Origin of the sequence: Pseudomonas sp. SWRI111, from assembly GCF_014268555.1 — a bacterium.
Taxonomy (GTDB): domain Bacteria; phylum Pseudomonadota; class Gammaproteobacteria; order Pseudomonadales; family Pseudomonadaceae; genus Aquipseudomonas; species Aquipseudomonas hamedanensis.
Genome location: NZ_JABWQQ010000026.1, coordinates 1 through 57,393 on the forward strand (window position 1 = coordinate 1; position 57,393 = coordinate 57,393).

Below are 57,393 nucleotides of genomic sequence, written 5' to 3' on the forward strand. Positions count from 1 at the left end.
CAACGGTCCTTGGACAGGTGGCATTGGTGAGGCCGCTGGCGGTGGCGACGACGAAATCCGCACCAACCAGACCAGCATGGGCATGAGCGGTGAAGTCGAACGCTTGACCTACACCGGCACCGGCAATTTCACCGGGCGTGGCAGTGCTGGCAACGACATCATCACCGGTGGCGTCGGTAACGATGTGCTGATCGGCGGTGCAGGTGCCGACCAGTTGATCGGTGGCGCAGGTATCGACACTGCCAGCTACGAAGATGCCAATCAGGGAACCGGCGTGACGATCAACTTGAAAACCGGCGTTAACACCGGTCTCGCGGCGGGCGATACGTTCAATGGTATCGAAGCGTTTCGCGGCACCAGTTATACCGACAACTTTGTCGCCGATGCTTCGGCCAACACCTTCGATGGTGTGATCGGCTATGACACCCTGAGCTACGCCACTTCCGAGCAGGCGATCAACCTGACGCTGACCGGCGTCAACGGCACGGGTCTGGGCGGCGATGCGCAGGGCGATGCATTCAGCAACATGGATCTGGTCATCGGCACGGCGTTCAATGACACCTATACCCTGAACTCTGGCAGCACGAGCGTCAGTGGTGGTGCCGGCAATGACGTTTACATCATCAACGGTCCTTGGACAGGTGGCATTGGTGAGGCCGCTGGCGGTGGCGACGACGAAATCCGCACCAACCAGACCAGCACGGGCATGAGCGGTGAAGTTGAACGCTTGACCTACACCGGCACCGGCAATTTCACCGGGCGTGGCAATGCCGGCGATAACATCCTCACCGGTGGCGCCGGTAACGACTTGCTGATCGGTGGTGCAGGTGCCGACCAGTTGATTGGCGGCAACGGTATCGACGTAGCCAGTTATGAGGACAGCCTCGCTGAGGGGGTAACGGTTAATCTGAAAACCGGTGTGCACACCGGGTCTGCCGCGGGCGATACCTACTCCGGTATCGAAATCATTCGTGGCAGCAAGAACGGTGACACGTTTTTCAGCGGCACAGAAGCCAACATCTTTGATGGCGGCGCTGCAGGTGGCGTCGATACCGTCGATTATTCGTTGTCGGCGCAATCCGTGAACATCACTCTGACCACGCTCGGCACCGGCGGTGGCCTGGGCGGCGACGCACAGGACGACACCTTTACCAATATCGAGAAAGTTGTCGGTTCGGCGCTGAACGATGTATTTACTACCGGCTCTGGGGCGTTCTTGCTGCAGGGCGGAGCGGGCGACGATCTGTACATCATCAACGGCTCGGCCAACCAGTCGGTGATCGAATCGGCGGGTGGTGGTGACGACGAAATACGCACCTCGCTGAATACCATGACCTTGAGTGCCGAAGTTGAACGCCTGACCTATACCGGTACCGGTAACTTCACCGGGACAGGCAATGCGGGCAACAACATCATCACCGGTAGCGTGGGCAACGACCTGCTGCTGGGCGGCGCGGGTGCCGATATCTTCATCGGTGGCGCGGGAATCGATACGGTTTCCTACGACGACTCCACCGTGGGCCTGACCATCAACCAGAAGACCGGTGCTCACACGGGCATTGCTGCCGGCGATACCTACGAGGGGATCGAAGTCATTCGTGGCTCGAAATACAGTGACACGTTCGTGGCTGGCGCCGGTGCCGACAAGTTCGACGGCGGTACGGTTGGCCCCGACAACATGGACGTCGTCGACTACTCGCAGTCTGGTGCAGCCATCAACCTGACGCTGGTCTCCGGAACCGGCACCGGCACCGGTGGTGATGCCGAAGGCGATTCCTTCTCGGGTATCGAGAAGATAATCGGTTCGGCCTACGACGACGTGTTCACTTCCTCCACCTCCGGCTCCTTCACCTTGCAGGGAGGGGCAGGCAGCGACGTCTACATCGTCAACACCGGTGCATCGGCAGTTATCATCGAAGCGCAGGGCGGCGGCGACGACGAAGTACGTACCAACCAACTCAGCATGGGGCTGCACAACAATGTCGAGCGCCTGACTTACACCGGCACCGGCAACTTTACCGGTCGCGGTAATGCCAGCGACAACATCATCACAGGTGGTGTGGGCAACGATACCTTGCTGGGTGGTGCAGGTGCCGACAGCTTTGTCGGTGGCGCCGGAACGGACACCGTCAGTTATGACGACAGCACTGTGGCCGTTACGCTGAATTTCAAGACTGGCGTATACAGCGGCATCGCGGCAGGTGACACCTACACCGACATCGAACTGATACGCGGCACGCAGTATGCGGATACGTTTATTGCAGGTGCGGGGGCGGACAAGTTCGACGGTGGGACCGGCGTTGACGTGGCGGATTACTCGCGATCCGCCCAGGGAGTGACGCTGACATTGGGTGCTTCCGGGGTCGGCTCTGGCACGGGCACCGGTGGCGATGCCGAGGGTGACAGCTTTTATGGCATCGAGACCATCATCGGTTCGGCCTACAGCGACGTCTTTATCACCAGTGCCAACTCGACCGGATTCACTGTGCAGGGTGGCAGTGGCGACGATGTTTACGTTCTCAATAATGCAAACTATGGCGCGATCATCGAGCTGGCAGGCGGCGGTAACGATGAGGTGCGTACCAATCAGTCTTACTACCTGATGAATGCCGGGATCGAGCGATTGACCTATACCGGTACGGGTGCATTCCAGGCACGAGGGAATGCACTGGATAACGTTATCACTGGCGGTGCCGGTGACGACATCTTGATGGGGGGCGATGGCGGTGACACGTTTATCGGTGGCGATGGTTTCGACACTGTCAGCTATAACGACATCGGGCCGGTAGGTGTGGTCATCAATCTCAAGACCGGTGAACACACCGCGATTGCCAAGGGCGATACCTTCCAGAGTATCGAGAAGTTCGTCGGCTCGGGACGCGATGACACCTTCATCGGTGATGATCAGGCCAACAATTTCGACGGCTCCTTTGGGCGTGACACTGTCAGCTTTGCCTTTGTAAGCTCGGCGATCACCCTCGACCTCACTCAGCCACTGACCGGTGCTGCAGCGGGTGACACTTACACTAACATCGAAAACTGGGAAGGCACCGCATTCAACGATACCTTGATCGGCGCAAGTGGCGCCGATACGTTTATTGGTGGCAAGGGCGCCGACTTTATCGATGGTGGTGCAGGCGTTCTGGATGAAGCCTGGTACACCGGCAGCTCGGCAGCAGTGCAAATCGACCTGCAAGCCAACACGGTCACTGGTGGCGATGCGACTGGCGATACGCTGGTCAATATCGAAGGGCTGCACGGTTCGTCATTCAACGACACCCTGACAGGCAACGCCGCCTGGAACACGCTCTACGGCGGAGCGGGACATGATTTGATCTATGGGGGCGACGGTAACGACTCGATTTATGGGGGCAGCTACGAGCCTTATGCCATCAACGGCCCGGATCGAAGCGGACCCGCCGAAGCGGATCAGCTGTTTGGTGGCAATGGCAACGACAGTATGTTCGGTGCCAACAACGATGTTGGCAGCGTCCTGCATGGCGATGCCGGTAATGACGACATTACCGTTTACGCCGGCATCGCGTTTGGTGATGATGGCAGTGATTCGCTGGTAGGGACGGGGCCTGAGTATCAACTGTTCGGCGGCGCCGGTTCCGACACCTTAATCATGGGCGGCGGTGGATACGCCTACGGCGGTGAGGGCAGCGATACTTATAAAGTCAGTTCGTCGACCAATGTGTTGATCAAGGATGACGGGGTTCAGGGTGGTGACAGGGTCGAGTTGCAGAATATTGCCTCGTATGCGGATGTGCTGATCAAGACCGATGGCATCAATGCCTACATATTCAATGCAGTGGAGTGGAACGCTGGCAATCAGAACAATGCGGTGATCCTTGCAGACTGGTATGCAGGTTCAAACACCATTGAAACCTTCGCTACCGCCAATGGTGATACGTTCACCATTCCGGTTGTAGGGCAGGCGATGGCCGAGTCGTTCATGGTCTGAAGGTAGTTTGCGACAATAAAAACGGCGAAACCTGTCATTCGGGTTTCGCTTTTTTCTCGATAAAAGAAAACCCCCGACAAACCAGAAGTCTGTCGGGGGGTTCTCATTCAAGCGTCTCGCAACGCCTGAAAATCAGCTCAGCTTATTGGCAAGCTTCGCAATCCGGCTCGTCAATCGCGCAAGCCTTTGGCACTGGCGCTGGACCTGCCGGAGCGGCCAGAACCGAATCGTCGCCGTGGTTGCCGCCGCTGGAAACAGCGTTCAGCTTGCCGGTGTTGATGGTCGACTTCTCGGTGCTGGTCGCGGCCAGGGCACGGAGGTAGTAAGTGGTTTTCAGACCACGGTACCAGGCCATGCGGTAGGTCACGTCAAGCTTCTTGCCCGATGCGCCGGCGATGTACAGGTTCAACGATTGAGCCTGGTCGATCCACTTCTGACGACGGCTGGCGGCGTCAACGATCCACTTGGTATCCACTTCGAACGCAGTCGCGTAGAGCTCTTTGAGTTCTTGCGGGATGCGCTCGATCTGCTGAACAGAACCGTCGTAGTACTTCAGGTCGTTGATCATGACCGAGTCCCACAGACCGCGAGCCTTGAGGTCGCGAACCAGGTACGGGTTGATCACGGTGAATTCGCCCGACAGGTTCGATTTCACGTAGAGGTTCTGATAGGTCGGTTCGATCGACTGCGACACGCCGGTGATGTTGGCGATGGTCGCGGTCGGTGCGATGGCCATGATGTTCGAGTTGCGAATGCCTTTCTGTACACGGGCGCGAACCGGTGCCCAGTCCAGGGTTTCCTTCAGGTCGACATCGATGTACTGCTGGCCGCGTTGTTCGATCAGGATCTGTTGCGAATCCAGTGGCAGGATGCCTTTGGACCACAGCGAACCGTTGAACGTCTCGTAGGCACCACGCTCGTCAGCCAGGTCGCAGGACGCCTGGATCGCGTAGTAGCTGACCGCTTCCATCGACTTGTCGGCGAACTCGACGGCAGCGTCGGAGCCGTAGGCGATGTGCTGCAGGTACAACGCGTCCTGGAAGCCCATGATGCCCAGGCCGACCGGACGGTGACGGAAGTTGGAGTTCTTCGCTTGCGGCACCGAGTAGTAGTTGATGTCGATCACGTTATCGAGCATGCGCACGGCAGTGTTCACGGTGCGTTGCAGCTTGGCGGTATCGAGTTTGCCGTCGACGATGTGGTTCGGCAGGTTGATCGAGCCGAGGTTGCAAACGGCGATCTCGTCCTTGTTGGTGTTCAAGGTGATCTCGGTGCACAGGTTCGAGCTGTGGACCACGCCGACGTGCTGCTGCGGGCTGCGCAGGTTGCACGGGTCTTTGAAAGTCAGCCATGGGTGGCCGGTTTCGAACAGCATGGACAGCATCTTGCGCCACAGGTCTTTGGCCTGGATGGTCTTGAACAGCTTGACCTTGCCTGGGTATTCGGTCAGCGCTTCGTAGTACTCGTAGCGCTCTTCGAAGGCTTTACCGGTCAGGTCGTGCAGGTCCGGTACTTCGGATGGCGAGAACAGGGTCCACTTGCCGTCATCGAAGACGCGCTTCATGAACAGGTCAGGGATCCAGTTGGCGGTGTTCATGTCGTGGGTACGACGACGATCGTCACCGGTGTTCTTGCGCAGCTCGATGAACTCTTCGATGTCCATGTGCCAGGTTTCCAGGTAGGCACACACAGCGCCTTTGCGCTTGCCACCCTGGTTTACGGCCACAGCGGTGTCGTTCACCACTTTGAGGAACGGCACCACGCCTTGCGACTTGCCGTTGGTGCCCTTGATGTACGAGCCCAGTGCACGAACAGGCGTCCAGTCGTTGCCCAGGCCACCGGCAAATTTCGACAACATGGCGTTGTCGTGGATCGCGTGATAGATGCCCGACAGGTCATCCGGCACGGTGGTCAGGTAGCAGCTCGACAGCTGTGGACGCAGGGTGCCGGCGTTGAACAGGGTCGGGGTCGAAGCCATGTAGTCGAACGAGGACAGCAGGTTGTAGAACTCGATCGCACGGTCTTCTTTGTTCTTCTCTTCGATCGCAAGACCCATGGCCACGCGCATGAAGAAGATCTGCGGCAGTTCGAAACGCACGCCATCCTTGTGGATGAAGTAGCGGTCGTACAGGGTCTGCAGGCCCAGGTAGGTGAATTGCTGATCGCGCTCGTGGTTGATCGCCTTGCCCAGTTTTTCCAGGTCGAAGGTGGCCAGCACCGGGTTCAGCAGTTCGAACTCGATACCCTTGGCGATGTAGGCCGGCAGGGCCTTGGCGTAGAGGTCGGCCATTTCGTGATGGGTGGCGCTTTCGGCGACTTCAAGGAAGTTCAGGCCTTCGGCACGCAGGGTGTCCATCAGCAGGCGGGCGGTGACGAACGAGTAGTTCGGCTCGCGCTCGACCAGCGTACGGGCGGTCATCACCAGGGCGGTGTTGACGTCGGTCAGGGCCACGCCGTCGTACAGGTTTTTCAGGGTTTCGCGCTGGATCAGGTCGCCGTCGACTTCTTCCAGGCCTTCGCAGGCTTCGGTAACGATGGTGTTCAGGCGGCCCATGTCCAGCGGCGCGAGGCTGCCGTCGGCGCGGGTGATGCGGATCGACGGATGTGCGTTGACTGCGGCTTCGGCCGGGGCGTGAGCTGCGCGTTCTTTCGAACGGCCGTCACGGTAGATCACGTAGTCGCGCGCCACTTTCTGCTCGCCGGCACGCATCAGGGCCAGTTCGACCTGGTCCTGGATTTCTTCGATGTGGATGGTGCCGCCCGATGGCATGCGACGCTTGAAGGTTGCGGTGACTTGTTCGGTCAGGCGCGCAACCGTGTCGTGGATTCGCGACGAAGCGGCAGCGGTGCCGCCCTCAACTGCGAGAAACGCTTTGGTGATAGCGACGGTGATCTTGTCATCGGTGTAAGGAACGACAGTGCCATTACGCTTGATCACGCGCAGTTGGCCAGGCGCGGTGGCTGCCAGATCCGAAGTCGAATCGGCGGCCTGCGGCAAGGTGCCCTGCGGGTTCTCGCGAGTTGTGTCGGTTTGCATGGGGGGTGGTCTCCACATTCTCTATGTTTGTTTGGCACCGTCATGGTGCTCACCGTTCTGTACCGAAGCACTGCAACCGACGGGCGTCGGCATTACAAACTTCGGAACAGTAGGAAAAAGGCTGCAACGCCGCATCCTTGCCGAAGTTTTGGCTGCGAGCCAATGCTCGCAACCGGATTCCTTCGCGGGTGACAGTCGTGACTGCAACACCCATACCGTTTTGTCCGTTTCGGACTAAAAAAACGGCGCCATCCGCCAGTGCGGTTTGGGCTTCAAAAAACTTGCTCGTTCAACCGGAAACTCGCCATAAAGCGCTTGAGTTTCAGGCTTGAAATGTGGTTGGGCGTTTTGGTCGAAAACCCTATATGTAGGGTCTCCGTTTTCGCCGTGCTACAAGATAATGCGTTTCAGGGGAGGATTGCAACGTACTACCTGTGGATAAGCCTGTGCGTAATTTGTGTAAGAAACAGGGAAAACGCGTGTAGGCCGCGAACCTGCTGAGCCAGACCGTTTGTCACTGTTTTTTCATCCGGAAAAACGCTTCAGCGGTTTTTTAAGGGCGCGAACCCTATCACAGAATTCCGCGGTGTCCGAACGCATTTACCGACTTGTTTTCCGAGTGATCGCCGTTTATACAATCGCTGGGTGTGCAGGCATTTTTATCCTCCTGAAACATGACAAAAAGACGGGAGGATTGCGCAAAAAACTGTAGGAGTGAGCCTGCTCGCGATAGCGTCTTTCCCTACAGCATCCTTATTGGCTGATCCACCGCTATCGCGAGCAGGCTCACTCCTACAGTGACCGTGTTAGCCAGATATTCTTCTTTCATCAATAAAAACAGCAAGCAGAGGTCACCGGTGGAGCAACAAACCTGGCAGGTATTGATCGTCGAGGATGACCAGCGGCTGGCCGAGCTCACGCGCGATTACCTGCAAGCCAATGGACTGCGCGTGGAAATCGAAGGCAATGGCGCGCTGGCGGCGGCGCGGATCATCAAGCAGCAGCCGGATCTGGTGATCCTCGATCTGATGCTGCCCGGCGAGGATGGTCTGAGCATCTGCCGCAAGGTGCGCAGCCAGTACGACGGGCCGATTCTGATGCTCACCGCGCGCACCGACGATGCCGATCAGATCCACGGCCTCGATCTGGGCGCTGACGATTACGTCTGCAAACCGGTGCGGCCGCGTCTGCTGCTGGCGCGGATCCAGGCGTTGCTGCGACGCAGTGACACACCGGAGCCACTCGCTGAAAAGTCCCGCCGCCTGCAATTCGGCCCGCTGATCGTCGATAACGCCTTGCGCGAAGCCTGGCTGAGCGACAACGGCATCGAGCTGACCAGTGCCGAGTTCGACCTGCTCTGGCTGCTGGTATCCAACGCCGGGCGCATTCTGTCCCGCGAAGAAATCTTCACCGCACTGCGCGGCATCGGCTATGACGGCCAGGACCGCTCGATCGATGTACGCATTTCGCGCATCCGTCCGAAAATCGGCGATGACCCCGACCATCCGCGCCTGATCAAGACCATCCGCAGCAAGGGCTATCTGTTCGTCCCGGAAGCCTGCGCAGACCTGGCCCTGTGAACTCGATCTTCCTGCGCATCTACGGTGGCATGTGCGCCGCACTGATCCTCGTGGCGGTGCTCGGCGTACTGGCGCTGCACCTGCTCAATCAGGTGCGCAGCGAGCAATACCGCGAGCGTCTCGCGCACGGCACGTTCTCGCTGATGGCAGACAACCTGCAACCCATGAACCAGACCGAGCGCCATCGTGCGCTGCTGGTGTGGGAGCGCTTGCTCGGCATTCCGCTGACGCTGAAAAAGTTCGCCGAAACCGACCTCGATATGACCCAGCGCACCCGTGTGCTGCGCGGTCAGGCACTGGTCGAGCAGACCGGTCCGCACGCGGCGAAGGTCTATCGGCTGGTTAGCGAACAGGAACAGATGATGCTGGTGGGCGAGGTGCAGCAAATCAGCGAGCAACTGGCCCGGGCGACGATTTATCTGCTGGCCGATGAATTGGTGCGCGTGCCGGTCGCTGATCAGCCGAAACGTCTGGCGCAAATAAAGAAAGAAAAGGGCTTCGGCTTCGACTTGCGTCTGGTCACGGCGAATGACGCCGACATGGACGAAGATCAGAGTCGCCGTGTGTCCGAGGGCGATACGGTGATGGCGTTGGGCAAGGGCGGCGATTCGATCCGCGTGTTTGCCGGCATGGTCGGCACGCCGTGGGTGCTGGAAATCGGCCCGCTGTATCAGATGAATCCCTATCCACCGGAATGGCTGGTGCTGATTGCCGCCCTGGGCCTGACCTTGATCGGTCTCATCGTTTATTTGTTGGTGCGGCAACTGGAGCGGCGTTTGCGCGGGCTGGAAGCAGCGGCCACGCGCATCGCCAAGGGCAGCCTGGAAACCCGCGTGCCGGCGCGCGGAGCCGACTCGGTGGGGCGTCTGGCGTCGGCCTTCAATGGCATGGCCGAGCACTTGCAGCAGTTACTGGCGATCCAGCGCGAACTGGTGCGCGCGGTGTCCCACGAATTGCGCACGCCGGTGGCGCGGCTGCGTTTTGGTCTGGAAATGATCGGCTCGGCGACCACCCCGCAAGCGCTGGAAAAGTACCGTGAAGGCATGGACCACGATATCGAGGACCTCGACAAGCTGGTCGACGAAATGCTCACTTACGCCCGGCTGGAACAGGGTTCGCCGGCCCTGACGTTCCAGCGCATCGACCTTGATGCACTGGTCAATCAAGTGATCGAAGAGCTGGCGCCGCTGCGCGCCGAAGTCACCGTGCAGCGCGGGTTGTGCCTGTCTTCTGCCGATAACGACGACGCCTGGGTCGAAGCCGAACCGCGTTACCTGCACCGGGCGCTGCAGAATCTGGTGAGCAACGCCATGCGCCATGCGCAGTCGAAGGTCACGGTGAGCTATCAGGTCGGGCAGTTACGGTGCCGCGTCGACGTCGAGGATGACGGGCCGGGCGTACCAGAAGTGGCGTGGGAGCGGATTTTCACGCCGTTCCTGCGCCTGGACGACAGCCGCACGCGCGCATCGGGCGGCCATGGCCTGGGGCTGTCGATTGTGCGGCGAATCATTCACTGGCATGACGGCCGGGCAATCATCGGCAAGAGCAAGAGTCTGGGTGGGGCTTGTTTCAGTTTGAGCTGGCCGAGGAATCAGGAGCGCCGTTGAGATCCGGGATGGCCCCTTCGCGAGCAGGCTCACTCCTACATTTGGAATGCGTTTCCCCTGTAGGAGTGAGCCTGCTCGCGATAGCGCCAGTGCCGACAACACAAATCTTCAGGCAGCAATGCTGACCAGACTCAACAACTGCCCATCCCCAACCGAAAACTGTGCCTCCAGCTCAGTACCGTTGCGCCACTCGGAAGACAGATCGGTCAACAACCGCAGCCGTACCTCACCCGCCTCAGTCCATTCCAGCACTTCGGCGTGCTCGAAATAAAAGCGCTGCTGCACGATTGGGTACAGCGCCTTGAACAGGCTTTCCTTGACCGAAAACGTCAGGGTCACCAGTAACGCCAGATGATCCTGCGACCCGGCCGCCATGCGCTGGATCTCCGTCGGCGTGAGGATTTCCCCGGCCAGGCGCTCGGCGCGCTCGTGGCTCAGCAGATTTTCCAGATCCATGCCCAAGCCGCGCCAGTCTTGCTTGTTGGCAACGATCGCGGCGGCGTGACCGGTGCTGTGAGTAATCGAGCCGCAGATGTGCGCCGGCCAGACCGGGGCGCGGTCTTCGCCGATGGCCGGGATCGTGTCCGTGCCGTCGAGTTGCGCCAGCGCGGCGCGGGCGCAGATCCGTCCGGCAAGGAACTCGGCCTGACGCTTGGCCACCGAGCGCTGAATGCTGGGCGGCGCGACGACGGCGCTGCGCTGAAAGTCATCGGCGAGCAGTCGCGCCGGATCAAACCGGGTGCTGAGCAGTACGGTGCCAGGCAACACCGTTGGCAATGGCCAACGACTGTCGAGCGCGGTGCAGCAGGCGGGCAGGGCGGGGGTGAGATTCATGGCTGGCATTTTGCCGGTTAGTCGGGGCAAGGTCGAGATCGGCGGGGAAGCTTTCGCGAGCAGGCTCGCTCCCACAGGGGATTTTCTGTGCGACACAGATCCGGTGTGGGAGTGAGCCTGCTCGCGATCGCCGCGCCGCGGTGTCTCTGATTAACCGAAAATCTTCTTCAAGAATGCCTGCATATCCGCCCAGGACTTTTCATCCGCCGCCTTGTTGTAACCAATGTCCGGCCCACCATGCTCGCCATGGCTCAAACGGTCGGCGTCCGGATTGCTGAAGCCATGCTTGGCACCCTCGAGACTGACGAACTTATAGTCCGCCCCGGCCTTGTCCATTTCCGCCTTGAACGCGGTGACATTGTCCTGAGTGACCATGCTGTCCAGCGCGCCATGCTCGACCAGGATCTTCGTTTTCACGCTGCCCGGGGTTGCCGGGGTCTTGGTCGCCAGCGCGCCATGGAAACTCACTACACCCGCCAGTGGCACGCCCTGACGCGCCGCATTCAACACCACGGCGCCACCGAAGCAATAACCGATGGCAGCGAGTTTGTTGACGTCGGTTTGCGGCTGTTTTTTCAGAAGGTCCAGGCCAGCGGCAAAACGTTTGCTGGCTGCATCGGCGTCCTTGGTCGCCGCCTGCATGAACGCCATCGCGTCTTTCGGGTGCTCGGTGTTCTTGCCTTCGCCATACATGTCGATAGCCAGCGCGCTGTAGCCGAGTTCAGCCAAATCCCGTGCGCGACGCTTCGCATAGTCATTCAGCCCCCACCATTCGTGGACCACAACGACACCGGGGCGTGGGCCTTCGATCGCGTCGTCATAGGCGTAGTAGCCGATCAGTTTTGTACCGTCGGCGCTTTGATAGGGGATTTCTGCGGTCTTGATCGCAGCCTGGGTCAGGCTGCTGACGGCCAGCAAGGTGAGGGCGAGGAACAGGCGCATGGTCGGGTCTCCTTGATGTAAGTGGTCAGAACAGCCTAGACGATCTGGTTCAGCTTGGGTTCAGAGACGGTTCAGGGGCGGTACAGGGGCGGGTCAGTAACCTTGCGCCATACCCAAACAGCACTGTGAAAGAGGAAATACCCATGACTCGTTTAAACAAACTGCTGCTGGCTTTGACCGTAATGAGCGCCAGCATCGCGGCCCACGCCGACACCACTTCGAACTTCGCCGGCCTGAGCTTCGGCCAGACCAGCGACAAGATCAAAAAGTCCCACGCCTTGAATGACAACCTCGACCACCCCAACGCCACCGGGGCCATCGACGGCAACAACACCTACGGCGTGCGCCTCGGTCAGCAGAACAGCCAAGGCCGCTACTACGCCACCTACGACAACGTATCCGGTTCGCACAATGGCGTTAAACTGCGCCAGGAAAACCTGCTGGGCAGCTACGATCTGTTCTACCCGGTGGGCGGCAGCACCAAACTGTTCGGCGGCGCCACGGCGGGCCTGACCAAACTGACCCAGGAGTCGCCAGGCTTCAGCCGTGACAGCGACATCGGTTATGCAGTGGGTGGGCAGTTCGGTGTGTTGCAGCAAGTGTCGCAAAACACCTCGGTAGAACTCGGTTACCGTTACCTGCGCAGCAACGCCAGCACCGAGATGAGTGAGCGCGGCGGCAGCAAGCAAGGCTCGCTGGACCTGACCAGCAGCGCCCAGACGTACCTGTCGGCCAACTACTATTTCTAAGTTTCGCCTGGCCTGTGTGGGAGCGAGCTTGCTCGCGAAGGCAATGGTTCATTCAACACATCGTTGACTGAACAGACGTATTCGCGAGCAAGCTCGCTCCCACAGGTTGTGTATGTAGAGCTCAAGTGATGGGGAGAAAGGCATGAAACTGTTGGTCGTCGAAGATGAAGCGCTGTTGCGCCATCACCTGCAAACCCGCCTCACGGAGAGCGGTCACGTGGTCGAATCCGTGGCCAATGCCGAAGAAGCGCTGTACCAGACCGGACAGTTCAACTTTGACTTGGCGGTGATCGACCTCGGCCTGCCGGGCATGGGCGGCCTCGACCTGATCCGGCAGTTGCGTTCGGGCGGCAAGAGCTTTCCGATCCTGATCCTCACCGCACGCGGCAACTGGCAGGACAAGGTCGAAGGCCTCGCCGCCGGCGCCGACGATTACGTGGTCAAGCCGTTCCAGTTCGAAGAACTCGACGCACGCCTCAATGCGCTGCTGCGCCGCTCCAGCGGTTTCACTCAGTCGACCATTGTTGCCGGGCCGTTGCTGCTGGACCTCAATCGCAAACAGGCGAGCCTCGATGAACAACCGCTGGCGCTGACCGCCTACGAATACCGCATCCTCGAATACCTGATGCGTCACCACCAGCAAGTGGTACCCAAGGATCGCTTGATGGAGCAGCTCTACCCGGATGACGACGAGCGTGATCCGAACGTGATTGAAGTGCTGGTCGGCCGTCTGCGCCGCAAGCTTGAAGCGCCGGCGGGGTTCAAACCGATCGACACCGTGCGCGGTCTCGGTTATCTGTTCAACGAGCGCTGCACTTGATTCGTTCCCTTCGCGTTCGTTTGATGCTCGCCGCCACCACGTTGGCGGTGTTGTTCATGCTCGCCTTGCTCCCGGCGATGCAGGGCGCGTTCAGCCTCGCCTTGCAGGATTCGATCGAGCAACGCCTGGCCTCTGACGTCACCACGCTGATCTCCGCCGCGCGCGTGGAAAACGGTCGGTTGGTGATGCCTTCACAATTGCCCGATGAGCGCTTCAACCTCACCGATTTTCGCCTGCTCGGCTATATCTACGACCGCGAAGGACATCTGGTCTGGCGGTCGAAAGCCACCCAGGAAGAGCAGATCAACTACAAGCCGCGCTATGACGGTCTCGGCAACGAGTTCGCGCGGATTCGCGAAAGCAACGGCCAGGAATTCTTTGTCTACGACGTCGAAGTCAAACTGCTCGGCGGCAAGAGCGCGGCGTTCAGCATTGTCGCCCTGCAACCGGTGCGCGAATACGAAACCACCCTCGAAGGCCTGCGTGAAAACCTTTATCTGGGCTTCGGCGCGGCGTTGCTGGTGCTGCTCGCGTTGTTGTGGATCGGCCTGACCTGGGGCCTAAAGGCCTTGCGCCGACTCAGCCAGGAACTCGACGAAATCGAAGGTGGCACCCGCGAAAGCCTGACTGAAAAACACCCGCGTGAACTGCTGCGCCTGACCGGTTCGCTCAACCGCTTGCTGCTCAGCGAGCGTCAGCAGCGCAGCCGTTACCGCGATTCGCTCGATGACCTTGCTCACAGCCTGAAGACGCCACTGGCGGTGTTGCAAGGCGTCAGCGAAGACATGGCGCAGCGGCCTCAAGAGCGCGATCAGGCCTGGGTGTTGCAAAGCCAGATCGAGCGCATGAGCCAGCAGATCAGCTACCAACTGCAACGGGCCAGCCTGCGCAAAAGCGGCCTGGTGCGCCATCAGGTGCGCCTGCAACCGGTACTCAAAAGCCTCTGTGACACGCTGGACAAGGTCTACCGCGACAAACACGTGCGTGTCACGTTTGATCTGCCGGAGCATTGCTATGTGCCGATCGAACAGGGTGCCTTGCTGGAGATGCTCGGCAACCTGCTGGAAAACGCCTATCGCCTGTGCCTGGGCGAAGTGCGCGTCAGCGTGCGCGAGTCGCTCGCCGGGGTCGAGTTGTGCGTAGAAGACGACGGGCCGGGTGTGCCACTCGATCAACGCGCACGGATACTCGAACGCGGCGAACGCCTGGATGCGCAGCATCCGGGGCAGGGCATCGGGCTGGCGGTGGTCAAGGACATCATCGAAAGCTACAACGCCCGGCTGGCCCTGGGCGATTCGCCGATGGGCGGGGCGGCGTTCAGGATTCATTTTCCTGCGGTTTAGGTGGTGCCCTTTATGACCCTATCGCGAGCAGGCTCACTCCTACATTTGGAATGCGTACCCTTGTAGGAGTGAGCCTGCTCGCGATAGCGCCGGGCGCTTCAACGCAAGATTCGAGGCTGCCTCATTGCTCCTGCGCCCGATAAGCCCCCGGCGTCAGCCCCGTCCACTTCTTGAACGCCCGATGAAACGCCGACGGTTCGGAAAATCCGAGCTGCTCGGCAATCTGCTGCAACGACATCTCCGCCCGGCCTAAATGGTAAATGGCGATATCCCGCCGCAGCTGATCCTTCAGTTCCTGAAAACTGGTGCCTTCTTCACGCAAGTGCCGGCGCAAGGTCTGCGGGCTGATGTGCATGTGAGCCGCCACGGCTTCCAGATCCGGCCAGTGCGCGCTGTCGCGGCTGAGCAGGCGGCGCAAGCGGCTGCTGAGGCTGTCGCCGTCGTCCGGGCGCGAGAGCAGGTCGGCGGGGGAGCGTTCGAGGAAGTGTTTGAGCGTGCGTTCGTCCTGCAACAGCGGCATCGGCAGGTAGCGGCTGTGAAACAGCAGGCTGCTTCGTTCGGTGCCGAAAACCATGGGGCAGGGAAACAGCAGGTCGTATTCGGCGCCGTGGTCGGGGCGCGGGTAGCTGAAGGTTGCCTGTTCGAGGCGAATCCGCTGGCCGATCAGCCAACTGCCGAGGCGATGCCAGATCACCAGCAGGCTCTCGGTGAGGAAGTGATCCGGGTCCCATAGCGGCGAATCGTCGAGGCTCAAACGCACCCATTCGTCTTCGCGATTCAAGGTCAGGCGCGGGGCATCGGGGAATAAGCTATAAAAAAGTAAACCGCGTTGCAGGGCCTTTTCCAAATTGCGGCAATGAATCGAGGCGTGGCACATCATGGCGAAAGTGCCGGGCTTGCTTGGCGCGTTGCCGAAGCCCAGGTACTCGTCATCCAGCGCCAGCCACAGACCTTGAATCAGCCGGGTGAATTGCTCTGGAGCAATGCGCGCGCGCGGTTCGTCGAGCAGCTCCGGGCTGATGCCCAGTTGCAGCAGCAGGCCCGAATAATCGAAGCCCAGACGGCGCGCGCCACCGAGGGCGGCACGGGCGAAATGACTGGCGATGGTGCGTTCACGCATAAGCGGCAGATCCTTCCTCAGGCGCCCGGATGGTAGCCGGGTGGCGCTGCTCGCAACAAGGCGGATTTCCGCCAAATTGCAGGACGCGAAACGGCAAGTTGGCGGAAATCCGCCACACACAGGTCACCGTCCGGTGACATGGAAAATCCCGCAGACCCTGATATCAAAAGGCTTGCTGGCAATCGCACCAATCTGGCACGGCGTTTGCGATAGAAGCGACAGAAGCGTGCATTTCTCCTTCGCGGAAAACGCCGCTCCAACAACAAATCCCTCCAGTGCAGGAGGGTTCGCAATTAAGGTTCGGCGCTCGACAGATGGATGTCGCCCGCTGGACGCTTGAGGAAACCTGCAATGACGACTCGTCAGCCACTGTATAAATCCCTGTATTTCCAGGTGATCGTTGCCATCGCCATCGGCATCCTGCTTGGTCACTTTTATCCGCAGACCGGTGTGGCCCTCAAGCCACTGGGTGACGGTTTCATCAAACTGATCAAAATGGTCATCGCGCCGATCATCTTCTGTACCGTTGTCAGCGGCATCGCCGGCATGCAGAACATGAAATCCGTGGGCAAGACCGGCGGCTACGCGCTGCTGTACTTCGAAATCGTTTCGACCATCGCCCTGCTGATCGGCCTGATCGTGGTCAACGTCGTGCAACCGGGCGCCGGCATGCACATCGACGTCACCACCCTCGATGCCTCGAAAATCGCCACCTACGTGACGGCCAGTAAAGACCAGAGCATTGTCGGTTTCCTCCTCAACGTAATCCCGAACACCATCGTCGGCGCGTTTGCCACCGGTGACATCCTGCAAGTGCTGATGTTCTCGGTGATCTTCGGCTACGCCCTGCATCGCCTCGGCTCGTACGGTCGTCCGCTGCTGGACATGATCGATCGCTTCGCCCACGTGATGTTCAACATCATCAACATGATCATGAAGCTGGCGCCACTGGGTGCGTTCGGTGCCATGGCGTTCACCATCGGTGCCTACGGTGTCGGCTCGCTGGTGCAGTTGGGCCAGTTGATGATCTGCTTCTACATCACCTGCATACTGTTCGTCGTGCTGGTGCTGGGCGCGATCTGCCGTGCTCACGGTTTCAGCGTGTTTAAGCTGGTGCGTTACATCCGTGAAGAGCTGTTGATCGTCCTGGGTACGTCCTCGTCGGAATCGGCGCTGCCACGCATGCTGATCAAGATGGAGCGTCTGGGCGCGAAGAAATCGGTTGTCGGTCTGGTGATCCCGACCGGTTACTCGTTCAACCTCGACGGTACTTCGATCTACCTGACCATGGCGGCCGTGTTCATCGCCCAAGCGACTGACACCCACATGGACATCACCCACCAGATCACCCTGTTGCTGGTGCTGCTGTTGTCTTCCAAAGGCGCGGCGGGCGTGACCGGTTCGGGCTTCATCGTTCTGGCCGCTACCCTGTCGGCGGTCGGCCACCTGCCGGTTGCCGGTCTGGCGCTGATCCTCGGTATCGACCGCTTCATGTCCGAAGCCCGCGCGCTGACCAACCTGGTCGGTAACGCCGTAGCGACCATCGTCGTGGCCAAGTGGGTCAAGGAACTGGACACCGACGTGCTGCAAGCCGAGTTGGCTTCCGGTGGCCGTGGTATCTCCGAAGAGCGTGAAGAAGACGACCTGGGTGTGGCTGAAGGCCCAACCCCGAGCAATGTGAAATAAGCTGTATCTGGTAATACCTTGTGGTGAGGGAGCTTGCTCCCGCTGGCGCGCGCAGCGGCCCGCTTTCAAAAAGGGGCCTGCTCCGCAGTCCAGCGGGAGCAAGCTCCCTCGCCACATGAATAGAAAAAACCCGCTTCGGCGGGTTTTTTCTTGCCTGCGATTAAACACAGGGTTTGAGCACAACGGTCACACTCGCTGACATTTGCGGTGATTGCCGCATCGACGATGGCTGCCTAGGCTGAATGGATCGCCCAAGGAGTTCGCCCATGTCCGCACCGCTGGCCTCACTGAAAATTCTCGATTTCTCGACCCTGCTGCCGGGGCCGTTCGCCTCGTTGCTGCTGGCGGACATGGGCGCCGAGGTGCTGCGCATCGAATCACCGACGCGCATGGACCTGCTGCGCGTACTGCCACCCCACGATGGCGGGACATCGGCCAGCCATGCGTATCTGAACCGCAACAAGCGCAGTCTGGCGCTGGATCTCAAACAGCCCGAAGCGCTCGAGATCATCCAGCAATTGCTGGGCGAGTACGACATCGTTCTGGAGCAGTTTCGGCCCGGGGTGATGGAGCGACTGGGCCTGGGCTATGAAGCGTTGAAAGCGATCAATCCGCAGTTGATCTACGTGTCCATCAGCGGCTACGGCCAGACCGGGCCGTATCGTGATCGCGCCGGGCATGACATCAATTATCTGGCGCTGGCGGGACTTGCCAGTTACACCGGCCGCGCCGACAGCGGGCCGGTGCCTTTGGGCATGCAAGTGGCGGATGTGGCGGGAGGCTCGCTGCACGGGGTGATCGGCTTGCTGGCGGCGGTGATCGCCCGGCAGCAGAGCGGGCAGGGCACGCACCTGGATGTGAGCATGACCGACTGCGCATTCAGCCTCAATGCCATGGCCGGCGCGGGTTACCTGGCCTGCGGCGCGGAACCGGGCCGCGAAGACCAGATGCTCAATGGCGGCAGCTTTTATGATTATTACCGTACGCGGGATGGGCGCTGGATGTCGGTGGGCAGTCTCGAACCGGCGTTCATGCAGCAATTGTGCGCAGCGCTTGGCCGGCCGGAGCTGGCGGCGCAGGGATTGTCGCAAAGGGCTGAGCAGCAACAGGCGCTGAAGCACGCATTGCAGGTCGAGTTTGAGCGGCATGACTTTGCCGAACTGTGTGAGTTGTTTGCCGGGGTTGATGCCTGTGTCGAACCGGTGCTGAGTCTGGGCGAGGCGGTACGCCATCCGCAGTTGCAGGCGCGGGGGCTGGTGACGCAAGTGCCGCGCGGCGATGGCACGACACAGGCGCAGATGGCTTGTCCGTTGAAGTTTTCTCAAGCGCTGCCGGCGCCGCGACATGTCGGCGCGGGGTTGGGGCAGCATACCGATGAGGTGTTGAGGGAGTTGGGGTTTAGTGCTGAGCGGATTGCTGAGCTGCGTTCCACCAAAGTGATTCTTTAATGCATGTGCTGGCCCCTTCGCGAGCAGGCTCACTCCTACAGGTGGAGCGCATTCCAAATGTAGGAGTGAGCCTGCTCGCGATGGGGCCAGCCAAGACAACACAGAAACCAGCTATTCCACCCGCATCTCACCACTGAACACCAACGTCGTGCGGCACCGCCGGCAGAAATACCGCCGCCCTTGCCTGACCAGGCTATGGCGCTGTGCCGAAAACGCAAAGTCGCTGTCCGGGCATGGGCATTTATAAATGTAGCGGGTGACTCTGCGCCGCTGGATTTCATAGGTGTGGCAGCGGTCCGGCGGCAGTTCGTAAACCCCACGCATGATCAGTTGCCATTCCTCGCCGTGGGGCTGGATGCGGTCGCCAAACAATTGATGGGCGATCAGGTGTGCGACTTCGTGGGCCACGGTCTGCTTGAGGAAATGTTCGGTGTTTTCGCGGTACAGCTGCGGATTGAAGCGCAGCAGGTTCTCGTGCAGATGCGCGACACCGGCTTTCTGCCCGCGCAGCTTGAGGCTGACCACGGGGCGTTTGAAGGAACGTTTGAAAAAGGATTCAGCGAGTTGGTAACAGTCTTCGACGCGGGTATTGAGTTGCTCGGGCATGCTTGATGGATCTCCAGAGACGTCGAGTATGCCGCAACCCCGCCGACTTGCGAATCGCTGACCTGCCGAATGGTCATCGCCCCAAGAAGAAGGCCGCCTTGCGGCGGCCTGTGTGGGCAGATGTTGTTTTTTTCAGGCGTGAATCAAGCTAGTTGGTATACACCGGGCCAACGCCCAGGCCCCAGACGATCACGGTGAACGCCATGATCGCCACCAGGACCACCAGGCCCACCGCCAGCACCGAACTGGAGAACAGAAAACCTTCGTCCGGCGGGATGTTCATGAATGTCGGCAATCCCACATACAGCAGATACACCGTGTAGCAGATGGCCGCCGTGCCGACGATCATGCCCAGCCACATGTGCGGATACAGCGCCGCCAGACCGCCGACGAACAGTGGCGTGGCGGTGTAGGTGGCAAAGGCCACGCAACGGGCCAGGCTCGGATTGGCGTCATAGGTGCGCGCCATCCAGTGCACAAAAGCGCCCATGACCGCGACCCCGCCAAGCATCGCCAGGTACGACATGATCGTCATCCACAGCGCGCTCTCCAGAGTGAGCATCACCGGCGCGCGGTTGCCGATCACCCAGCCGACCTGAGTGGTGCCGATAAACGCCGAGACGGCAGGAATCGCCGCGAGAATCAGCGTGTGGGTCAAGTACATGTGGCTGATGCTTTCTTCTTGGTCGCCACGGATCTCCTTCCATTCCTGATCGGGGTGGGTAAACAGTCCCACTACGTGATGGATCATGCCATTCACTCCTCTTGTTATTGCCATCGCCCCCCAGCGGAGCGCCTACGGGCCAAGGTGGCCGAGCAAATACAGGTCTTCAGATGTGTGCGACCTTATGTCGCAGTATAGAAAGGTCTTAATCGCACCGGTATCCGGGGCTTAGAGCAAATCGCGCTGTAAACGGCGGAAGTAATCGCCTCGCGGTCTTGCGGGGAAGGCATTTTTGAGGTTGAAATACTTTTGTGGCGAGGGGATTTATCCCCGTTCGGCTGCGCAGCAGTCGCCAAGCCATTCACCGCGCAGTGTCAGGCAATACGAGTTCTCAGGTTTTGGGGCTGCTTCGCAACCCAGCGGGGATAAATCCCCTCGCCACAGATGCTTCGCGCTACTGGGGTTTTTGCGTAAAATGCCGGCCCTTCGTCACACCTCACGGATTTCGCGTCATGGGCACTCTTACGGTCAATCAGAACAAACTGCAAAAGCGCCTGCGCCGCCTGGCGGGCGAAGCGGTCGCCGATTTCAACATGATCGAAGACGGCGACAAGGTCATGGTCTGCCTGTCCGGGGGCAAGGACAGCTACACCATGCTCGACGTGCTGCTGCACCTGCAGAAGGTGGCGCCGATCAAGTTCGAGATCGTCGCGGTGAACATGGACCAGAAACAGCCGGGCTTCCCCGAGCACGTGCTGCCGGCCTACCTGAAAGAGCTGGGCGTCGAATACCACATCGTCGAAAAAGACACCTACTCGGTGGTCAAGGAACTGGTTCCGGAGGGCAAGACCACTTGCTCGCTGTGCTCGCGCCTGCGCCGCGGCACGCTGTACACCTTTGCCGATGAAATCGGCGCGACGAAAATGGCCCTCGGTCATCACCGCGACGACATCGTCGAGACGTTTTTCCTCAACATGTTTTTCAACGGCACGCTCAAGGCGATGCCGCCGAAACTGCGCGCCGACGACGGCCGCAACGTGGTGATCCGTCCGCTGGCGTACTGCAACGAGAAGGACATCCAGGCCTACTCGGACCTCAAGCAATTCCCGATCATCCCGTGCAACCTCTGCGGCTCGCAGGAAAACCTGCAGCGCCAGGTAGTCAAGGAAATGCTGCAGGATTGGGATCGCAAAACTCCGGGTCGCACCGAGTCGATTTTCCGCAGCCTGCAGAACGTGGTGCCGTCGCAACTGGCCGACCGCAATCTATTCGACTTCGCCAGCCTGAAGATCGACGAGACCGCGGCTTCGCGTTTCGTCAATGTCGTCAACCTGTAAACCCGATTAAACATGTGGGAGCGGGCTTGCTCGCGAAGGCGGTGTGTCATTCAGCAAATATGTTGATTGACCCGACGCCTTCGCGAGCAGGCTCGCTCCCACAGAGATTTATCAGTTTCATTCAATAGGAGAGGGCATGCGCGATTACAAGTGGCTGCACGAATACTGTCTGAACCGTTTCGGTTCGGCGGCTGAACTGGAAGCCCATCTGCCCGTTCCCAAGACGCCTGCACAACTGCGCAAGATCAGCGACGACCGCTACCTCTCGACCATGGCGCTGCGGGTCTTTCGCGCCGGGCTCAAGCACAGTCTGGTCGACGCCAAGTGGCCGGCGTTCGAAGAAGTGTTCTTCAAATTCGATCCGGAAAAAGTCGTACTCATGAGCGCCGAACACCTTGAGCGCCTGATGCAGGATGCGCGGATCATTCGCCACTTGGGCAAGCTCAAGAGCGTGCCGCGCAATGCGCAGTTCATCCTCGATGTGGAAAAGGACAAAGGCAGTTTCGGCGCACTGATCGCCGACTGGCCGGTGACCGATATCGTCGGTCTGTGGACCTACCTGAAAAAGCACGGCCATCAATTGGGCGGGCTGTCGGCACCGCGGTTTTTGCGCATGGTCGGCAAGGACACCTTCGTGCCGAGCTACGACGTGGTCGCGGCACTCAATGCGCAGAAGATCGTCGACAAGGTGCCGACCAGTCAGCGTGACCTGGCGATTGTGCAGGAAACGTTCAATCAGTGGCACGAACAGAGCGGCGGGCGGCCGATGAGCCAGATTTCGATGATGCTGGCCTATACCGTCAACCATTGAGTCCGCGTCGTCCCGTTCGCGAGCAGGCTCGCTCCCACATTTTGGAATGCGTTCTTCTGTGGGAGCGAGCCTGCTCGCGAAGGCGTCAGATCAGGCGACGCTGACCTCACCCTCGCCAGCCAATTTGCGATTCAACTGGTACCGCCAGCGCACATACAACAGCGCCGAGCAGAACACCGCCAGGCTCGCCGCCATTTCCAGCAGGCCGAACAGCTGCCGGTGCGGGTCATACGCCGCCAGTGCGCCTTTGATGAAATACAGGTTGACCACAAAACACATCCACGAATGCCCGCGGGCGCTGCCCATGATCATCCCCGGGGCGAGGACCAGCCACGGGATCAGCTCGACCAGCAGAATCACCCACGGCCGGGCGCCATGCAGGTCGGCGAACAGCAGGTAATAAGCCGCCAGCAACCCGGCGAGGGCGAAAAAGCTCAGCAGGCTGAGCACGCGCATGGCCTTCACCCGTGGTTCAAGCCACGCCACCGAGGGCAAAATCTTTGCCTTCTTCGCCATCTCAGCCCACCAGCTTCTGCGCGGTTTTCGCCAGACGCAGTCCCAGTGCGCGGCACAGCGCCACTTCGTGCTGATCCAGCCCGTTCTTGCCATCGGAACCGGCGTGATGGCTGGCCCCGTATGGCGTACCGCCGCCTTCGGTTTCCAGCAAGGCCGATTCGCTGTAGGGCAGGCCGGTGATCAGCATGCCGTGGTGCAACAGCGGCAGCATCATCGACAGCAGGGTGGTTTCCTGACCGCCGTGCAGGCTGGCGGTGGAAGTAAACACGCCGGCCGGTTTGCCAACGAGGGCGCCGGTCAGCCACAGGTTGCTGGTGCCGTCGAGGAAGTACTTGAGCGGCGCGGCCATGTTGCCGAAACGTGTCGGACTGCCCATGGCGAGGCCCGCGCAGTTTTTCAGGTCATCGAGCGTGGCGTAGAGCGCACCTTCATCAGGAATGTCCGCCGCCACGGCTTCGCATTCGGTTGAAATCGCCGGCACGGTACGCAAACGCGCTTCCAGGCCAGCCTGCTCGACACCACGGGCAATCTGCCGGGCCATCTCGTTGGTCGCACCGCTGCGGCTGTAATACAGAACCAGAATGTACGGCGTGATCATGGCAACAACTCCAATACGTTTTCCGGTGGGCGACCGATGATGGCTTTGTCGCCGGCTTCGAGAATCGGCCGCTCCATCAGTTTCGGGTGCGCGGCGATGGCGTCGATCAATTGCTGCTCGCTGAGGCTGGCATCCGCCAGGTTCAGGGTTTTGTATTCCTCTTCGCCGCTGCGCAGCAACTGCCGCGCGCTGATCCCGAGCTTGCCGAGCAGGGCCTTGATCTGCTCGGAGTTCAGCGGTGTTTCGAGGTAGCGCACCACGGTCGGCGTCAGGCCGCGAGCTTCGAGCAGCTCCAGCGCGCCGCGGGATTTCGAGCAGCGCGGATTGTGATAAAGCGTCAGATCGGTCATGGCGGGTCGCTTCTGGCGTAAAGTGGCGGCTATTCTAACTGTGCGGCGCGCAATCCAGAACCGTCAGAGGCGATGGGTCGCAGGCGCTTTCTCATTTTCACAAGGAACACGGCATGACACGGCGATTGGCAGCGGCATTGACGATTCTCGGGGCGTTGATGCTGGGGGGCTGCGGCAATGATTACGGGATCGACCAGAACGGCCAGAAGGTCGCGTCCGAGCGTCTGGACAAACAATGGGTGGTGCTCAATTACTGGGCGGAGTGGTGTGGTCCGTGCCGCACGGAAATTCCTGAACTCAACCATTTGGCTGAGGAACTCAAGAGCAAGAGCGTGGGTGTGTTCGGGGTCAATTTCGACAACGTACAGGGTGAGGAATTGAAAAGCGCCAGCGAGAAACTGGGCATCAAGTTCACCGTGCTGGCGCAGGATCCGGCGGAGTTGTTTGACTTGCCGCGCAGTGAAGCGTTACCGGTGACGTACATCATCGACAACAAGGGCAAGGTGCGTGAACAGTTGCTGGGTGAGCAGACGGCGGCGGGGGTGATGGCGAAGCTGGAGGCTTTACAGTCCAGCCAATAAGCCGGACGAGTTCTGTGGCGAGGGGATTTATCCCCGTTGGGCTGCGTCGCAGCCCTGAGTTTGCAGTTTGCCTGGAACTGCGCAGGGGGCCGCTTCGCGACCCAACGGAGATGAATCCCCTCGCCACAAGTAACCCCTGTGGGCATAAAAGGGGTTTAACCCTCTTCCAGCCACCAACGCAGCGGCTTGCCTTCTGCCGGCCAGAAACGCATCTGTTCGATCGGCGAGATGTCCCAGCGCTCGACCTTTTCCAGCGCCTGCAGGAAGCGTTGCTCCTGCTCCATCAACGCCGGCGCGCAGAGTTTGCGGGTCTTGCCGATCTTGCCGAAGGTCAGTTTGTCGCCCTCCAGCGTATACGGCGCGAACCAGTGGTTGCAGCCGCCGTTGCCGTAGGCGCGACCATCGTCGCCAAGGGTCACGGTCAGATGGCTGTAGTCCATCAGCGGCCGTTCGCCGATCCATTCCAGAATGTAGCTGCGGTTCTGCTGCAGTTGTACAGGCTCGGCGGCGCAACCGGCGAGACCAGCACCGACCAGAGCGGCCAGGGCCAAGCGTTTCATCATGCAGGCTCCTGGCATTTGGGGCACAGGTGCTTGTCATCGACGGCTTTCCAGCCCAGCTCGGCGATGCGCGCCGTGGCTGCCGGTTTTTCTGCGGATTTGCCCAGCTTGGCGTCCACCGCGAATTCGAAGCTCAGTTCCTTGGCGCAGCTGTCGCAATTGACCTGCCAGGTGTGAATCGCCAGTTCGCCGAACAGCGGGCCGGTGGTCATCGCGGTCCATTGGCCCGGCGGGTTGATCAGGTGGCGGACGGTGTCGACGGTCAGGCGCATGGACAAATCCTTGCTGCCTTTGAGCGTGACCAGCAGGACATCACCGATGCGGATCGAGCCACCGTTGCCGGTGACCTGATAGCGGCCCGGAACCAGGGCGCGGCATTCGGTGAGGGTGTGTTGCGGGTTCATCAGGGTGTAGCGAAAATCGTGTTCGACCATGGGTCCTCCAAATATGCGCGACATGCTAGCACGGGCTCGATGACAGAATGAGGGGCACGTGCGACCTTCGATCCGGTTCAAATGAGCCGACAGTCATGGCAAACTGCCGGCCCCGAATCTGAAGGAACGGAACATGGCGCTGATCGAATGTTATGAATGCAAGCGGAGCATCAGTTCCGAAGCTCTGGTGTGTATTCATTGCGGCGCGCCGATGGCCGAACACGCCGCCATGCAAGCGCAGTCCGTTGCGGCATCCCCCCAGGCGTCGACGATTTCGTTCGGCAGCCTGCCACGCAACAATGCCGTGCCCGAGGCTTTTGTCGCGCCGCTGGCCGAACCTCTGCCCAAAGTGATGCCGGCAGCGGCCGGGCGCCGCCGCCGTCAGCAGGCCGCAGAGCAGGCGCTTCAGGCGCAGCAACCGGTCAACGCCGACGGCAGCCGTCCGGTGGAAGGCTGGCTGAAAATCATGGTGTTCCTGTTGCCGGCGTTTTTCGTCTGGTTCCTGTTGCGCAAGGGCCATTCGAGCAAGCAGCGCCTGCTCGGTTTCGGTTGGCTGGGCTTGCTGATCCTGGCGTCCTCGCTGAGCAAATAAGGCGCTCAGCCCTCGACCTGGTTCTGCGGCTCACCCGCCGCCCAGGCTGCGATGTTGTGCAGCGTGGTCGCCGCGATCGCGCCCAGCGCTTCGCGGGTCAGGAAGGCCTGGTGCGCGGTGATGATCACGTTAGGAAAAGTCAGCAAGCGCGCCAGTACATCGTCCTGCAACGGCAGATCGGAACGGTCCTCGAAAAACAGCTGCGCCTCCTCTTCATACACATCCAGTCCCAGATAACCGAGCTGGCCGTCCTTCAAGGCGTCGATCAGCGCCGGTGTGTCCACCAGACCGCCGCGTCCGGTGTTGATCAGCATGGCGCCCGGCTGCATGTGCGCCAGCGAGTCGCGGTTGATCAGGTGTCTGCTTTGCTCGTTGAGCGGACAGTGCAGGCTGATGATCCGCGATTGCGCGAGCAGCTCCGGCAGGCTCAGGTACCGCGCACCCAAGGCCAGGACATCAGGGTTGGGATACGGATCGTGGGCCAGCAGCTCGCAGCCGAAACCGTGCATGATCTTCGCGAAAGTCGCACCGATCTGTCCGGTGCCGACGATGCCGACGGTTTTGCCGACCAGATCGAATCCGGTCAGACCGTGCAGGCTGAAGTCGCCTTCGCGGGTGCGGTTGTAGGCGCGATGCAGACGCCGGTTGAGGGCAAGAATCAGCGCCACGGCATGTTCGGCCACGGCATGGGGCGAGTAGGCCGGAACGCGCACCACCGACAATCCCAGACGTTTCGCGGCCAGCAAGTCGACATGGTTGTACCCGGCCGAGCGCAACGCGATCAGCCGCGTGCCTCCGGCTGCCAGACGTTCCAGCACCGCAGCGCTGAGGTCATCATTGATAAAGGCGCAGACCACCTCGTGCTGCTCGGCCAGTGCGGCGGTGTCGAGGCTGAGCCGCGCGGCCTGGAAATGCAGGTCGATGGCGGCCGGGCAGTCGGCGGCGAGAAAGCTGTCGCGGTCGTAGGTCTGGCTGCTGAAAACGAGGGTGCGCATGGAATCCTCCTGGAACATCGGCGCGGACGGAAAGGTCCGCGCCCACTGTAGTGCAATCGGCGCAGCCGGCATTGCCGTGGATCAGGCGCCGATCCTGGCCTGCGCCGCGAGGCGATTGATCGAACGCTCCAGTTCGTCGAGGGCGGCGGCGGATTTCGGATCGTCCTGCTTGAGCAGTGTTTCGCTGCGCTGGCAGGCGGCGCGCAATTGCGGCACACCGCAGTAGCGGGTGGCGCCATGCAGGCGATGCACGCGTTCGAGCAGGGCGTTGTGGTCGTGACTGTCACGCGCCGCCCGGATGGCTTCGCGGTCGGCTTCCAGTGACGCCAGCAGCATCGCCAGCATGTCCGCGGCCAGATCCGCCTTGCCGGCCGCCAGACGCAGGCCTTCTTCGTGATCGAGGACGAGCAGCTCATGGTTGCCCGCCGCACTGTCGCCGGGCCGCTCCGGCGCTTGATTACGCAAGGCCAGCCCGGTCCACTTCAGCACCACCTGCGCCAGTTGCCGCTCGCTGATGGGCTTGGTCAGGTAATCGTCCATGCCGCTTTGCAGCAGCGCGCGTTTTTCGTTGGCCATGGCGTGGGCGGTAAGGGCGACAATCGGCAGAGGCGTGCAATGCCGTTCACTTTCCCACTGGCGAATGGTTTCGGTGCTTTGCCGGCCGTCCATGCCCGGCATCTGCACATCCATCAGCACCAGATCGAAGGACTCGGTCTGCACCGCCTTGACCGCCGCGTAGCCGCTTTCCACGGCGAGTACCCGCGCGCCCATGTCTTCAAGCAGGGTTTGCACCAGCAGGAGGTTGGCCGGATTGTCGTCGACACACAGCACCCGCGGCGCCCGGCTCGACAACGGCTCGCTCGGTTCATTGCGCGGCTGGCGCGGATTGACCAGATCGGACAGGGCACGCCGCAGCTTGCGGGTGCAGGCCGGTTTGGCCTGCAACTGGCTGTGCGGGTTGGGCACCGACAGGTGAAACAGCGTCTGCTCGGTGGTCGGGCACAGCACCAGCACTTTGCAGCCGAGGTGTTCGAGGTCCCAGATATGCTGATTCAAGCGCTCCGGCAGCATGTCGTTGCTGGTGATGCCAATGACCGCCAGGTCGATCGCCTGATCGGTCTGGTGCGCGCCGGTGACCCCGTTGCTCAGACTCTCCAGGGTGTTGAACGGCGTGACGTCGAGGCCGCAGTCTTCCAGTTGATGCTGCAACGCCTGACGCGCCAGTTCGTGATTTTCCAGCACCGCGACGCGCCGTCCCAGCAGCGGCGCGGCGGGCAAGTCTTCGGCATCGTCGCGGGTCTTGGGCAGGCTCAGGCTGATCCAGAACTCCGAGCCTTCGCCCGGGGTGCTGTCGACGCCGATCTCGCCGCCCATTTGCTCGATCAGGCGCTTGGAAATCACCAGCCCCAGACCGGTGCCGCCGGGTTGGCGCGACAGCGAATTGTCGGCCTGGCTGAAGGCTTGAAACAACGCGCGCACGTCCTGACTCGACAAGCCGATGCCGGTGTCCTGAATGCTGATGCGCAATTGCACGCTGTCTTCGCGTTCGTCTTCAAGCATCGCCCGGGCGACGATGGTGCCTTCGCGGGTGAACTTGATCGCGTTGCTCACAAGGTTAGTGAGGATCTGCTTGAGCCGCAGCGGATCGCCGACCAGCGACAGCGGCGTGTCGCGGTACACCAGACTGACCAGCTCCAATTGTTTGGCATGCGCGGCCGGGGCGAGGATGGTCAGGGTGTCCTGCAACAGATCGCGCAGATTGAACGGAATGTGGTCGAGCACCAGTTTGCCGGCCTCGATTTTCGAGAAGTCGAGAATCTCGTTGATGATGCCCAGCAGGCTGTCGGCGGATTTTTCGATGGTGCCCAGGTAATCGAGCTGACGCGGGGTCAGTTCGCTTTTCTGCAACAAGTGAGTGAAACCGAGGATACCGTTGAGCGGCGTGCGGATCTCGTGACTCATGTTGGCGAGGAATTCTGATTTGATCCGGCTGGCTTCCAGGGCTTCTTTGCGGGCCAGGTCCAGTTCGATGTTCTGGATCTCGATGGTCTCCAGATTCTGCCGCACGTCTTCGGTGGCCTGATCGACGCTGTGCTGCAATTCTTCGCGGGCGTTCTGCAGGGTACCGGCCATGCGATTGATCCCCGAGGCCAGCTCATCCAGTTCGTGGCTGCCCAGCGGTGGCAAACGGGTCTCCAGGTGACCATCCTTCAGTTGCGCGACGGCCTGTTTGATCTGGCTCAGCGGATGGTTGATGGTTCGGCCCATGCGCAATGCCAGCAGGGCGGCACCGGCGAGGCCGGCAGCGATGAGCAGCAGACTGGCGAACAGGCTGCGATAACCACGCAGCAACATGCCGTTGTGCGACAGTTCCAGCTCGACCCAGCCGAGCAGGCGGTCGGATTCGGCGGGAATGACTTCCCCGGCCAGGTTGCGGTGCTTGCCGAAGACCGGCATCAGGTAACGGGTCGCATCGTTGCCGCTGCGCCGTTGCAGTTGCGCACTGTCGCCGTTCGGCGCCTGGTTGAGCATGGTCGGGCCAGCATGGGCCAGGGGCGAGCGGTCCGGAGCGAGGAAAGTTACTGCGCGCACGTCGGGTTGTTCAAGCGATTGAGTGGCGATGCGTTCGAGCAGATTGGCATCGCCGTGCCCCATCGCCGGTGCCACCAACGGCGCCAGTTGCTCGGCAATCATTTCGCCGCGCTGCATCAATTGGCTCTGCAGGTCGGTCTGCTGCGTCCAGGTGAAATAGCCACCCAGCACCAGCGCCATCAGGCTGGTCGGCAATAAGGTCAGCAACAGTACGCGACCTTTGATTCCCAGTTTCTTGAGCACGCCTATCTCCCGCATCCCGCTGATCTGTTGACACATGCGTGCATCCGGCACGCGACATGGTCGCAGTGTAGCGATTTGCAGGCGGGCAATCTTGCGGAAAATGCAGGGTCACGTTCGCGCTCGTTCGTCCGGCAGACGAACCTTGTGTTGCCCGCTGTCGGACAATCTTGAATAATCCGCCAACTGAGAATTACTTGCAGATACTCATGACTCCTGTTTCCGCCACCCAGCCACGCATCCTTTCCATTGAAGACGATCCGGTCCTCGGCGCCTATGTGCACGAGCATCTGGGCCGTAGCGGCTTTGAGGTGACCTGGTGCCAGAACGGCCAGGAAGGCCTGAACATCGCCCAGCGCCAGCCGTTCGACGTAGTGCTCATGGATATTCTGCTGCCGGGGCTCGATGGCCTGAACCTGCTGACGCAACTGCGCCAGAGTCATTCGACGCCGGTGTTGCTGATGTCGGCGCTGGGGGCCGAGGCCGATCGCATCAGTGGTTTTCGTCTCGGCGCTGACGACTACCTGCCCAAGCCGTTCAGCATGGCCGAGTTGCACGTGCGCATCGAGGCGATCCTGCGCCGGGTGGCGCTGGATCGGCGTCCGCCCGTCGTGGCCGCTGCGATGGCCAGCGGCACCTTGCGTTTCGATGAGGAACAATGCGAGGTGTTTTTCCGCGAACAGGCGGCCGGGCTGACCCGCAGCGAATTTCGATTGCTCGAAACCCTGCACCGCAACAACGAGGAAGTGCTGAGCAAAGCCTTCCTTTATCAACATGTCTTGCAGCGCGGCTACGCCGCCCACGACCGCAGCCTCGACATGCACATCAGCCAGATTCGCCGCAAACTCAAAGCCATCGGTTACACCGAGCGCGAAGTGCGCACGGTGTGGGGCAAGGGTTATGTCTTGAGCGCCGCCGATGAAACTGTCTGAGCTGCCGGGGCGGCATTCGCTGTTCTGGAAGCTGGCATGTCTGCTGGTGGCGTTCTGTCTGCTGATGATCTGGCTGAGCTGGTCGTGGGGCCGCTACATGGAGGAGCGCAATCAGTTTCTTTCCAATGAAGCGCGCAGCACCCTCAGCCGTTATGCCGCACAGGCCGAGCAGGCGTGGCAGCGCGGCGGGCGCAATGGCGTCGACGACTGGTTGCAGGGCATGCAACTGCGCGAGGCCAGTTGGGTCGGCGTCATTGGCGCTGATTTGCAGTCGCTGAGCAGCGAGCCGTTGAACGCGGCAGAAGTGCAGCACCTGACGTTTCTGCGCGGCCTCGATTGGCCGATTCACAAGAAAGGCCGGCCGTGGCTGCGCGTGCCGTTTCCCCAGGATCCTGCCGCCGGCATCCTCGTTATCGAATTGCCGGAGCGCTTTATCCCGGGCAAATACCGGGTGTTCTGGCGGGTCATTACCAACGGCGTGATTCCCGGGCTGTTCACCTTGATGCTCTGCGTCGGCCTGTATCGGCTGCTGGTGGTGCCGCTGAACAACCTGCGCGAACAGGCCAACGCCTGGCGCGCCGATCAGTTGAACGTGCGCCTGTCGAGCGGCATCACCCAGCGCCCGGATGAACTCGGCGAGCTGGCGCGAGCGTTCGATTCCATGTCCGAACGTCTGCAATCCACCGTCACCCTGCAACAGCAATTATTGCGCGACCTGTCCCACGAACTGCGCACGCCGCTGAGTCGCTTGCGCGTGGCCAGCGAGAGCGAGCAAGAGCTGCTGCAATTGCGTCAACGCATCGGCCGTGAAGTCGACGGCATGCAGCGGCTGGTCGAGGACACCCTGCAACTGGCCTGGCTGGACACCGACCGCTCGCCGTTGCCGGACGAAGCGATACAGATTCAGGCACTGTGGGAAATGCTCACCGACAACGCCTGTTATGAAAGCGGCTGGCCGAGCTTGCAGTTGCAATGCACGGTTGAAGCGTCGTGCTGGGTGCGCGGCAACCTCAATACACTGGCGCAAGCGCTGGAAAACATCCTGCGCAACGCCATTCGTCACTCACCCGAGGGTGGGATCGTGCGCCTCGATGGTCGGCGCGATGGCGAGTATTGGCATTTGTGGCTGGAGGACCAGGGTGGCGGAGTCGCTGAAGAGGATCTGGAGAGGATCTTTTCGCCGTTCATTCGACTCGACGGCTCGCGGCCGGGGGATGGTGGGTTTGGGCTGGGCTTGAGCATTGCGCGCAATGCGGTGCAACGGCAGGGTGGGTTGCTTTGGGCGCAGAACAGCGGGGAGGGGTTGCGGTTGAATTTGCAGTTGTTGGCTGATGATGGTGTTGCTCACGCGGACGCTATCGCGAGCAGGCTCACTCCTACAATGGATTTGCGTTCACCGCAGATCAGTTGAACAACATAAATCCCCTTGTAGGAGTGAGCCTGCTCGCGATGTAGTCCATTCGCGCGCCGTATCCTGCTGACTTGACGGAGCGCTCGTCTTTTTCTGTATGACATTTCCCAAGCTGCACCAGCGGTCATTTTGAGCTTCCCGAACGGTTTAGGCTCGTGCTTCACCTAACCTTCAAGGAATTGCGCATGAATGCATCCAGCCTTACCGGCAGCTCAGATGGCGACCGTTTCAATGAAGTGCTCGCATTGATCCACAGTTCCAGACACAAGGCCATGCAGGCGGTCAATACTCACCTGATCGAGCTTTACTGGCAGGTGGGCGCGCATATCAGTCGCAAGATTGAGCGGGCGGAGTGGGGGGATTCGGTGGTTGGCCAGTTGGCTGAACATCTGGCTAAAACGCAACCGGGGTTGCGAGGTTTCACTCGGCGAAATTTGTTTCGGATGCGCCAGTTTTACGAGGCCTATCGGGGTGATGAGAAAGTGTCAGCACTGCTGACACAATTGCCGTGGACCCATAATTTGCTCATTTTGACGCAGAGTAAGCTCTCCCAAGAGCGCGAGTTTTATCTGCGGATGGCCATTCAGCAAAAGTGGTCTACTAGAGAGTTGGAGCGCCAATTCAAAACGGCGCTTTTTGAGCGAACCATTGCCGATCCAGCGAAAACCTCCGCCGCGCTCAAACAAACGCACCCGGCAGCGCTTGAAATATTCCGCGACTCCTACATGGTCGAATTTCTCGACCTGCCTTCTGCTCATTCTGAAACCGATCTGCACCAAGGGCTCCTGACAAGGCTGAAGGACTTCCTCATCGAGCTTGGTCGGGACTTCTGCTTTGTCGGCTCCGAATATCCGCTGCAAGTCGGCGGTCGGGATTTTGCGCTGGACCTTTTGTTCTTGCACCGAGGGCTCAATTGCCTGGTCGCTATTGAACTCAAGGTCGGGCGTTTCGAGCCAGAGTATCTGGGCAAGCTGGATTTCTATCTGGAGGCGCTGGACCGCAATGTCCGCAAGCCCCACGAAAATCCGGCCATCGGTGTGTTGCTCTGCGCCAGTAAAGAGGACGAGGTCGTGGAGTACGCCCTCAACCGCAGCCTCTCGCCAGCCTTGATCGCGCAATATCAAACATGCTTGCCGGATAAACAGTTGCTGCAAGCCAAGCTGCATGAGTTTTATGCCTTGGATACGGCCCATACGGAAAACACAGACTAGCTGTCCCTTATTCCCATAAACCATAAGCACCGCACTTTGCGTGATATGGCCTGCGCGGGTTTGCCGGTATGATAGGCGCCCCCGCACGTCTGGATTGCGAATACGCCATGACCCTGCAGTACCCAACCATCGCCGATTGCGTCGGCAACACGCCGCTGGTGCGTTTGCAGCGCCTGCCCGGCGCCACCAGCAACACCCTATTGCTCAAGCTCGAAGGGAACAACCCGGCGGGTTCGGTCAAGGACCGTCCGGCGCTGTCGATGATCACTCGCGCCGAGTTGCGCGGGCAAATCAATCCCGGCGACACGTTGATCGAAGCGACCTCCGGCAACACCGGTATCGCTTTGGCCATGGCCGCTGCGATCAAGGGTTACAAAATGATCCTGATCATGCCGGACAACTCCAGCGCCGAGCGCAAGGCGGCGATGACCGCTTACGGCGCCGAGCTGATTCTGGTGACTCAGGAAGAGGGCATGGAAGGCGCCCGGGATCTGGCCCAGCGTATGGAAGCCGAAGGCCGCGGCAAGGTGCTCGACCAGTTCGCCAATGGCGATAATCCTGAGGCGCATTACACCACCACCGGTCCGGAAATCTGGCGTCAGACCCAGGGCAGCATCACGCACTTCGTCAGCTCGATGGGTACCACCGGCACCATCATGGGCGTCTCGCGCTACCTCAAGGAGCAGAGCGACAGCGTGCAGATCGTCGGCCTGCAACCGATGGAAGGCTCGGCCATCCCGGGCATCCGCCGCTGGCCTCAGGAATACCTGCCGAAGATCTATCAGGCCGAGCGCGTCGATCGCATCGTCGACATGGCGCAAAGCGAAGCCGAAGACGTGACCCGTCGCCTGGCGCGTGAAGAAGGCATCTTCTGCGGTGTGTCCTCGGGCGGTGCGGTGGCGGCGATGCTGCGTTTGTCTCGGGAAGTTGAGAATGCGGTGATCGTCGCGATCATCTGCGACCGTGGCGACCGTTACCTGTCGACCGGCATTTTCGACGCACCCAACTGATGGCCAAACACGAGAGAGGCCTGCGCTTCCAGCCCACCGGCGGCAGCAAGGCCCCGCAAGTCCCGACCGGAAAAAAGCAGCGCTTGAGCATCGAGCGCCTGGCCAATGACGGTCGCGGTATCGCGTTTTTCGAAGGCCGGACCTGGTTCGTCCTCGGCGCCCTTGCGGGCGAAGACGTCGAAGCGCGGGTGCTCGGCGCTCACGGCAAAGTGGTCGAAGCGCGCACCGAACGCGTGTTCGCTGCCAGTGCGTTGCGTCGCCCGGCGCCTTGCCCGCACGCCGGCCGTTGCGGCGGTTGCAGCGTTCAGCATTTGCCCCACGACGAACAGCTCGCCCTGAAACAGCGCATGCTCGCCGAGCAATTGTCGCGGGTAGCCGGTGTCGAACCAGAAGAATGGGCAGCACCGTTGACCGGTCCGGAATTCGGCTACCGTCGCCGTGCGCGCATCGCCGTGCGCTGGGACATGAAAGCGAAAAAGCTGGAAGTCGGCTTCCGCGCTGCCGGCAGTCAGGACATCGTCGCGATCAGTGAATGCCCGGTGCTGGTACAGCCCTTGCAACCGATCATGACCCGGTTGCCGGAGATGTTGCGGCGCTTGAGCAAACCGCAGGCGCTGGGGCATGTCGAGTTGTTCAGCGGCTCGTCATTGGCGCTGTTGCTGCGGCACATGGCGCCGTTGTCCGAAGCGGACCTGACGATCCTCAAGGAGTTTTGCCAGTTTCATGAGGCGCAACTGTGGCTGCATGGCGAGGGTGAACCTCAACCGGTCGAGGCGGGTCAGACGCTCGGTTATCGCCTTGAGCAGTGGGATCTGGACCTGGCTTACCGGCCGGGGGACTTCGTTCAGGTCAATGCCGCGGTCAACGAGGCAATGGTTGCGCAGGCGCTGGACTGGCTGAAACCGGCGCGCGAGGAACGGGTACTGGACCTGTTTTGCGGGCTGGGCAACTTTGCGCTGCCGCTGGCCCAAAGCGTGCGTGAAGTGGTGGCGGTGGAGGGCGTGCAGGCCATGGTCGAGCGGGCCGCTGCCAACGCCGTCAGTAACAATTTGCATAACACAAAGTTTTTTCAAGCCGATTTATCCCAGCCTTTGAGCGCTGCCCAGTGGATCGCAAACGGCTTTTCTGCGGTACTCTTGGACCCACCGCGTGACGGTGCTTTCGAGGTGGTACGCCAGTTGGCGACCCTGGGTGCCAAACGGCTGGTGTATGTGTCGTGCAACCCGGCAACGCTGGCGCGCGACACGGTGGAATTGATCAAGCAGGGCTACCGGTTAAAACGTGCCGGGATTCTCGATATGTTTCCTCAGACGGCACATGTCGAGGCCATGGCGTTATTTGAAGCGGGCCAGGATGGCTCGTCTGAATCCGTCTGATCTGTCCGCGCAGCGCTCGCTTGAGCCCCGCGAGCGCAAACGGGCAGTACAGGTCAGCGATTTGACGCATTGAATCTGCGTCGTAGGGAAGGTAAAGCAGCATGGTACAGGTGAGAGCACACCAGCCGATCAACACTGACGGCAGTATCAACCTCGAGGCCTGGCTCGATCATGCGGTCAGTGTCGATCTGGCACTGGATCGCGAGGCCTTGAAAGAAGCCTGCGAGTTCGCTCGCGAGGCCGAACAACAGTCCAATGCCAAGAAGAATCTGTGGGCCGAAGGCTCCGGCAGTTTCAGTACTGGCCTGGAAATCGCCGAGATTCTTGCCGACCTCAAGCTCGATCAGGATTCGCTGGTCGCGGCGGTCCTGTATCGCGGCGTGCGCGAAGGCCAGATCGAACTCGCCGCAGTCGGCCAGCGCTTCGGCCCGGTGGTGGCCAAGCTGATCGACGGCGTGCAGCGCATGGCGGCCATCAGCGCCAGCCTCAGCCCGCGGCAATCGATGGTCATGGGCACGCAGGGGCAGGTGGAAAACCTGCGCAAGATGCTCGTCGCCATGGTTGACGATGTGCGCGTCGCGTTGATCAAACTGGCCGAGCGCACCTGCGCCATTCGTGCGGTGAAAACCGCCGACGATGAAAAGCGCAACCGCGTCGCCCGGGAAGTCTTCGACATCTATGCGCCGCTCGCGCACCGGCTCGGCATCGGTCATATCAAATGGGAACTGGAGGATTTGTCCTTCCGTTACCTGGAGCCCGATCAATACAAACAGATCGCCAAGTTGCTCCACGAGCGGCGTCTGGACCGCGAGCGTTTCATCAGCGACGTGATGACCCAGCTCAAGGACGAATTGCAGGCCACCGGCGTCGACGCCGACATCAGCGGCCGGGCCAAACACATCTACTCGATCTGGCGCAAAATGCAGCGCAAGGGTCTGGAGTTCAGCCAGATCTACGACGTGCGCGCCGTGCGCGTGCTGGTCCCGGAAATGCGCGATTGCTATACCGCGCTTGGCATCGTCCATACCCTGTGGCGGCATATTCCGAAAGAATTCGACGACTACATCGCCAACCCGAAAGAGAACGGCTACCGCTCGCTGCACACTGCCGTGATCGGCCCGGAAGGCAAAGTGCTTGAGGTGCAGATCCGCACCCACTCGATGCACGAAGAAGCCGAACTCGGCGTCTGCGCGCACTGGCGCTACAAAGGCACCGACGTCAAATCCGGCTCGAACCATTACGAAGAGAAAATCTCCTGGCTGCGTCAGGTCCTCGAATGGCACGAAGAACTCGGTGACATCGGCGGTCTGGCCGAACAGCTGCGGGTCGATATCGAGCCGGATCGCGTCTATATCTTCACCCCTGACGGTCACGCCATCGACTTGCCGAAAGGCGCGACGCCGCTGGATTTCGCCTATCGCGTACACACCGAGATCGGCCACAACTGCCGGGGCGCGAAGATCAACGGGCGTATCGTGCCGCTCAACTACAGCCTGCAGACCGGCGAGCAGGTCGAGATCATCACCAGCAAGCACGGCACGCCGAGCCGCGACTGGCTGAACCCGAACCTCGGTTACGTCACCACCTCGCGGGCGCGGGCGAAGATTGTTCACTGGTTCAAGTTGCAGGCTCGCGATCAGAACGTTGCAGCGGGTAAAACCCTGATCGAGCGCGAACTCAATCGCCTTGGTCTACCGGCGGTGGATTTCGACAAGCTGGCCGAAAAAGCCAACATGAAAACCGCCGAAGACATGTTCGCTGCCCTCGGTGCCGGCGACCTGCGTCAGGCGCACCTGGTCAACCTCGCGCAACAACTGGTCGAGCCGGAGCGCGGCAACGAGCAGTTGGAGCTGATTCCGCGCAAGGCCACCGGTTACAAACCGGGCAAGCGTGGTGATATCCAGATTCAGGGCGTCGGCAACCTGATGACGCAGATGGCCGGCTGCTGCCAGCCGCTGCCGGGCGACGCGATTGTCGGCTACATCACCCAGGGTCGCGGTGTGAGCATTCACCGTCAGGACTGCGCCTCGGTGCTGCAACTGGGCGGGCGCGAGCCGGAACGGATCATTCAGGTCAGTTGGGGGCCGGTGCCGGTGCTCACCTATCCGGTGGACATCATCATCCGCGCCTACGACCGTTCCGGGCTGCTGCGTGACGTCTCGCAGGTGCTGCTCAACGAGCGCATCAACGTGCTGGCGGTCAACACCCGTTCGAACAAGGAAGACAACACGGCGCTGATGTCCCTTACCATCGAGATCCCAGGGCTGGATGCGCTGGGCCGCTTGTTGGGGCGGATTTCGCAATTGCCGAACATCATCGAAACGCGGCGTAACCGTACCCCGTGAAGATCGACGCCAATCAACTGTGGGAGCGGGCTTGCTCGCGAAGAGGTCGTGTCAGTCGAGATTTGCGCTGAATGACACACCGCATTCGCGAGCAAGCCCGCTCCCACATTGATCTAGTGTAGAGACATAACAGATGTATTCATTGGAAGATCTGCTCCACCTGATGTCCCGTCTGCGCGATCCGCAGTTCGGTTGCCCGTGGGACATCAAGCAAACCTACGCGACCATCGTCCCGCACACGTTGGAGGAAGCCTACGAAGTGGCCGATGCCATCGAGCGCGGCGATCTCGATCATTTGCAGGGCGAACTGGGCGATCTGTTGTTTCAGGTGGTGTATTACAGCCAGTTGGCCAAGGAAGAAGGGCGGTTCGAATTCGCCGGGGTGATCGACAGCATCACGCGCAAGCTGATCCGCCGCCATCCGCACGTGTTCCCCACCGGCGATCTGTATGCGCCGCTCGACGTGCCACGCTTGAGCGAAGAGCAGGTCAAACAGCACTGGGAACAAATCAAAGCCGAAGAGCGTGCCGAGAAAGCCTCGGCGCCCGAACAGTTGTCCTTGCTCGACGATGTGCCGACGACGTTGCCGGCACTGTCGCGCTCGGCCAAGTTGCAAAAGCGTGCCGGACAGGTCGGGTTCGACTGGCCGGATGCCTTGCCGGTACTCGACAAGGTGCGCGAAGAGCTCGATGAAGTGCTCGAAGCCATGTCGGAAAATGATCCGGTGGCCGTGGCGGACGAGATCGGCGACCTGCTGTTTTCCGTGGTCAATCTGGCCCGGCACCTGAAGGTCGATCCGGAAACCGCGCTGCGTGGCGCCAACGGTAAATTTGAAAGACGTTTCCGTTTTATCGAACAGGCATTGCGCGACACCCACCGTCCCATGGAAGATTGCACCCTCGAAGAGTTGGACGCCCTGTGGGGCGAAGCCAAACGCCAGGAAAAGAATGAGCCCAGCTGCGGCTGAGCCGTTGCCCAAGTGAGTAAGCATTAATGAGCCTTTCCCTTCGCGACCAGTTGCTCAAGGCAGGACTGGTCAATCAAAAGCAGGCCAAGCAGGTCAGCAAAGACAAGCAGAAGCAGCAGCGTCTGGCTCACAAAGGCCAGATCGAACTGGATGATTCGCAGCAGCGCGCAGCCCAGGAAGCCATGGCCGAGAAGGTCAAGCGCGATCAGGAACTGAACCGTCAGCAGAAAGAGAAGGCTGAAGCCAAGGCCCGCGCCGCGCAGGTCAAGCAGCTGATCGAAGTCTCGCGTCTGCCCAAGCTGACCACCGAGGACTACTACAACTTCGTCGATGACAAGAAGGTCAAGCGCATCTCGGTCAACACGCTGATGCGCAACAAGCTCAGCAGCGGCTCGCTGGCGATCGTGCACCATAACGGTGGCTACGAAGTGATCCCCCGTGAAGCGGCGCTGAAGATCCAGGAGCGCGATCCGCAGCGCATCGTTCAGCTCAACGTGCAGACTGAAGAGGTCAACGCCGAGGACGATCCGTACGCGGCCTATCAGATCCCTGACGATCTGATGTGGTAAGCGATTGTGGCGAGGGAGCTTGCTCCCTCGCCACAATGTGCAATGTTCGCCTGATCAGGCGGACTTCAGATCTCTTTGCTGTTCCTGCACTTCCAGTTCGGCCTTGTAGTTGTGGGCATCGATCTCGTTGTGGAACATGCCGACCAGCAAGTCTTGTTGATGCACATCCCAGATACGGATGCCGGCGGCCAGGCCTTCGTGGGACATGTGTGAATCGTCGCGTTCAGTTACTTTTACAGTCATCTGCTAGCTCCAATTTTTTCAGGTTCTGCAGCAAGGCATGTGCAGGACTCTGTTATAGATTTTGTTAGCCAGCTAAGTAAACCGCCGATGGGCGCAAGGTGTTGTTGCGCATTTCGCAACAGTGCTGCAGGCCGCGTAAACCGCGACATTCGGTCGCAGGACGATTGGTTTCATGACAAAGGTTTCATTTTAAGGACACCGCAAATCCCTTGTAGGAGTGAGCCTGCTCGCGATCGCGGAGTGTCAGTCACCGCTGATATTGACTGATCCACCGCTATCGCGAGCAGGCTCACTCCTACACAGATGTGTGTCGGCCATGAGTTTTATATCAGCCAAAAAAAACGCCCCGAACCAGTCGGGGCGTTTTCACGTGTCGCTCAGCAGCGGGGAATTACTTGCCTTCCCAGCGCTTCAACACCAGCGTGGCGTTGGTGCCGCCGAAACCGAAGCTGTTGCTCATCACGGTGTTGAGGGTGGCGTTCTCGCGGGTCTTGGTCAGCACCGGCAGATCGGCCACTTCCGGGTCGAGCTCGTCGATGTTGGCGGAACCGGCAATGAAGTTGCCTTCCATCATCAGCATGCAGTAGATCGCTTCGTGAACGCCGGCGGCGCCCAGGGAGTGACCGGACAGGCTCTTGGTCGAGCTGATGGCTGGAGCCTTGTCGCCGAACACTTCACGCACACCTTTCATTTCCGCGACGTCGCCGACCGGAGTCGAGGTGCCGTGGGTGTTCAGGTAGTCGATCGGGGTGTCGACAGTCGACAGCGCCTGCTGCATGCAGCGGATCGCGCCTTCGCCACTTGGGGCGACCATGTCGTAGCCGTCGGAGGTCGCGCCGTAGCCAACGATCTCGGCGTAGATTTTAGCGCCACGGGCCAGCGCGTGTTCCAGCTCTTCAACGACAACCATGCCGCCGCCGCCAGCGATGACAAAACCGTCACGGTCCTTGTCATAGGCGCGGGAGGCTTGTTCCGGGGTGTCGTTGCGCTTGCTGGACAAGGCGCCCATGGCGTCGAACAGGAACGACTGGCTCCAGTGCTCTTCTTCACCGCCACCGGCGAAGACGATGTCCTGCTTGCCCATCTGGATCTGTTCCATGGCGGTACCGATGCAGTGAGCACTGGTGGCGCAGGCAGAAGCGATGGAATAGTTCAGGCCCTTGATCTTGAACGGTGTGGCCAGGCAAGCGGAAACGGTGCTGCTCATGGTCCGCGTAACGCGGTACGGGCCGACGCGTTTCACGCCTTTCTCACGCAGGATGTCCAGCGCTTCCATCTGGTTCAGCGTGGAAGCACCGCCGGAGCCGGCGATCAGGCCGGTACGCGGGTTGGACACTTGCTCTTCGGTCAGGCCGGAGTCAGTGATCGCGTCTTTCATGGCCAGGTAGGCGTAAGCCGCTGCGTGGCCGACGAAGCGATAGATCTTGCGATCGATCAGCTCTTCAAGGTTGAGGTCGATGGAGCCGGAAACCTGGCTACGCAGACCCATTTCAGCATATTCCGGGTTGAACCGGATGCCAGGGCGGCTTGCACGCAGGTTAGCGGAGACGGTCTCTTTGTCATTGCCCAGGCACGAAACAATGCCCAGACCAGTGATAACGACGCGGCGCATGCGAATAACCCTTAGAAGTTGTCAGTGGAGGTGAACACGCCGACCCGGAGGCCTTCGGCGGTGTAGATTTCGCGTCCGTCGACACTGACCGAACCATCGGCGATGGCCATGTTCAGCTTGCCCTTGAGGACGCGCTTGATATGAATGTTGTAGGTGACTTTCTTGGCGGTCGGCAGCACCTGGCCGAAGAATTTCACTTCGCCCGAACCCAGCGCACGGCCGCGGCCCGGCAGACCCTGCCAGCCGAGGAAGAAACCGACCAGCTGCCACATGGCATCCAGGCCCAGGCAGCCCGGCATCACCGGATCGCCTTCGAAATGACAGGCGAAGAACCACAGGTCAGGGTTGATATCCAGCTCGGCGACCAATTCACCTTTGCCGTACTTGCCGCCTTCTTCGCTGATATGGGTGATGCGATCCACCATCAGCATGTTCGGGGCGGGCAATTGCGCGTTACCTGGGCCGAACAGCTCACCGCGACTGCAGCGCAGCAGGTCTTCCCGAGTAAAGGCGTTTTGTTTGGTCATGCGAGCTCCTCAATAATCCCATGCGGCAGGTGGGGCAAATCTTCCCGACCGTTCAAAGCGTTCATGCCTCGAACCGGCAGCCTACTCATAGACTATTGCGTTGTGGTGAAAGTCACAGCACCAAGGACATGAATGTACACTTGTGCACTGAAATTTTTATACAAGCCCCTTTCGAGGCTCGTTCGGGTGCCTAAGACTGCCGCACTTTCGCTTTTCACGCCAGTCGCAGATGGTCGAAAAACCGTCACTACCGCACCCAGCGCTGCAGAATCTGCTGTAGGTCGTTGCGTTTGAACGGCTTCGCCAGGTAATCGTTCATGCCCGCTGCCAGACAGGCTTCCCGGTCGCCCTGCAAGGCGTTGGCGGTTAGCGCGATGATCGGTACGTCGCGGCGTCCGGGCAGTTCGCGAATCTGCCGCGTGGCTTCATAGCCGTCGATGATCGGCAGGCGGCAGTCCATCAGAATCACCTCGAATTCGCCGCCCTCGGCACTGCGCACCGCTTGCGCGCCATCGGTCGCCACGCTGACGGCAAAACCGAGGCTGCGCAGCATCGCTTCGATCACGGTCTGATTGACCGGATTGTCCTCGACCAGCAACACCTGCCGTCCTTCACCCTGAGCACTGCCGTTCAAGGCCCGTGGCGCAGCCTGTGGCGGCAATGCCTGTTTATACAGCGCCAAAGGAATTTCCAGCGTGAACACCGAACCGCGACCTTCCTCGCTCTGCGCGCGCAGGGTGCCGCCCATGCGTTCGGCGAGGGTGCGCGCGATCGGCAAACCCAGGCCGGTGCCGCCATAACGCCGTGAAATCGAACTGTCGGCCTGCTGGAACGCGTTGAACATCAACTCCAGGCTTTCGGAAGAAATACCGATGCCGCTGTCACGCACCGAACAGGTGAACCACAGCAGTTCATGATCAAGCGACTGCCATTGTGCTTCGATGCTGACCCGGCCCTGCTCGGTGAACTTCAGCGCGTTGCCGACCAGATTGACCAGAATCTGCCGGATTCGGGTCGGATCGCCCTGAACCTGCAAGCCGCGCATGTCGTCCGGGACCCGCAGATTCAGCGCCAGGCCACGCTGCACAGCGCTGTGCTGGAACGACTGCGCACAGGCGCCGATCAGTTCGGCGAGGTTGAATGGAATGTGTTCCAGCTCCAGTTCCGAACGCTCGATCCGCGAGAAATCAAGAATGTCGTTGATGACCTTCAGCAGGTGTTCGGTGGATTCTGACGCGAGTGCGGCGTATTCGACCTGCTCTTCGGTCATCTCGGTGGTTTCGAGCAATTGCAACATGCCCAGCACACCGTTCATGGGCGTGCGCAGTTCATGGCTCATCATCGCCAGGAAATCGGACTTGGCGTTGTTGGCCTTTTCCGCTTCCTCGCGGGTCTGGATCAGTTGCGCCATCGCCTGATGCTGCTCGCGGCTGGCCTGTTCCAGCGCCTGGGCGAGGTTGTTGATGTGCTGCGACAGCGCGCCCAGTTCGGTGTCATCGACAATCGGCAACGGGGTTTTATAGTCGCCTTCCTGAATCGCCTTGACGGCATCGCCGATGTCGCGGATCGGCTGCGACAGGCTGCCGGCCAGGCGCCGCGCCAAAATAAACGTGAAGAGCAATGCGAACAGCGCGAGGATCGCGGCCTTGAACACGATTTCCTGCTGGCGCTGGCTGAATGCATCGTTGGACAGGCCGACGATTACCCGGCCCAGATAATCTTCGCTGGCCCCGCTTTTGCTAACGTTGGCGTCCTGGAAAAAATCATTGTGCAAGGCAATCCGTTGCAGGCGCACCGGCGCCTGAAACACTTCGACCTGATGCGGACGGCTGTGGGCCGCCGCCGGTTGCTCGACGTACACGAGAATCCGGTTGGCGCTGTCCTGCACTTCCAGAAAACGCACATTGGGCGTGGCCAGGGTCGCTTTCAGCAGGCTCTCCAGCACTTCGTTGTTACCGGAAATCACTCCGTATTCGGTGGCAGGCGCCAACTGGTTGGCGATCAGTTGGCCGGTGTGGTTCAGCTCCTGGCGCAGATCCTGAATCCGCACGAAGGTAAAGAAACTGATCAGCAGCAAGGTCAGCAGCAAGGCCGGGCCGAGGCTGATCAGTTGGGTGCGGGTATTGATGTCCCAACGGCGACGGAAAGTCATGGGCGCGGTTCTCCTTCGGCCAGCGCAGTGGCGGCAGACGCTTCATTGAGCGGTTCGATGCCTAAGGAACGAGCCACTTGCGCATTACTTGAGACTTTGAATCGCTCGGGATAGAGCGCGCGCGGCCAGGTTGCCGGCGGCTGGTCGAGCAAGCGGTCGAGGATGCTCAGCCAATCGCTCTGATCGCTGTAGGTGCTGGCCAGGCTGCCGGCGCGTACGAACGCAACGTTGGGGCCGACCAGGGCCACTTGCCGCGAGTAGCTGCTGAGCAACAGGTTTTTCGCGGTTTTCGGGTTGTACAGATCGGGGTCGTCGAGCCCCAGCAATACATCGCTGTTTTTCAACAGCGCTTGCAGGGGCCGGCTGTCATGGGTGTCGTCCCAGCGCTCGCTGACGATGTGCAGGTTCAACGGTTGCGCGGCCAGGTTCAGCTCTTTGAGCAGGAACTCGCTGTGCTGATCGAACAGCACGCCGACCCGTCGGGCCTGCGGCAATATCCGCCGGATCAGTTGCAACTGTCGGCCCAGCGGCGGATCGCTCCACAGCAGGCTCAAGCGCGCCGGCTGTGAATCACCAAAGCGCTGCCGCGCCTGCAAGCGGCTGATGCGCAGCACCAGCGTCGCCGGGCCTTGTGAGTCTTGCCGGCGCCAATCCAGCGCGGGCAGGTCGAGCAGGATCAAGCGCAGGCTCGCCGGCAATTTGCCCGCCGCCGGCAGACTCGCCAGCGGCTGGAAGCGCACGTTATCGGTGGGGCGCAATTCGCTGAGCGCCTGAACGAACGCTTGCACGCCGGGGCTTTCCTCGGCACCGGTCAGCAGAATATCGGCTGCCTGCACCGCGACGCCGTGCAGCCATGCCGTCACAAACAGACAGAGTCCGGCCAGCCAGTGGCCGGCGCTTGGCATCTTCCGTGACAGGCCGTTGCGCATGCTAGAACTCCAGCTCGGCACTGAAGTACATCAATCGGCGCTCGTCATCGTTGTTATCGACAAAAGTGCTCGGCTCGTGATCGAGGCGCTGCTGCAACACCCCGGCCAGTTGCAACTGCGCCTTGCCCAGCGGGATACGTTTGGCGATGCGCGTGTCGATCCGTTCAAAGCGGTAGCCATTAAGGGCGTTGTCGCCGTAATAGAAGACGGCGCTGTTCCAGCCATGCCCCCAATCGCGCAGCCAGCCGGCGGAACCGCTGTTGCGCGAGGTGAACTGCTGATCCAGCGGATTGCTCGCCTGGGCATCGACAAAGGCATAAGTGAAACGCAAGCGGTCGGCCACGCTCACGCGCCAATCCAGTTGGGTTTCCGTGCCGCGAAAGCGTGAGCTGTTGGCGTTGCTGGCAATGTACTGGTTGTTGCGCAGCGGCTCGCTGATCATCCCGGTGATTTCGTCATAGAACAGCTTCACATCCAGTGCCAGGCCGAGTTCGGCGAAGTAGCCGTTGTAACCCAATTCCCGCGAGCGCATGTGTTCCTGATCGAGATCGCCGGGGCCGCGGGTCTGGACGAAATAACGCGCCGACGACTGTCCATACGCCGAGGGCCGCAGCTTGCTGACCTGATAGCTCCAGTTGACGTTGTTCTCGAACATGTCCGGCGAGCGAATCGCTTCGGAGTACACCGCACGCAGGCCATGGCGCGGGTTGATCAGGTAGTTGATCGCGAAGCGAGGGGTCAGCGAACTGCCGACCAGTTGCGTGTCCTCGAACATCGCCCCGCCCTGTAAAAGCCAATGTTCACTGGCGCGCCACTCCAGTTGGCCGAAGGCGCGCCAGGTGGTGTCGTCGAGCGTGCCGTTGAAATAGGTTTCGGAGTCGGCGCGGTCGTAGCGATAGTTCATGCCGCTGACCAGGCGCAGGCCGTCGGACAGGCTGAGGGTGTCTTGCAGTTCAAGGTCGTAGCGCGATTCGCGGGCGCTCTGGTCGATGTCACCGCACAGGGTTCGACTGGCGCCGTTGCGCCATTGACCGAGCACTTGATTGGCCAGCGCCATCTCCTGCGGTGTGCCGGGTGCCGCGCCGGGGCCGGTGAATTGGCTGATGTTGCGCGCCAGGCGTTCGGTGTAGTTGGGGTTCAGTTGCCACAGTTGCGCCAGTTGCGGGCTGAACGAGACCTCGGCGTCGCAGGCGCGCCAGGTCTGTTGGCGATCCCAGTGTTGGGCCGAGCCTTGTACATAAAGGCTGTGTTCGGGGTTGATGTCGAGGTTCCAGCGCACCGAGCCGGCGTAATCCTTGGCCACCACGTCGGAATTGTTCCCGGCGGCGGTAATCCCTGAGAACACCGGGCGGTAGGTATAGGGCCGCTGATTGCTGCCGTCCTTGGCGTTGAGTTGCCAGTCGAGGCTCTGGTCATCGCTCAGGGTGTGGCTGACGGCGAGACTCAGGCGATTCAAGCGGCGGCTGTCGCGGTAGTCGGTGCCGCTGCGATCGCTGTCGAAACCGTCGTCTTCCTGGCCGGACAACGACAGGCGCAGATCACCGCCGTTCCAGCCGGTGCCCTGGCTGGCGTAGAAGTCGCTGATGCCGCGCTGGCCGCGGGTGTACTTCAGTCGCGTGCCATGGCTGTCCGCGGGGTGGCGGGTGATGATGTTGATCACCGCCATCAGCGCGTTGGCGCCGTAGCTGACGGTGTTCGGCCCGCGAAACACTTCGATGCGTTCGACGTCTTCCAGAGCCACCGGAATATCGCTCCAGTCCACCGTGGCCAGGCCTGCGCGGTACACCGAGCGGCCATCGATCAACACCTGCATGCGCCGCGCGCCGGTGGCATTGGTGCCGTGGTAATTGACCGCGGCCTGATTGCCGTTGAGGTGGCCGACCATCATCCCCGGAACCAGGCGCAGCAGCTCGCTGATGTCACGGGCACCGCTGGCGCCGATCAGTTCGCTGTCGAGTACGGTCATGCTCCCCGGCACTTGTGCCGGCGTCTGTTTCAGGCGCGTGGCGGTCAGCACCTGCGGCAGCGTCTGGCTGTCGACAAACAGATCGTCGGCCTGCAGCAACGGGCTGAACAGCAGCGCCAGCAGCACAGACGAACGCGGTGGGGGAGGGCCAAAAAACACAACGCAGCCTATAGAGCGAAGAATTGGCGCGCATGTTAACCGAGGGCAGCGACTTTTCCAGTCACGTTGTAGGCATTTTCCTAGGTTTTATTGGTCTTCTTCCTACAAGTGCCGGTAATTGACGCAGGGGCTGGCCGCGACCGGGTCGCCCCGTATAATGCCGGCATCGCCACTGGTATGGATTAACGGATTGCATATGACTGAACAGCGCCCGATTGCGGTCCTGGGAGGCGGAAGTTTTGGTACCGCCGTGGCCAATCTGTTGGCCGAGAACGGCCATCAAGTCCGGCAGTGGATGCGTGACCCCGAGCAGGCCGAGGCCATCCGGGTCAACCGCGAAAACCCGCGTTACCTCAAAGGCATCAAGATTCTGCCGGGCGTGACTGCCGTCACCGACCTGCAGGCCACCCTCGACGCCTGCGAGTTGTGCTTCGTCGCGCTGCCGTCCAGCGCGCTGCGCACGGTGCTCGCCGCCCACGCCGAGCGGTTGAGCGGCAAGATGCTGGTCAGCCTGACCAAAGGCATCGAAGCCCAGACGTTCAAACTGATGAGCCAGATCCTCGAAGAGATCGCCCCGCAGGCGCGCATTGGCGTGTTGTCCGGGCCGAACCTGGCGCGGGAAATCGCCGAACATGCGCTGACCGCCACGGTGGTCGCCAGTGAAGACGAAGCGCTGTGCAAGCAGGTGCAAGCCGCGCTGCACGGTCGCACTTTTCGCGTGTACGCCAGCGCCGACCGCTTTGGTGTCGAGCTGGGCGGGGCGTTGAAGAATGTCTACGCGATCATCGCCGGCATGGCGGTGGCGCTGGACATGGGCGAGAACACCAAGAGCATGCTGATCACCCGCGCTCTGGCGGAAATGACTCGTTTCGCGGTGAATCAAGGGGCCAATCCGATGACTTTCCTCGGCCTGGCCGGGGTCGGTGATCTGATCGTTACCTGTTCCTCGCCCAAGAGCCGCAACTATCAGGTCGGTTTCGCCCTCGGCCAGGGCCTGAGCCTCGACGAAGCCGTGTCGCGCCTGGGGGAGGTCGCCGAAGGGGTCAACACGCTCAAAGTGCTCAAGGCCAAATCGCAAGAGGTTGGCGTGTACATGCCGCTGGTCGCCGGTCTGCACGCGATACTCTTCGAAGGACGCACGCTGGAGCAGGTGATCGGTCTACTGATGCGCGCCGAGCCAAAAACCGACGTCGATTTCATTTCCACCAGCGGTTTCAACTGAGTCAACGGGAAGAGCCATGAACGATCCGAAAACCGAAGCCAAGTACGAATCCATCCTCCTGCGGGTGTTGTGGATGGTTATCTATGTGCTGGTCTGGCAAGTGACCCAGTTCATCCTCGGCGCCGTGGTGCTGGTGCAACTGATCTACCGTCTGATCTACGGCGCGCCGAGCGCCAGCCTGATGAATTTTGGCGACAGCCTGAGCCAGTTTCTCGCTCAGATCGGCCGTTTCGGCAGTTTTCACAGTGACCAGAAGCCGTGGCCGTTCGCCGACTGGCCAACGCCGCGCGCCCCGGAAGGCGAAGCGCCGCACACCGTCGCCCCGGCCGCGCATCCGGTGCGCGATGAGGAGCCCAAGCTATGAAACTCTGGGTGCTGCGTCATGGTGAGGCGGTGCCTTACGGCTCGAAGATCGATTCCGAGCGGGAACTGACCGAACACGGCCGCAAAGAAGTCCTGAGCAGCGCCGCTCATTTAATGGGACAACCGTTGACGGCGATCTACGCCAGCCCTTATCTGCGCGCGCAGCAAACCGCGCAGATTGTTCGTGAGGCGTTGGGCTTCGAGCCGGAGATTCGCACCGTCGATTGGCTGACACCGGAGAGCGATCCGGACAAAGTCGCCGAACAATTGGTCTCGGTCAGTAATGTATTGCTGGTCAGCCATAACCCTTTGGTGGGCAATCTGCTCAGCTATCTGCAGCATGGCGCCGGGCATCCGCCGGAGCGGGTCAGTACGGCGGGGCTGGCGGAGCTTGAGCACAGTGAACTGCTGATTGGCTCGATGAACCTTAACAGCCTGAAACACCCGTAACGCTGATCCCTTGTGGGAGCGGGCTTGCTCGCGAATGCGGTGTGTCATTCACGGTTGATGTGTCTGATACACCGCATTCGCGAGCAAGCCCGCTCCCACATTTGAGTTGCGCAATTCTTATGAAATTATTTGTTTGAAAAATCCAACCAAGCACTTGCTTGGTTGACTACGCTTGCTCCAGACCAAAAAAAACAGGAGCGAGTCGCATGTCTGCCGCCTTCCGTTTGCCGCTGGATGTGTTTTACGAACGCGAAGCGCGGCACCCGCGCCAGCGCTTCCTTGTGCAGCCCATCGGCGGCGGGCAGGTCGAGACACTGACCTGGGCCGACGTTGGCCATCAGGCCCGTTGCGCCGCGCACTGGCTACGCGCCCGCGAGTTGCCGCCCGGCAGTCACATCGCGCTGATCTCGAAAAACTGCGCGCACTGGATCATTGCCGACCTGGCGATCTGGATGGCCGGACACGTCTCGGTGCCGCTGTACCCCAACCTCACGGCCGAATCGGTGGCGCAGGTGCTCACTCACTCGCAAAGCGCGCTGGCGTTCATCGGCAAACTCGATGACTGGGCGGGCATGTCCCAGGGCGTGCCGGCGGGCTTGCCGACTATCAGCCTGCCGCTGCATCCGTCCGGCGCGTTCGATTTCAGTTGGGCGGACCTGCAAGGTTGTTCGCCGATTCAGGACGACCCGCGTCCCGCCGCCGAGCAACTGGCGACCATTATTTACACCTCCGGCACCACCGGCCTGCCCAAGGGCGTTATGCACAGTTTCGCCAATCTCGGTTTCGCCACCAGTCGCGGCACGCAGTTGTTCGGTCTCAACGAGAACGATCGACTGCTGTCGTATTTGCCGCTGTGCCATGTCGCCGAGCGCATGTTTGTCGAGCTGGCGTCGATCTACACCGGGCAGACGGTGTTTTTCGCTGAGAGCCTCGATACTTTCATCATCGACCTCAAGCGGGCGCGGCCGACCGCGATGTTCGGCGTGCCGCGCATCTGGACCAAGTTCCAGATGGGCGTGTACAGCAAGATCCCGGCGAAACGTCTGGATTTTCTCCTCGGCCTGCCGTTGATTGGCAAACGGGTCGGGCACAAGGTGCTGGCGGGTCTGGGGCTGGATGCCTTGCGCGTGGCGCTGTCCGGCGCCGCGCCCGTGCCGCCGACCCTGCTCGCCTGGTATCAGAAACTCGGCCTCGATGTGCTGGAGGTCTACGGCATGACCGAGGGTTGCGGCTACTCGCATATCTGCCTGCCCGGCGAGTACCGACAAGGCTGGATTGGCAAACCTTGTCCGGAGGTTGAAGTGCGCATCGATGCGTCCGGCGAAGTGCAAGTGCGCAGCCGGGCGAACATGCTCGGCTATTTCAAGGAACCGCAAAAAACCGCCGAGACGCTGACCGAAGACGGCTTTCTGCGCACCGGCGACAAGGGCGAGCAGGACAGCGAAGGGCGCCTGCGCCTGACCGGGCGGCTCAAGGAAATCTTCAAGACCAGCAAAGGCAAATATGTCGCGCCGGCGCCCATCGAGAATCGCCTGGCGGTGCATTCGCGAATCGAACAGGTCTGTGTGGTGGGCGATGGTTTGAGTGCGCCGTTAGGCTTGTGTGTGCTGTCCTCGGTCAGCCAGGACGAGGGGCGGGTGAGTCTGCAGACGAGCCTGGAAAAACTGCTGGAGGAGGTCAATGCTGTGCTCGACAAGCATGAGCGCCTGCACCGCCTGGTGGTGGTCAAGGACAGTTGGGCCGTAGAAAACGGCTTTCTCACGCCGACCCTGAAAATCAAGCGCAACGTGATCGAAGACCGTTATGGCGCCCGTTTCGAAGAATGGAGCGAGCGCCGCGAGGCAGTGCTGTGGCAGGATTGAGCGACGACTAAAACAACAAGGGAAGTCTGCAATGAGCCTGTGGCGTACCATTCCAAACATCGAGCAGTTGAACGCGATCCAGAAAAATACCATTGGTGAAGTGCTCGACATCCGCTTCGAAGCATTCGACGAGCAGTCGCTGACGGCGAGCATGGTCATCGATCATCGCACTCACCAACCGTACGGTTTGCTGCACGGCGGCGCCTCGGTGGTGCTGGCGGAAACCGTCGGTTCGATGGCCAGTTATCTGTGTATCGATGCCAGCAAGTTTTACTGCGTGGGGCTGGAGATCAACGCCAACCACCTGCGCGGATTGCGCAGTGGACGGGTGACGGCGGTGGCCACGCCGATTCACATTGGCCGCACCACCCATGTCTGGGATATCCGCCTGACCAGCGACGAAGGCAAGGCCAGTTGCGTGTCACGCCTGACCATGGCGGTGGTGCCGCTGGGAGAGCAGCCGCCACTGCGGTGAGGGCAGCGGTAAGGCGATAGCATCACCTGCTTAAAAGTTGAGTTGCGCTCGGGAATATTTTCGCTGACCAGGACTGGTTTCGCTAACAAAGTAGACTTGGTCGACGTCGGTTGGTGGGCTTTCGCGGACAATACCGGCGCCGACCTGGTTTTTTTCAAGGTCCCAGGCCGTTGTGCCCAGTTCTGCGCTCAGGCCGGGCTTGGCAATCGTGACAAACGTCGAGCGTATGTCGCCGATCGCGCTCACGACTGCACGGCTCACCGCCGTTCGGGTGTGTGGGTCCAACGTGTCGTAGCCAGGGATCTGTGATAAAGCCAGATTGGCGACCCGCCCCAGCGATAAAAAGAAATGACGGCTGCTGTAGCCGACCACGGCGTTCTCCTGATTGAAGGTCGGTTCGCGATCATTCGAGGGGATGGTCGGGGTTCCCCTCAGCCCTCTCACGACTGAGGCAGCGGCGGCACTGGCAGCCGTGACTGCCGAGACGGAAAGAACGGACTGCAACACATTTCCGGTTGCATCCGTGCCAAACAGCGTTGAGCCGCCGAACCCGGTGGCGCCTGCTGCCAACCCTGCGCCAGCTACGCTGGCCGCTCCCGTGAGCGGATCGACACGGCCCACAGCGGGGTTGCTCGGGCCGGCATTGGCCAGATACTGCGCCGACATTTCACGAAACAGGGTACCGAAGGCGCTGCCAATCTGGCCCGCCGCGGCTGCATTCCCGCGTGGATCGAGCATGCCGAGCAGGGACGGCGCGGCGCCCAGGGCCGCACCTATTACAGCACCGCCGATTTTCGCAGCCAGAGGTCCCCAATCTGCCGGGGAACTGATGTGCATAGAGCTTTGCGCCCAGTTGGCGCCGGCATAGCCGCTTATGCCACCCGTTACGGCACCCGCCAAAGCACCTCCAATGCTCACCGCAACGTTCGCCGGCGGCAGGAAACCCACGAAGGCCGCTTGCGCGGCGGTGGCAAAAGCTGCGCTGACAAACTCTCGCGTGGCTGTCGCACCCGCTGCCCTGGCGGTATCCAATCCGGTCAGTCCTTGGCGGTCGACAAACCTGACGGGATTGCCGCGCACCATCAAGTACCGATTCATACCATCGGTGATGCCCACCGGATCCGGGCTGATCCAGCGCATCAACCAAGGCGCATAGAAGCGCTGGCCATAAAATAAAGGCCCGTGGCATCAAGCTCCTGGCCTGCGTAGCGGCGGGTCTTGTAACGTGCCTGTACCTGATCGGGCCCTGCCCACCACGAGGTGCCACCGTAGGGAAAATAGTTCTCTTCACAAATAGTGTTGCCCTGATCGTCGAGCACCAGCATGTTCGAGCCCAGATGATTGCTGAACTGGTAGCGATACTGATCGGCAACCATGCCCTCGGTAGCCCAGTGCAGGACTTCAACAGCACAACGTCCTGCCTGCACTGAAATGACGTGCAAGGTTTCATCGGCTCTATTGCGTATTTCCAGCTCTGGCAGATAGCGCGTTTCATGCAGTTGCATGATTGCTGCCGTTTGTACGAGGCGGACTTTGCGCTTGCGCTGACCCGCGCCGTCGTACACATAGCGTTCGCAGTCGTTTGCAGCATCCTTGCGCCTGACCTGATCGACCTGGAGCAATCGTCCGCCAGCACTCCACTGCAACATCTGGCCGGGCTGGAGCGTTTTCCGGTTGCCGTTGATATCGAAGCCGGCGGCAATTTCCAGTTCGTCGGGCAGTGTGCCGCTGATCGTTTGTTCCAGGCCGCGATTGCTGTATCTGGAAATCGCCGTGCGCTGCGTCCAACTCTTGCTTGCGGCACTGTGAACCAGGGTGGTGAGGTTGCCGGCCTCATCATAGGTGTACGTCTGGCGGTAGTTTTCGAGCTGGGCGGAATCTGGTGGAGAGCTGAAGATCGGCTCCGCGGGACCATTGACCGTGCTGCTTCGCTGCCAGCCCGTGGCACCGATCAATTGGTAGAGGCTGTCATAAATAAACGACGAAACAGGGTTGATCGTCTGGTTGCGAAAAAAGCGCGTGGGCTGGGCCATATCCTCGACACTGAGGATGTTGCCGACTGGATCGTAGCGATAGAGCAGATGTTGCAGGGCAGGGCGCCCGTCCGTTCCGGCAATGATCTCAACAAGTCGACCGCTCTGTGGATCGTAGAAATTCTGGCTTATCACGCCATTGGCGGCCGCTTGGCGCACCACCTGATCGTCCGCGTTGTACTGGATGTCGTGCAGCAACAGTCTGGGATGCGAGTCTTGCGCGACTTTCAGACTGATTTGCTTGAGTTGTCCGGCGACGTTCAGTTGGAGTCGCTTTTGATTGCTCATGGCGTCTTGCTGGCTGATCGTCTCCCCCAAGGCGTTATAGCAGACATGGGTAGTTGCACCACTCCCGGACTCGTGGAGCAGGTCTCTTTCCGCCAAGGCTGGCGGCCAGTCCGGCTCGTTAATTTCACTGAGAAAATGCCGTACACACCTGATTGGCTCACCGTTGAGGGTGTATTCAGGAAAAAACTCGCTTCCAGCACTGTCATCATGGCGAATCATGCGGTCGCATTGGTTGTGCGCTGCGCACGATGGCGAGGTGTCGCCGTAACTGAAAAAACCGCTGTTTCTGGCACTTGTGCCCAGTACCTGTTCAACGAGACTGATGGGACGCAGCCGCAAGTCATAGAAGGTCAGCGTCTGCGTCATCTGCCCGTCCCACTCGATGAGGCGTTGTCCTGCCGCGCCTGGCAAGGTCAGCCGAAGTGCGCCATCAACACTGTCGCTTGAAAGGGACCGGCCGGTGAGGCTGGAAATCAACTTCAGGTTTGGGCGGGCATCCGGTTCGCGCTGTTGCAGCGCATACAGGCGTGGATCGCAGGCGTCAGTCAGTCGACCGGCAGCGTTGTAGCGTTGGCGATAAATACGCGGGGCGGTCGGCCCACCGGGCGTTTCACGACAATAGGACACCGTGGCAATGTTCAGCCCACGTGAATCCATCACGGAAACCGTCGGTGTATGCGTGTGCATGAAGCAGCCATCCCGAGTTCGTGGACCTGATTCGTTTATCGTGCACAGGAAGCCAGCGGTCAACTGTCATAAATTACAGGTCGTCGAAGTTTGCGACGACTGGCCTGACGTCAGTATGGATAAAACAACATCGCCACTATTCGTGGCCGTTACGGTCATTGCTGTCCGCGCGGGTCTTGCGGACAATCATCCTCATGTTTTCGCCCACTGGATTTGCCCGCATGTCGCAACCGATCTTTTTCGCCCACGCCAACGGCTTTCCCTCGGGCACCTATGGCAAGTTGTTCGCGGCGCTGGCGCCCGAGTACCGGGTTGCACATCTACAGCAGCACGCCCATGACCCGCGTTTTCCGGCGGATGACAACTGGTACAACCTGGTCGATGAACTGATCCATCACTTGCAGCAGCAGGACCAACCGGTGTGGGGCGTCGGTCATTCCTTTGGTGGCGTACTCCATTTGCACGCGGCGTTGCGTTGTCCTGAGCTGTATCGCGGGGTGGTGATGCTCGATTCGCCAGTGCTGACCCGCACCGATCAATGGGTGATTCGTGCGGCCAAGCGCTTCGGGTTCATCGACCGGCTGACCCCGGCCGGGCGCACGCTCGGGCGTCGTGAAGAGTTCGCCGATCTTGACAGCGCACGCAGTTACTTTGCCGGCAAAAGCCTGTTTCGCGGTTTCGACCCCGAATGCTTCGATGCCTACCTGCAACACGGGCTGCATCGGGTAGACGACAAGCTGCGGCTGCGTTTCGACCCGGCCACTGAAATCAGCATTTATCGCGGCGTGCCGCACACCAGTCCCGGGCGCACCCGGCAATTGCAGGTGCCGCTGGCCGTGGTGCGCGGCCACAAAAGCCGTGTGGTGATGCGTCACCACACCCGTTTTGTTTCGCGTCTGCCACAAGGCGAGGCGCTGAGCATGCCCGGCGGGCACATGTTTCCGCTTGAGCGCCCGCAGGACACCGCGCGGTTGCTCAAGAGTCTGTTCGCTCGCTGGGAAAGCCGTCAGGCTCAGGATTGCGCATGAGCCCGACCTTCGAAGAAGTGCGTCTGAGCTTGCCGCATATCGAACTGGCGGCGCATTTGTTCGGCCCCGAGAACGGCTTGCCGGTGATCGCCCTGCACGGCTGGCTCGATAACGCCAACAGCTTTGCCCGCCTGGCGCCCAAACTCAAAGGCTTGCGCATCATTGCGCTGGACATGGCCGGACACGGACATTCCGGGCACCGGCCGAACGGCGCCGGCTATGCGCTGTGGGATTACGCCCACGACGTTTTGCAGGTCGCCGAGCAACTGGGCTGGAAGCGTTTCGGCCTGCTCGGGCATTCGATGGGCGCTATCGTGTCGATGGTGCTGGCGGGATCGCTGCCGGAGCGGATCAGCCATCTGGCGCTGATCGATGGGGTGATTCCACCGACCGACAAAGGCGAAAACGCTGCCGAGCGGATGGGCATGGCCCTGCAAGCCCAACTGGATCTGCGGGAAAAACGCAAACCGGTCTACACCACACTCGACCGAGCGATCGAAGCGCGCATGAAAGGCCTGGTGGCGGTCAGTCGCGAAGCGGCCGAGCTGCTGGCCCAGCGCGGTCTGATGCCGGTGCCCGGCGGTTATACCTGGCGCACCGATAATCGCCTGACCCTGCCATCGCCGCTGCGCCTGACCGAGGAACAGGCGATGGCGTTCGCGCTTCGAGTCAGTTGTCCGGCGCACCTGGTGGTTGCGGCTGACGGCATGCTGGCCAGGCATCCCGAACTGCTGGAGCGTCTGCCCTTTAGCCATAAACCGCTGCCGGGCGGGCACCATTTGCACCTGAACGACGAGGCCGGCGCGGATCTTGTCGCAGACTGTTTCAATCGCTTCTTCGCCATTCCTTGACTTGCTGCGGGCAACTGCCGAGGCTGGGCGGGTTGAAATGGGAGATAACCACGATGGATGTCTACACCGCTGCACCCCCGATTTGCCACGCCTTGGCGATCCGATGAGCCTGACCAAGCGCTCACTCAGTCTGCTGGCGCTGTGTTCTATCAGTTGCTTTTCGTTTGCCGCGGATGTGCCGGGCAGTCAGGATTTGCCGATCGTGCCGCGTCTGGCCGATGCGCAGATCGTCGACTATCGGCCTGCCGTCGAGCTGGAAAGAATCTATCCGCTGGGTTCGATCCGCAAGATCAGCGGCCAACTGCGCTTCGACGGGCAAGTGACCGCGCGTGGCCAGACCACTTCGGTGACCTACGAGTTGCCGCCCGAACATTCCGCCACCGAAGCATTCACCGCCGCTCGCCAGGCCCTGCAAAAGCAGGACGCCGAGTTGCTGTTCTGGTGTCAGGCCCGCGACTGCGGTGAGAGCAGCCTGTGGGCCAACGAGGTATTCGGCAATGCCAAGCTGTACGGTTCCGATGAGCAACAGGCGTACCTGTTGCTGAGGCTGGCGGCGCCGAGGGACAACACACTCGTGGCGCTCTACAGCATCACGCGCGGCAATCGCAAAGCCTATCTGCACGTCGAACAGTTCGAGGCGAACGCGCCGTTGGGCGAGTTGCTGCCGACCTCGGCGACCTTGTTGCGTCAGCTCAAGAGTACCGGCGAGCTGGATT

The 57,393-nt window shown here is 60.7% G+C and carries 49 protein-coding genes and 2 pseudogenes (1 of these 51 only partly in view); 29 read left to right on the forward strand and 22 right to left on the reverse strand.

Annotation, left to right across the window (positions count from 1 at the left end):
* Positions 1 to 3,967, forward strand: a 3,967-nt coding sequence (locus tag HU755_RS23525; protein ID WP_346655443.1) for a hypothetical protein, incomplete at its 5' end; no start/stop codon positions are given.
* A gap of 142 nt (positions 3,968 to 4,109) precedes the next feature.
* Here the strand turns inward: HU755_RS23525 and HU755_RS23530 are convergent.
* Positions 4,110 to 7,004, reverse strand: coding sequence for a ribonucleoside-diphosphate reductase subunit alpha (locus HU755_RS23530; protein WP_186551711.1), 2,895 nt, complete (start codon positions 7,002 to 7,004; stop codon positions 4,110 to 4,112).
* 857 nt (positions 7,005 to 7,861) lie between these two features.
* Between HU755_RS23530 and HU755_RS23535 the strand changes: the two genes are divergently transcribed.
* Both HU755_RS23535 and HU755_RS23540 read left to right on the forward strand, forming a co-directional pair.
* Positions 7,862 to 8,584, forward strand: coding sequence for a response regulator (locus HU755_RS23535; protein WP_186551712.1), 723 nt, complete (start codon positions 7,862 to 7,864; stop codon positions 8,582 to 8,584).
* Entirely contained in the window at positions 8,581 to 10,191 is a 1,611-nt protein-coding gene (locus HU755_RS23540; protein ID WP_186551713.1) for an ATP-binding protein, read from the forward strand. Before HU755_RS23535 ends, HU755_RS23540 begins: the two co-directional genes overlap by 4 nt.
* Before the next feature lie 108 nt (positions 10,192 to 10,299).
* Here the strand turns inward: HU755_RS23540 and HU755_RS23545 are convergent, their stop codons facing one another.
* Positions 10,300 to 11,025, reverse strand: coding sequence for a 4'-phosphopantetheinyl transferase (locus HU755_RS23545; protein ID WP_202885367.1), 726 nt, complete (start codon positions 11,023 to 11,025; stop codon positions 10,300 to 10,302).
* Between the two features lie 150 nt (positions 11,026 to 11,175).
* Entirely contained in the window at positions 11,176 to 11,967 is a 792-nt protein-coding gene (locus HU755_RS23550; protein ID WP_186637019.1) for a dienelactone hydrolase family protein, read from the reverse strand.
* Positions 11,968 to 12,110: 143 nt separating this feature from the next.
* Here HU755_RS23550 and HU755_RS23555 point away from each other — a divergent pair, with 143 nt between their 5' ends.
* From HU755_RS23555 to HU755_RS23565, 3 genes are all read left to right on the forward strand, one after another.
* On the forward strand, positions 12,111 to 12,716 hold the full coding sequence (locus tag HU755_RS23555) for a hypothetical protein (protein WP_186551715.1): 606 nt from the start codon (positions 12,111 to 12,113) through the stop codon (positions 12,714 to 12,716).
* A 142-nt stretch (positions 12,717 to 12,858) separates the two neighbouring features.
* A complete protein-coding gene (locus HU755_RS23560; protein WP_186622221.1) occupies positions 12,859 to 13,536 on the forward strand; it encodes a response regulator transcription factor in 678 nt (225 codons plus the stop codon).
* Positions 13,533 to 14,879, forward strand: a complete 1,347-nt coding sequence (locus HU755_RS23565; RefSeq protein ID WP_186637020.1) for an ATP-binding protein — start codon at positions 13,533 to 13,535, stop codon at positions 14,877 to 14,879. The genes HU755_RS23560 and HU755_RS23565 overlap by 4 nt, the downstream gene beginning before the upstream one ends.
* 121 nt (positions 14,880 to 15,000) lie before the next feature.
* On the opposite strand, the gene HU755_RS23570 is transcribed toward HU755_RS23565, so the two are convergent.
* Positions 15,001 to 15,999: an AraC family transcriptional regulator gene (locus HU755_RS23570; RefSeq protein WP_186637021.1), complete on the reverse strand. Its 999-nt coding sequence runs from the start codon at positions 15,997 to 15,999 to the stop codon at positions 15,001 to 15,003.
* Positions 16,000 to 16,350: 351 nt separating this feature from the next.
* Between HU755_RS23570 and HU755_RS23575 the strand changes: the two genes are divergently transcribed.
* On the forward strand, positions 16,351 to 17,685 hold the full coding sequence (locus HU755_RS23575; RefSeq protein ID WP_186551719.1) for a dicarboxylate/amino acid:cation symporter: 1,335 nt from the start codon (positions 16,351 to 16,353) through the stop codon (positions 17,683 to 17,685).
* 266 nt (positions 17,686 to 17,951) lie between these two features.
* Entirely contained in the window at positions 17,952 to 19,133 is a 1,182-nt protein-coding gene (locus tag HU755_RS23580) for a CaiB/BaiF CoA-transferase family protein (protein WP_186637022.1), read from the forward strand.
* Positions 19,134 to 19,244: 111 nt separating this feature from the next.
* Here the strand turns inward: HU755_RS23580 and HU755_RS23585 are convergent, their stop codons facing one another.
* Entirely contained in the window at positions 19,245 to 19,739 is a 495-nt protein-coding gene (locus tag HU755_RS23585) for a SprT family zinc-dependent metalloprotease (protein WP_186551721.1), read from the reverse strand.
* A gap of 148 nt (positions 19,740 to 19,887) precedes the next feature.
* Positions 19,888 to 20,490: a Yip1 family protein gene (locus tag HU755_RS23590; protein ID WP_186551722.1), complete on the reverse strand. Its 603-nt coding sequence runs from the start codon at positions 20,488 to 20,490 to the stop codon at positions 19,888 to 19,890.
* A 425-nt stretch (positions 20,491 to 20,915) separates the two neighbouring features.
* Here HU755_RS23590 and ttcA point away from each other — a divergent pair, with 425 nt between their 5' ends.
* Positions 20,916 to 21,740 (forward strand): tRNA 2-thiocytidine(32) synthetase TtcA, encoded by an 825-nt coding sequence (gene ttcA / locus HU755_RS23595; RefSeq protein ID WP_186637029.1) that lies wholly within the window; start codon positions 20,916 to 20,918, stop codon positions 21,738 to 21,740.
* A gap of 9 nt (positions 21,741 to 21,749) precedes the next feature.
* Here ttcA and HU755_RS27815 read toward each other — a convergent pair.
* Positions 21,750 to 21,848, reverse strand: a pseudogene (locus HU755_RS27815) (metal ABC transporter ATP-binding protein); the annotation flags it as partial.
* Positions 21,849 to 21,876: 28 nt separating this feature from the next.
* On the opposite strand from HU755_RS27815, the gene HU755_RS23600 reads away from it, so the two are divergent.
* Complete coding sequence (locus HU755_RS23600) at positions 21,877 to 22,551, forward strand: DNA-3-methyladenine glycosylase I (RefSeq protein ID WP_186637030.1); 675 nt, start codon at positions 21,877 to 21,879, stop codon at positions 22,549 to 22,551.
* 90 nt (positions 22,552 to 22,641) lie between these two features.
* On the opposite strand, the gene HU755_RS23605 is transcribed toward HU755_RS23600, so the two are convergent.
* The 3 genes from HU755_RS23605 to arsC are packed head-to-tail and all read right to left on the reverse strand — an operon-like array spanning position 22,642 to position 24,015.
* Positions 22,642 to 23,067, reverse strand: coding sequence for a DUF2069 domain-containing protein (locus HU755_RS23605; RefSeq protein WP_186637031.1), 426 nt, complete (start codon positions 23,065 to 23,067; stop codon positions 22,642 to 22,644).
* A 1-nt stretch (position 23,068) separates the two neighbouring features.
* On the reverse strand, positions 23,069 to 23,665 hold the full coding sequence (gene wrbA / locus HU755_RS23610; RefSeq protein ID WP_186637033.1) for an NAD(P)H:quinone oxidoreductase: 597 nt from the start codon (positions 23,663 to 23,665) through the stop codon (positions 23,069 to 23,071).
* A complete protein-coding gene (gene arsC / locus HU755_RS23615; RefSeq protein ID WP_186637036.1) occupies positions 23,662 to 24,015 on the reverse strand; it encodes an arsenate reductase (glutaredoxin) in 354 nt (117 codons plus the stop codon). The genes wrbA and arsC overlap by 4 nt, the downstream gene beginning before the upstream one ends.
* A 113-nt stretch (positions 24,016 to 24,128) precedes the next feature.
* Here arsC and HU755_RS23620 point away from each other — a divergent pair, with 113 nt between their 5' ends.
* A complete protein-coding gene (locus tag HU755_RS23620; protein ID WP_186551728.1) occupies positions 24,129 to 24,596 on the forward strand; it encodes a TlpA disulfide reductase family protein in 468 nt (155 codons plus the stop codon).
* 155 nt (positions 24,597 to 24,751) lie between these two features.
* On the opposite strand, the gene HU755_RS23625 is transcribed toward HU755_RS23620, so the two are convergent.
* Both HU755_RS23625 and HU755_RS23630 read right to left on the reverse strand, forming a co-directional pair.
* Entirely contained in the window at positions 24,752 to 25,156 is a 405-nt protein-coding gene (locus HU755_RS23625) for an META domain-containing protein (RefSeq protein WP_186622231.1), read from the reverse strand.
* A complete protein-coding gene (locus HU755_RS23630; RefSeq protein WP_186637038.1) occupies positions 25,156 to 25,590 on the reverse strand; it encodes a hypothetical protein in 435 nt (144 codons plus the stop codon). Before HU755_RS23630 ends, HU755_RS23625 begins: the two co-directional genes overlap by 1 nt.
* 133 nt (positions 25,591 to 25,723) lie before the next feature.
* On the opposite strand from HU755_RS23630, the gene HU755_RS23635 reads away from it, so the two are divergent.
* The gene (locus tag HU755_RS23635; RefSeq protein ID WP_186637041.1) at positions 25,724 to 26,182 is read left to right on the forward strand and encodes a hypothetical protein; all 459 of its coding nucleotides are present in this window, start codon (positions 25,724 to 25,726) and stop codon (positions 26,180 to 26,182) included.
* Positions 26,183 to 26,187: 5 nt separating this feature from the next.
* Here HU755_RS23635 and HU755_RS23640 read toward each other — a convergent pair whose 3' ends face one another.
* On the reverse strand, positions 26,188 to 27,177 hold the full coding sequence (locus HU755_RS23640) for a 2-hydroxyacid dehydrogenase (RefSeq protein WP_186637045.1): 990 nt from the start codon (positions 27,175 to 27,177) through the stop codon (positions 26,188 to 26,190).
* Between the two features lie 81 nt (positions 27,178 to 27,258).
* Positions 27,259 to 30,012: a response regulator gene (locus tag HU755_RS23645; RefSeq protein ID WP_186637048.1), complete on the reverse strand. Its 2,754-nt coding sequence runs from the start codon at positions 30,010 to 30,012 to the stop codon at positions 27,259 to 27,261.
* A 206-nt stretch (positions 30,013 to 30,218) separates the two neighbouring features.
* On the opposite strand from HU755_RS23645, the gene HU755_RS23650 reads away from it, so the two are divergent.
* From HU755_RS23650 to HU755_RS23685, 9 genes and pseudogenes are all read left to right on the forward strand, one after another.
* The gene (locus HU755_RS23650; RefSeq protein ID WP_186637051.1) at positions 30,219 to 30,941 is read left to right on the forward strand and encodes a response regulator transcription factor; all 723 of its coding nucleotides are present in this window, start codon (positions 30,219 to 30,221) and stop codon (positions 30,939 to 30,941) included.
* Positions 30,928 to 32,352, forward strand: a complete 1,425-nt coding sequence (locus HU755_RS23655; protein WP_186637054.1) for a sensor histidine kinase — start codon at positions 30,928 to 30,930, stop codon at positions 32,350 to 32,352. The genes HU755_RS23650 and HU755_RS23655 overlap by 14 nt, the downstream gene beginning before the upstream one ends.
* A gap of 185 nt (positions 32,353 to 32,537) precedes the next feature.
* Positions 32,538 to 33,563: a YhcG family protein gene (locus tag HU755_RS23660; RefSeq protein WP_186637057.1), complete on the forward strand. Its 1,026-nt coding sequence runs from the start codon at positions 32,538 to 32,540 to the stop codon at positions 33,561 to 33,563.
* A gap of 107 nt (positions 33,564 to 33,670) precedes the next feature.
* Positions 33,671 to 34,573 (forward strand): cysteine synthase CysM, encoded by a 903-nt coding sequence (cysM, locus tag HU755_RS23665; RefSeq protein ID WP_186551755.1) that lies wholly within the window; start codon positions 33,671 to 33,673, stop codon positions 34,571 to 34,573.
* Entirely contained in the window at positions 34,573 to 35,949 is a 1,377-nt protein-coding gene (gene rlmD / locus HU755_RS23670) for a 23S rRNA (uracil(1939)-C(5))-methyltransferase RlmD (RefSeq protein WP_186637076.1), read from the forward strand. The genes cysM and rlmD overlap by 1 nt, the downstream gene beginning before the upstream one ends.
* Before the next feature lie 101 nt (positions 35,950 to 36,050).
* Positions 36,051 to 38,294, forward strand: a complete 2,244-nt coding sequence (gene relA / locus HU755_RS23675; protein ID WP_039757831.1) for a GTP diphosphokinase — start codon at positions 36,051 to 36,053, stop codon at positions 38,292 to 38,294.
* Positions 38,218 to 38,400, forward strand: a pseudogene (locus HU755_RS27565) (hypothetical protein); the annotation flags it as partial. The gene relA and the pseudogene HU755_RS27565, both read left to right, overlap by 77 nt.
* 27 nt (positions 38,401 to 38,427) lie before the next feature.
* Positions 38,428 to 39,261: a nucleoside triphosphate pyrophosphohydrolase gene (gene mazG, locus HU755_RS23680; protein ID WP_186637095.1), complete on the forward strand. Its 834-nt coding sequence runs from the start codon at positions 38,428 to 38,430 to the stop codon at positions 39,259 to 39,261.
* A 26-nt stretch (positions 39,262 to 39,287) separates the two neighbouring features.
* Positions 39,288 to 39,830: a DUF2058 domain-containing protein gene (locus HU755_RS23685; RefSeq protein ID WP_186551738.1), complete on the forward strand. Its 543-nt coding sequence runs from the start codon at positions 39,288 to 39,290 to the stop codon at positions 39,828 to 39,830.
* A gap of 54 nt (positions 39,831 to 39,884) precedes the next feature.
* Here HU755_RS23685 and HU755_RS23690 read toward each other — a convergent pair whose 3' ends face one another.
* The 6 genes from HU755_RS23690 to HU755_RS23715 all read right to left on the reverse strand — a co-directional run bounded on the left by HU755_RS23690 (position 39,885) and on the right by HU755_RS23715 (position 47,418).
* Entirely contained in the window at positions 39,885 to 40,073 is a 189-nt protein-coding gene (locus tag HU755_RS23690) for a hypothetical protein (RefSeq protein WP_186551739.1), read from the reverse strand.
* Between the two features lie 391 nt (positions 40,074 to 40,464).
* Entirely contained in the window at positions 40,465 to 41,685 is a 1,221-nt protein-coding gene (gene fabB / locus HU755_RS23695) for a beta-ketoacyl-ACP synthase I (RefSeq protein ID WP_186529698.1), read from the reverse strand.
* An 11-nt stretch (positions 41,686 to 41,696) separates the two neighbouring features.
* Positions 41,697 to 42,212, reverse strand: coding sequence for a 3-hydroxyacyl-[acyl-carrier-protein] dehydratase FabA (gene fabA, locus HU755_RS23700; RefSeq protein WP_024013962.1), 516 nt, complete (start codon positions 42,210 to 42,212; stop codon positions 41,697 to 41,699).
* Positions 42,213 to 42,459: 247 nt separating this feature from the next.
* Positions 42,460 to 44,364: an ATP-binding protein gene (locus tag HU755_RS23705; protein WP_186637108.1), complete on the reverse strand. Its 1,905-nt coding sequence runs from the start codon at positions 44,362 to 44,364 to the stop codon at positions 42,460 to 42,462.
* Positions 44,361 to 45,293 carry an ABC transporter substrate-binding protein gene (locus HU755_RS23710; RefSeq protein ID WP_186637110.1) on the reverse strand — a complete coding sequence of 311 codons (933 nt, stop codon included), beginning with the start codon at positions 45,291 to 45,293 and terminating at the stop codon, positions 44,361 to 44,363. The genes HU755_RS23705 and HU755_RS23710 overlap by 4 nt, the downstream gene beginning before the upstream one ends.
* 1 nt (position 45,294) lies before the next feature.
* The gene (locus tag HU755_RS23715) at positions 45,295 to 47,418 is read right to left on the reverse strand and encodes a TonB-dependent receptor (protein ID WP_186637112.1); all 2,124 of its coding nucleotides are present in this window, start codon (positions 47,416 to 47,418) and stop codon (positions 45,295 to 45,297) included.
* A 196-nt stretch (positions 47,419 to 47,614) separates the two neighbouring features.
* On the opposite strand from HU755_RS23715, the gene HU755_RS23720 reads away from it, so the two are divergent.
* The 5 genes from HU755_RS23720 (at position 47,615) to HU755_RS23740 (ending at position 51,790) form a co-directional block, all read left to right on the forward strand.
* The gene (locus HU755_RS23720; protein WP_186551743.1) at positions 47,615 to 48,640 is read left to right on the forward strand and encodes an NAD(P)H-dependent glycerol-3-phosphate dehydrogenase; all 1,026 of its coding nucleotides are present in this window, start codon (positions 47,615 to 47,617) and stop codon (positions 48,638 to 48,640) included.
* Positions 48,641 to 48,656: 16 nt separating this feature from the next.
* A complete protein-coding gene (locus HU755_RS23725; RefSeq protein WP_186637114.1) occupies positions 48,657 to 49,004 on the forward strand; it encodes a DUF4389 domain-containing protein in 348 nt (115 codons plus the stop codon).
* Complete coding sequence (gene sixA, locus HU755_RS23730) at positions 49,001 to 49,453, forward strand: phosphohistidine phosphatase SixA (RefSeq protein ID WP_186637115.1); 453 nt, start codon at positions 49,001 to 49,003, stop codon at positions 49,451 to 49,453. The genes HU755_RS23725 and sixA overlap by 4 nt, the downstream gene beginning before the upstream one ends.
* A 206-nt stretch (positions 49,454 to 49,659) precedes the next feature.
* On the forward strand, positions 49,660 to 51,315 hold the full coding sequence (locus tag HU755_RS23735; RefSeq protein WP_186637117.1) for an AMP-binding protein: 1,656 nt from the start codon (positions 49,660 to 49,662) through the stop codon (positions 51,313 to 51,315).
* Positions 51,316 to 51,346: 31 nt separating this feature from the next.
* Positions 51,347 to 51,790, forward strand: coding sequence for a hotdog fold thioesterase (locus tag HU755_RS23740; RefSeq protein ID WP_186622183.1), 444 nt, complete (start codon positions 51,347 to 51,349; stop codon positions 51,788 to 51,790).
* 30 nt (positions 51,791 to 51,820) lie between these two features.
* Here HU755_RS23740 and HU755_RS27570 read toward each other — a convergent pair whose 3' ends face one another.
* Both HU755_RS27570 and HU755_RS27575 read right to left on the reverse strand, forming a co-directional pair.
* A complete protein-coding gene (locus HU755_RS27570; protein ID WP_238350038.1) occupies positions 51,821 to 52,930 on the reverse strand; it encodes an RHS repeat-associated core domain-containing protein in 1,110 nt (369 codons plus the stop codon).
* The gene (locus tag HU755_RS27575; RefSeq protein ID WP_238350036.1) at positions 52,930 to 54,798 is read right to left on the reverse strand and encodes an RHS repeat domain-containing protein; all 1,869 of its coding nucleotides are present in this window, start codon (positions 54,796 to 54,798) and stop codon (positions 52,930 to 52,932) included. The genes HU755_RS27570 and HU755_RS27575 overlap by 1 nt, the downstream gene beginning before the upstream one ends.
* Before the next feature lie 221 nt (positions 54,799 to 55,019).
* Here HU755_RS27575 and HU755_RS23750 point away from each other — a divergent pair, with 221 nt between their 5' ends.
* From HU755_RS23750 to HU755_RS23760, 3 genes are all read left to right on the forward strand, one after another.
* Positions 55,020 to 55,826, forward strand: a complete 807-nt coding sequence (locus tag HU755_RS23750) for an alpha/beta fold hydrolase (protein ID WP_186551749.1) — start codon at positions 55,020 to 55,022, stop codon at positions 55,824 to 55,826.
* Entirely contained in the window at positions 55,823 to 56,677 is an 855-nt protein-coding gene (locus HU755_RS23755) for an alpha/beta hydrolase (protein WP_186551750.1), read from the forward strand. Before HU755_RS23750 ends, HU755_RS23755 begins: the two co-directional genes overlap by 4 nt.
* Positions 56,678 to 56,780: 103 nt before the next feature.
* Positions 56,781 to 57,393, forward strand: partial view of a DUF4892 domain-containing protein gene (locus HU755_RS23760; RefSeq protein WP_186622175.1) — the 5' portion only. It continues 206 nt past the right edge of the window; the window shows 613 of its 819 coding nt (coding positions 1-613); it begins with the start codon at positions 56,781 to 56,783; its stop codon lies off the right edge, out of view.

Bases quoted from the DNA above. Each gene is read 5' to 3' on its own strand.
- HU755_RS23690 (WP_186551739.1), bottom strand. From the start codon at position 40,073: ATGACTGTAAAAGTAACTGAACGCGACGATTCACACATGTCCCACGAA.
- fabA (WP_024013962.1), bottom strand. From the start codon at position 42,212: ATGACCAAACAAAACGCCTTTACTCGGGAAGACCTGCTGCGCTGCAGT.
- rlmD (WP_186637076.1), top strand. From the start codon at position 34,573: ATGGCCAAACACGAGAGAGGCCTGCGCTTCCAGCCCACCGGCGGCAGC.
- ttcA (WP_186637029.1), top strand. From the start codon at position 20,916: ATGGGCACTCTTACGGTCAATCAGAACAAACTGCAAAAGCGCCTGCGC.
- HU755_RS23625 (WP_186622231.1), bottom strand. From the start codon at position 25,156: ATGAAACGCTTGGCCCTGGCCGCTCTGGTCGGTGCTGGTCTCGCCGGT.
- HU755_RS23660 (WP_186637057.1), top strand. From the start codon at position 32,538: ATGAATGCATCCAGCCTTACCGGCAGCTCAGATGGCGACCGTTTCAAT.
- HU755_RS23740 (WP_186622183.1), top strand. From the start codon at position 51,347: ATGAGCCTGTGGCGTACCATTCCAAACATCGAGCAGTTGAACGCGATC.
- sixA (WP_186637115.1), top strand. From the start codon at position 49,001: ATGAAACTCTGGGTGCTGCGTCATGGTGAGGCGGTGCCTTACGGCTCG.
- HU755_RS23555 (WP_186551715.1), top strand. From the start codon at position 12,111: ATGACTCGTTTAAACAAACTGCTGCTGGCTTTGACCGTAATGAGCGCC.
- HU755_RS23575 (WP_186551719.1), top strand. From the start codon at position 16,351: ATGACGACTCGTCAGCCACTGTATAAATCCCTGTATTTCCAGGTGATC.
- HU755_RS23640 (WP_186637045.1), bottom strand. From the start codon at position 27,177: ATGCGCACCCTCGTTTTCAGCAGCCAGACCTACGACCGCGACAGCTTT.
- HU755_RS23650 (WP_186637051.1), top strand. From the start codon at position 30,219: ATGACTCCTGTTTCCGCCACCCAGCCACGCATCCTTTCCATTGAAGAC.
- HU755_RS23655 (WP_186637054.1), top strand. From the start codon at position 30,928: ATGAAACTGTCTGAGCTGCCGGGGCGGCATTCGCTGTTCTGGAAGCTG.
- HU755_RS23600 (WP_186637030.1), top strand. From the start codon at position 21,877: ATGCGCGATTACAAGTGGCTGCACGAATACTGTCTGAACCGTTTCGGT.
- HU755_RS23755 (WP_186551750.1), top strand. From the start codon at position 55,823: ATGAGCCCGACCTTCGAAGAAGTGCGTCTGAGCTTGCCGCATATCGAA.
- HU755_RS27570 (WP_238350038.1), bottom strand. From the start codon at position 52,930: ATGCGCTGGATCAGCCCGGATCCGGTGGGCATCACCGATGGTATGAAT.
- fabB (WP_186529698.1), bottom strand. From the start codon at position 41,685: ATGCGCCGCGTCGTTATCACTGGTCTGGGCATTGTTTCGTGCCTGGGC.
- HU755_RS23725 (WP_186637114.1), top strand. From the start codon at position 48,657: ATGAACGATCCGAAAACCGAAGCCAAGTACGAATCCATCCTCCTGCGG.
- HU755_RS23570 (WP_186637021.1), bottom strand. From the start codon at position 15,999: ATGCGTGAACGCACCATCGCCAGTCATTTCGCCCGTGCCGCCCTCGGT.
- HU755_RS23705 (WP_186637108.1), bottom strand. From the start codon at position 44,364: ATGACTTTCCGTCGCCGTTGGGACATCAATACCCGCACCCAACTGATC.
- HU755_RS23620 (WP_186551728.1), top strand. From the start codon at position 24,129: ATGACACGGCGATTGGCAGCGGCATTGACGATTCTCGGGGCGTTGATG.
- arsC (WP_186637036.1), bottom strand. From the start codon at position 24,015: ATGACCGATCTGACGCTTTATCACAATCCGCGCTGCTCGAAATCCCGC.
- HU755_RS23710 (WP_186637110.1), bottom strand. From the start codon at position 45,293: ATGCGCAACGGCCTGTCACGGAAGATGCCAAGCGCCGGCCACTGGCTG.
- HU755_RS23635 (WP_186637041.1), top strand. From the start codon at position 25,724: ATGGCGCTGATCGAATGTTATGAATGCAAGCGGAGCATCAGTTCCGAA.
- HU755_RS23550 (WP_186637019.1), bottom strand. From the start codon at position 11,967: ATGCGCCTGTTCCTCGCCCTCACCTTGCTGGCCGTCAGCAGCCTGACC.
- HU755_RS23605 (WP_186637031.1), bottom strand. From the start codon at position 23,067: ATGGCGAAGAAGGCAAAGATTTTGCCCTCGGTGGCGTGGCTTGAACCA.
- HU755_RS23590 (WP_186551722.1), bottom strand. From the start codon at position 20,490: ATGATCCATCACGTAGTGGGACTGTTTACCCACCCCGATCAGGAATGG.
- HU755_RS23720 (WP_186551743.1), top strand. From the start codon at position 47,615: ATGACTGAACAGCGCCCGATTGCGGTCCTGGGAGGCGGAAGTTTTGGT.
- HU755_RS23585 (WP_186551721.1), bottom strand. From the start codon at position 19,739: ATGCCCGAGCAACTCAATACCCGCGTCGAAGACTGTTACCAACTCGCT.
- HU755_RS23560 (WP_186622221.1), top strand. From the start codon at position 12,859: ATGAAACTGTTGGTCGTCGAAGATGAAGCGCTGTTGCGCCATCACCTG.
- HU755_RS23630 (WP_186637038.1), bottom strand. From the start codon at position 25,590: ATGGTCGAACACGATTTTCGCTACACCCTGATGAACCCGCAACACACC.
- HU755_RS23530 (WP_186551711.1), bottom strand. From the start codon at position 7,004: ATGCAAACCGACACAACTCGCGAGAACCCGCAGGGCACCTTGCCGCAG.
- mazG (WP_186637095.1), top strand. From the start codon at position 38,428: ATGTATTCATTGGAAGATCTGCTCCACCTGATGTCCCGTCTGCGCGAT.
- HU755_RS23685 (WP_186551738.1), top strand. From the start codon at position 39,288: ATGAGCCTTTCCCTTCGCGACCAGTTGCTCAAGGCAGGACTGGTCAAT.
- cysM (WP_186551755.1), top strand. From the start codon at position 33,671: ATGACCCTGCAGTACCCAACCATCGCCGATTGCGTCGGCAACACGCCG.
- HU755_RS23580 (WP_186637022.1), top strand. From the start codon at position 17,952: ATGTCCGCACCGCTGGCCTCACTGAAAATTCTCGATTTCTCGACCCTG.
- relA (WP_039757831.1), top strand. From the start codon at position 36,051: ATGGTACAGGTGAGAGCACACCAGCCGATCAACACTGACGGCAGTATC.
- HU755_RS23545 (WP_202885367.1), bottom strand. From the start codon at position 11,025: ATGAATCTCACCCCCGCCCTGCCCGCCTGCTGCACCGCGCTCGACAGT.
- HU755_RS27575 (WP_238350036.1), bottom strand. From the start codon at position 54,798: ATGCACACGCATACACCGACGGTTTCCGTGATGGATTCACGTGGGCTG.
- wrbA (WP_186637033.1), bottom strand. From the start codon at position 23,665: ATGATCACGCCGTACATTCTGGTTCTGTATTACAGCCGCAGCGGTGCG.
- HU755_RS23750 (WP_186551749.1), top strand. From the start codon at position 55,020: ATGTCGCAACCGATCTTTTTCGCCCACGCCAACGGCTTTCCCTCGGGC.
- HU755_RS23735 (WP_186637117.1), top strand. From the start codon at position 49,660: ATGTCTGCCGCCTTCCGTTTGCCGCTGGATGTGTTTTACGAACGCGAA.